Genomic DNA, 57671 nt, shown 5'->3' with positions numbered 1-57671 from the left:
AAAGATAATTCGGAAAATAAGAATAGCGAGGGAGGAAAAGTTATTTTCCTCCCTCGCTATTCTTGCTTTATTTCACATATTTGAAATTTTATTCGGAATTGCAATATTGTTCGGGAAATAGATTTTTAGAACGGGACATCATTATTTTGTTGTTGTAGAAAATCTTCTGTGGCATTAGAAGACGTATGAGAAGGAATAGGAGCGGAAGAAAATGTTTTTCCGCTGTTCATCCCTGATCCGAATGTTCCGTATATCTCAGTATCGTCGTTAAGATTTTGGAATCTTGCATATTCTCCTTTGAAACGTAATCGCACATCGCCTACAGCACCGTTACGGTGCTTGGCTATGATTATTTCTGCAAGTCCGATCAGGGAATTTCCTTTTTCGTCTTCGGTTATTTTATAATATTCCGGACGGTGGATAAAACACACCATATCGGCATCCTGTTCGATTGCACCCGATTCACGCAGGTCGGCCAATTGGGGACGTTTTCCGTCGCCTTGTCGGGTTTCTACACCACGATTCAGCTGGGAAAGAGCGATGATAGGAATATTCAGTTCTTTCGCCAATCCTTTTAATGATCGGGAGATCGTACTTACTTCTTGTTCACGACTTCCAAAATTCATTCCACTGGCATTCATGAGCTGCAAATAGTCGATAATGATCATCTTTATATTGTGCTCTCTGACGAGTCTTCGTGCCTTGGTGCGGAGTTCGAACACCGATAAACTCGGTGTATCGTCTATATAGATAGGTGCGTCGTAGAGGTCCTTGATTTTTGCCATTAATTGTTCCCATTCGTATGGCGCTAATTGTCCGCTTTTTATTTTCTCTCCGGTAATTTCGCAAGTATTTACGATTAAACGGTTAACTAATTGTACATTAGACATTTCGAGAGAAAAGATAGCCACCGGAGTATTATAATTGATGGCCATATTCTTTGCCATGGACAGAACAAATGCGGTCTTTCCCATTGCAGGACGAGCGGCGATGATCACCAAATCCGAGTTTTGCCAACCCGATGTCATTTTATCCAAATCATGGAATCCCGATTGCAATCCGCTTAATCCGTCTTTTCGGTTCGATGCGATTTCCAGAATATTGAGCGCTTCTTTAATAACCGGGTTGATTTGAGTGACATCTTTTTTTACATTTCGTTGAGATATTTCAAATAGTTTGCCTTCGGCTTCTTGCATCAGGTCATCGACATCATTTGTCTCATCGAAAGCTTTGGTTTGTATTTCACTGGAAAAGCGGATCAATTCGCGGGCGAGATATTTTTGCGCGATAATGCGGGCATGGAATTCTATATTTGCGGCAGAAGCCACCCGACCGGTAAGTACGGTTATCGTATATTCGCCGCCGACTTCTTCCAATTCGCCTCTCCGCCGGAGTTGTTCGGTAACGGTAAGCATATCGATAGGTTGCTGTCTGAGTGCCAGATCTACGATGGCCGAATAAATAAGCTGATGAGTATGTTCGTAAAAACACTCCGGTTTTAAAATATCGCTGACGATAGAATAAGCATCTTTTTCAAGCATAAGAGCTCCTAATACCGCTTCTTCGAGTTCTTTTGCCTGAGGCTGAAGTTTTCCTAAGTCGGTGATAGACGGTAAATTATTTTTTGCAGATCGATAATTACGTTTCTGTTCCATGAGTAAAATTGAAGATATATTGCAAATGCAGATAAACTTTTTAGCCTGACAAAATTAAGAAATAGAATCTTATTAACGGATTATTCTTCTCTATCTTTATCGAAATATGGATAAATAATCTGTATTTTTGCAAATAAACCCAATTAAGCTATGATTACATTTCCGAATGCAAAAATAAATCTCGGACTGAATATTGTCGCAAAACGTCCGGATAATTATCATAATATCGAGACGATTTTTTACCCTATTCCGTTGGAAGATGCATTGGAGGTTGTCGATTTACCCGGAAAAACGGATGCTTGTTTGCATATTTCAGGTTTACAAATAGACGGAGAACCGAATAAAAATTTGATAATTCGGGCTTATGATTTATTGAAAGAAAGCTTTGATTTACCCGCTATAGATATTTACTTACATAAGGTGATTCCTTTTGGTGCAGGTTTGGGAGGCGGATCATCGGATGCCGCATTTATGCTCCGTCTTTTGAAGGATGAATATAAGTTGCCTGTTTCAGAAGAAAGATTATTGTCTTTAGCCGCTCGTTTAGGGGCAGACTGTCCTTTTTTCCTTTTGAATAGACCGGTATTGGCTACGGGTATAGGAAATGAATTCACACCGGTTTCCCTTACTCTAAGAAATTATTATCTGGTGCTTGTCAAGCCCGATATTATGATTGCTACGGCAAAAGCTTATTCTTTGGTGAAGCCCGGGCAACCGAAGATACCGTTATCCGAAATTGTAAAGAGACCTGTGGAAGAGTGGAAAAATCTTATGACGAATGACTTTGAGCAGAGCGTATTTTCTCATTATCCGGATATTGCAGAGATAAAATTTCGATTGTATGATATTGGAGCTGTTTATGCATCTATGTCCGGATCAGGTTCTTCGGTTTATGGTTTGTTCAGGGATTTACCGGAGTTGCAAGACAATAGCTTTTCCGGATGTTTTGTCTGGCAAGGAAAGTGTCAATATTGATCTGAACGATTTGCCCGTTAAACTGTTATAAGCTCAAAGAAGAATTTCTGAGAACTTATATATTGTTATTATGTTGAAGAAACGGGTAGAAGAAGCTTTGAATGCTCAAATTAATGCCGAAATATGGTCGGCTCATTTCTTTTTGGCCATATCCCTTCACTTTGCGGAAACCGGTTATCCCGGATTTGCTGCACGAATGAAATATCAGCATCAGGAAGAGCATCGGCATGCTTTGAGACTGATGGATTATGTAATAGAACAAGGAGGAAAAGTCGAGTTGCAAGATATAGTGGACATCCCTTCTGATTTTGGTGATCCCATAGAATCTTTTGAACAGGTTTTGGTACATCTAATGCGGATTACGGATACTTTTGATACTTTGCTTGGTGTTGTTTGTGATGAAAAGGATAGAACTACGCGGGCTGTATTGGATTGGTTCGTGCTCAACCAAGTGAAAGAAGAAGCCGAGATTTCTCAGATTATTACCTACCTAAAGCGTATGACGAACGAAAACGGATATTATATGATGGATGTGGAGCTTATTAAAAAATATTAAAATATAAAGACTGACAAAACAACCTCGCAGAGGTGACAAAAATGCTGCCGATTCTTATTTGGCAGCATTTTTGTTGAACAGGAGTTGAGGTATTTTGTCAAGTGACGATAATTTGTAGAGTCATCTCTCTGAATGCTTCGGTAAAATTTGATAAGAAAAGAAAAATATAGATAGCTATGAGTGATAAAAAGAACAAAAAGAATGAGATACATGATGAGAAGTCAGGTGCTCAATCGACCGAAGAGGCTGCTGTTGAAACTTCTGAAGTTCCGGAGAATGTAGCGGATGAGAATCTTCCTGAAGTAGAAGATACGGCATCTGATGCTGCCAGTTTGACAGCAGAAGTAGAAGAGCTGAAGGTACAAATCGAACAGCTTAATAAGGACAAGTTGTTGCTGATGGCCGATTTTGAAAATTATAGGAAAAGAACTCTTCGTGAAAAAGCTGATCTTATCAAAAGCGGCGGCGAGGATTGTCTGAAACGGATGTTACCGTTAGTAGATGATTTTGAACGCGGCTTACTTGCTATTAACGAAAGTACGGATATTGAGGCGGTTAAAGAAGGTATGACTTTGATATATAATAAGTTCAAGACTTTCCTTGATCAACATGGTATAAAAGAAATTCCAGCCAAAGATGAAGATTTCAATACAGAATATCATGAGGCTGTAACGACGTTCCCTGCTCCGAGTCCTGAGATGAAAGGCAAGGTAATCGATTGTGTGCAAAAAGGATATACGATGAATGACAAAGTGATTCGCTTTGCCAAGGTTGTTGTCGGTGAATAATTGAAAGGGTAAGAAATGGCTAAGCGAGATTATTATGAAGTGCTGGATGTTGCCAAGAATGCAACGGACGAGGAGATAAAAAAAGCATATCGTAAGAAAGCTATACAATATCATCCGGATAAAAATCCCGGCGATAAGGAAGCTGAAGAGAAGTTTAAAGAAGCTGCCGAGGCTTATGAAGTATTGAGCAATCCTGATAAGCGGAGTCGTTATGACCAGTTCGGACATGAAGGGTTGAACGGTGCAGCCGGTGGTGGCGGATTCAGCGCCGGAGGAATGTCTATGGAAGATATATTTTCTCATTTCGGAGATATCTTCGGTGGCGGTTTCGGCGGATTCAGCGGCTTCGGTGGCGGTAGCAGCGGCCGAACACGACGTCATGTTAATCGGGGATCGGATCTTCGGGTAAAAGTAAAACTTACATTAAAAGAAATATCGACCGGAGTCGAAAAGAAAATAAAGGTAAAAAAATATGTCGCTTGTAAGGCGTGTCATGGAACAGGAGCTGAGAACGGTACAGCTTACACGACATGTTCTACTTGTAATGGAAGCGGTGTCGTTACTCAGGTACAACAAACATTTTTAGGTGCGATGCAATCGACGACTACATGTCCCACATGCGGAGGGGAAGGTCGCATTATAACCAAAAAATGCAATGTTTGTAATGGGGAAGGCATTTTAAAGGAAGATGAGGTTATCACATTGAATATTCCGGCGGGTGTAGCTGAAGGAATGCAGCTTTCAATGAGCGGAAAAGGAAATGCCGCTCGGCATGGAGGGGTAAACGGTGATCTGTTGATCGTGATAGAGGAAGAACCGCATCCTGAATTATTACGTGATGAGAATGATTTAATATACAATGCTCTTCTTGATTTCCCGACAGCGGCTTTGGGAGGGACTCTTGAAGTCCCGACGATAGACGGTAAGGCGAAAGTCAAGATAGAACCCGGAACTCAGCCGGGCAAAGTGTTGAGACTGAGAGGGAAAGGTTTGCCATCTATTAACCGTTACGGTGTAGGAGATTTGTTGGTAAATGTTTCGGTATATGTGCCGGAGAGCCTAAGTACATCGGAAAGACAGGAAATAGAGAAAATGAAAGGTGCTTCCAACTTTACGCCTTCTAAGTCTGTGAAAGACCGTATATTCAGCAAGTTGAAACACATGTTCGATTAACGTGTGGCGATATGAATTAAAAATAGTAATACGGCATCTGCGATTATTTACGTAGATGCCGTATTTTTGTGAAAGTATTTATGATAGATTGTCCCATTTATTTTGCTCCTCTACAAGGTTATACCGATGCTCCTTATCGAAATTATTTTCACACTTATTTCGGTGGAGTGGATGTTTATTATACGCCGTTTGTTCGTTTAGAGAATGGGAATAAATTTCGGAATAGAGATATTCTGGATATTGATCCATTACAGAATTCGGTACCATCTCTTATTCCTCAGGTTATAGCTTCCATTCCGGAAGAATTACGTTCTATACTATGTTTATTCGAAAAACAAGGTTATACAAGAGCAGATCTTAATTTGGGATGTCCGTTTCCTCTTTTGACAAAACGCCATAAAGGTTCGGGAATATTGCCATTTCCGGAAGAAGTAGAAGCTCTCCTTAAAGTATTTTTGGAGTTTCCTGCTATCGACTTTTCTATTAAGGCAAGATTAGGATGGGAGAGCACAGATGAAATATTTCGTTTGTTACCTTTATTGGAAAAATATCCGGTTTCACAAATAGTTTTACATCCCCGTTTAGGGATTCAACAATATAAGGGAAAAACCGATCTGAAAACTTTTTCCCGTTTTTATGAAATTTGCCCTGTTCCGTTGATTTATAACGGTGATCTGCTAACTTTGGAAGATATAAAATATATTATTGCAGATTATCCTCATCTTGCCGGTGTCATGTTGGGGAGAGGTTTATTGGCTGATCCGTCGTTAGCTTTGACGTATAAATCGGGAATTAAGTTATCGGATAGTGAATTTAGAGAGCGTTTATATTGTTTTCACGATGCGTTATTGCAATATTATTCGTTGCATTATCAAGGAGGGGATCATCAGGTTTTGATAAAAATGAAAACTTTGTGGGAATATTTATGTCCTGATATGGATCGAAAATTAAGAAAATGTATTCTTAAATCCCGTAATTTGGATATTTACCGGAATTACGTACGGGAAATATTGGAAAGATAGACTTAAAGCTTCGTCTGAATTTTTCGATGCAGGAAATATTATCAGATTATCTTTATGTTTTCTTCCGGTCTGTTTTAATTACGATTACCACAAGTGATCACTTTTTATTTATTTGTTTTTCAATAAATAAGGAAAGGATATGGATATTCTTTTCATTATTATATTGTTCTAGTACTTGTATCCGTTCGGCTCGTTTCGATTGGTCGAACGGTTCGTTCAAGGCTGTTTCGATGGAGTAAGCCATATTTTGAGGAGTGTCGGCGATGGTGCAGGCATTATCTAATCCTGTGCCGACCAGCATTTGGTGGTTTACGATACAGTGTCCTCCACAGAAAAGAGCATTCAGTAATTTAAGTTTTAATCCTGTAGGTTGGAAGGTAATGAGTATGTTAGCCGCCGCTTTTTTGACAAGCTCGTTCATTTGTCTTTCCGATGGGTTGGCAATAAGTTGAGTATCAGGTATTTGCTCTATCTGTCGCATAAGCTTTTTAGAAGGGTTTTTTCCGGTGAATATCCACGATATGCCGTGAGTAAGCGGTACGACATATTGCAATAGATATTCGGCAGCTTCGATGTTTTCTTCAACAGAAAGATTCCCGTGATAAAGTATATAATTTTCTTTTGAGCCTATGGGTGCTACTGTTGTATGAGCATGAAAGGCCGGAAGTAGCATTATAGGAATTTGCGGATACTTCGAAGAGAAGTAATATCGGTCGTTTTCGGTAATCGCTAAAATAGCATCGGCATGCAGAAGTATTTTTTCGTATTTTTTCAGTTTAAGGGATTCGAGTTTATAGTAAAGTTTTTTCCACCCTGATGTTTTATTGCTTAATCCCTTATAATATTCGTGTTCGATGTTATGCATCCGGACTAATTTGAGCCGGTTTTGCAGCCGTTTGTCAGAAAGAAATGCACAACAATGCAGCCCTTCGAACAATATAGGTGCATCATCGAGAAGTAGATCATCGAGAAGTTTTGTGCTCCGTCGACTGGAAACGATGTATGGAAATAGGGATAACTGCTGAATTGCAGATCGGTGACGTGGATAGTAAAAAACTTTAGCCGTTATTTCTTTCAGTTCTTCAGCTTGATCCCGTCTATATTGAAACGTGTGCAGCCATATCTCGTAGCCTGCATCTTTTAACGCTTTTAATTTATAGTAAATATCGATAACTCCTCCGTAATCCGGAGGGAAAGGAACTTGCAGGGAAACTACATGAATGCGTTGGCGAGAAGATGACGGCAAATTCATAAGATTAAAACTTTTTTCGAGGCCGATAAAAATATTGGCATGGTCGAAATGGGTTATGAAAATATGTTTTTTTCTCGATATGTGAATTTAAATAGTATGACATGTTTGTATGTTATTCGTTCCGAACATATATTCAAACGTTTCATGTTAAGATTTTGTGCTCGAAAAATGGTGGCAAAAAACAAATCCCTAAATATAAAAAATTCATATCTAAAAGTTTGAAGAACAAATATACAGTATCTTTTTGTTAATATGCAATTGCCGAAAGTTATTTTAGAGCCTGTTTAAATTTTCCAATAAAAAATACTATCAGGTCATTTTTATGTTCTCTTCCGGTCTTTTTCCCTGGTTTTCCCTCGTCAGATAGCCCGCTATCATCCTCGTAAAAACAGAAAAACATACTCGGAAGAAATTCTCAAAACTGACCCGTGTAAAATTTAAACAGGCTCTTAGAGTATGTGTTTCTAAAATGTAAATAATATTTTTGTAATATAAATAGGCTTATTTTATTCTGTATTATATTCAAAAAAAGAAGATTCAATGGGGATTTGTAGTTTCTCAGGAAAATCAAATGTTTTTGAAAATAGCAATGAGTTTGTCCTTGTCATTTATCCGAAAATGTTTGTTTTTAGAGTTTATGATTCTTGTTTCTATTATTTGGCTGAGGGCACGAGATAGCGCAGGGCGTGTAACACCAAAAATGTCAGCTAATTCTTGTTGAGTATGGACAATGTCAAACTCAGAGGAGTTGTTGTGTTGCATTTGTTCAAGTAAATACCCGGCTAATTTGCTTTTTATCGTGCCGAAGCGAAGCATACGCACTCTGTCTGACAAGAATTTACTACGGTCGGACATATTTTGCATAAAATTGTGTAGTACCCTTGTATCTGTTTGTAAAATACATGTGAAATTATTTTTTGGTATGGATAATACTTTTGTGTCTTCGATGGCAACGACATCAACGGGAAGATGATTGTCGGTTGCATATAAAATAGCCGGAGCAATCGGACGGGGAGACGTTATCTCTTCTATTACGACACGATCTCCGGCAAAATTTATCATTTCTCCTCGAACAGCACCTTTGTCGACAATTAACAAAGAATGGTAGTGACCACCTTGAAAGGCGACAATTTCTCCGGTAGAATATCTCTTTGTCTGAAACTTACCATTTAGTAACTTGTCTATTTCTTCTCTGTTCAGACCAGCGAATATAGGGCATTTATATATACCATTTTCCATAATGAGCGAATTTAGGTATAAATATTTTATTGTGTGTAACAAATGTTACAAAAATAAGAATCTTTTGTAAGGTATTTTTGCATAAAATAAAGGGTATCATAATGAAACGTATGATAGTGAAAATCAAAGAAGACATTTGTAATGGTTACGGGTCTTGTGTGAAAGCATTTGTTAAATCCTCAGTCCGGATTTTTACAAGTTTCGGATTTACTTTTGGCTGCCGATTGTTCAGCTTTTGCCAGTGGGGAATTTCATAATCGTTTTTTGAAAGGAAAGGCTTTGGCTATCGCTTGTCCTAAACTTGATTCCCATTCTGAAATTTATATAGATAAACTTGTCGAAATGATCGATCAGGCACGAATTGAAACTTTGAGATGCTTATAATGGAAGTTCCATGTTGCCGGAGATTATTGGCTATTGCACAAACGGCAAAGGATCGAGCTTTTGTAAACATTCCGTTGAAGTTGATTGTTCTTTCTTTACGGGGTGGAGTGAAATATGAAAAATGGATTTAAACTAACCTATTAAATATCGAAAATTATGAATATGTTTTGTTTTCAATGTCAGGAAGCTGCTCGGGGTACAGGATGCACGGTAAAAGGTGTTTGTGGTAAAGAGCCTCAAACGGCAGCCTATATGGATTTATTGTTGTATGCTGTCAGGGGAATAGCTGTTGTGAACCGGACTTTGCGTGAAAAAGGTGCGGCGGATAGCGAAATAGACCGTTTTGTTTTGGATGCTTTATTTTGTACGATAACTAATGCCAATTTTGATGATGATGCTATAGTAGAGCGGATAAAAAAAGCGTTTGAAATAAAAAATATACTTATTGGAACGGCAAAAAAACGGGATATTATTTTACCGGATATGCCTGAAGTCGGTTATTTTGTTTCTGAAGAGAATTATCTTGCTGAAGCTGCTGAAGTGGGGGTGTTGAGTGAACCGAACGAAGATTTGCGTTCTTTGAAGCAAATGGTAATTTATGGAGTAAAGGGTGCTGCAGCTTATACAGAACATGCCGTAAATCTCGGATTTGAGGATCAAGATATATATGCAATGATAGAGAATGCTCTTGCAGAAATATCTCGTCCGGATATTTCTGCCGAAGAGCTCGTTTCCTTAGTACTGAATGTCGGGGAGTGCGGAGTAAAGGCTATGGCTCTTCTTGATAAGGCGAATACTTCTTCTTATGGAAATCCTGAGATTACGAAAGTCAATATTGGAGTAGGTAAGCGTCCGGGAATTTTGGTAAGCGGACATGATTTGAAGGATTTTGAGGAATTGCTTGAGCAGACGGAAGGTCAGGGGGTAGATATTTATACCCATAGTGAAATGTTACCGGCGCACTATTATCCTGCTTTTAAGAAATATAAGCATTTTGTCGGTAATTATGGAAATTCATGGTGGCGTCAAAAAGAAGAATTCGAGACATTTAACGGGGTATTTCTTTTTACAACCAATTGTATTGTGCCTCCTTCGAAAAATGCGACTTATGCCGACCGCATTTATACTACCGGTTCTGCCGGATTACCGGGTGCAAAACATATTCCGAATCGTCAGAAAGGCGGGAAGAAGGATTTTTCTGAGCTGATTGCTCATGCAAAACGGTGTCAGCCTCCTGTAGAGATAGAACACGGTGAGATAATCGGAGGTTTTGCTCATCATCAGGTATTAGCGTTGGCTGATAAAATTGTCGATGCTGTTAAGTCTGGGGCAATTAAGAAATTTGTGGTAATGGCAGGGTGTGACGGGCGTATGAAGTCTCGTGAATATTATACGAATTTTGCAGAAGAATTGCCTAAAGACGATGTTATACTTACTGCCGGGTGTGCTAAATATCGTTATAATAAATTGCCTTTGGGTGATATAAACGGTATTCCCCGTGTATTGGATGCCGGTCAATGTAACGACAGCTATTCTTTGGTAGTCATAGCTCTTGCTTTGCGTGACGCTTTCGGATTGAAAGATGTGAATGATTTACCGATTGTGTATAATATTGCATGGTATGAACAGAAGGCTGTTATCGTTTTATTAGCGTTATTGAGTCTCGGAGTGAAAAATATTCATCTTGGTCCGACTCTTCCTGCTTTCTTTTCACCGAATGTCCTGAAAGTTTTAGTTGAAAAATTCGGAATAACGACAATTTCTTCGGTAGAGGAAGATATGAAACGTTGGATTCGTGCGTAACGTTGTTTGTATTGTGTTCCCCTTATCTGCCTGAATTGGAAAAAGGCAAATAAGGGGATTTGAATTTTATTTTCAGGCAGCAAGGGTGGCACAAATACTCATATAAATAAGCATTCCTATAATATCGTTTGTGATAGTGATAAACGGACCGGTTGCAATGGCCGGATCTATTTTGAATTTTTCTAAAGTGATAGGTACTATCGTTCCGAAAATCGAAGCGAATATGACTACGGAGAAAAGAGATAAAGATACAGCTATAGTGACGGCATCAATACCCATACGAAACCAGTTGTATCCGAATACGAGAAAAGAAATCATGCTGGCATTGATTAAAGCGACTGCCAATTCTTTTAATATCTGTTTCCCTGCATTATGTAATGCTAATGATCCGTTTGCCAGACCTTGTACCACGATAGCGGAAGACTGTATCCCGACATTTCCGCCAGTACCTCCGATAAGGGGGATAAAAAGGGCCATTGCAGGATTTGTAATAAATCCGGTTTCGAAATTTCCGAGAATAACCGAATTGGTAAGTCCCCCGAACATGCCTATCAATAGCCAAGGAAGCCGGGCAGAAGTTTGTGTATAGATGGTGTCGGTAGTCTCTACATCTTGAGAGATACCGGAAGCCAACTGGTATTCTCTTTCTGCTTGTTCACGGACTTCGTCCATGACATCATCGACCGTAATGCGTCCGACTAACCGTCCGATACTGTCTATTACAGGGACGGCGACAAGGTCATATTTCTCGAATACTTGGGCAACTTCTTCGATAGGAGTGTCTGTTTTTACCGATACAGGATCTTTTTTCATGACGTGTTTGATCTTAGATACCGATGGGTTGGTTATCATCTTTTTTAGAGGAAAAACACCTTTCAGCCGTTCATCGTCATCGACGACATATACATAATATATTTCGTCCATTTCTTCTGCTTGAATACGCATCTCTTTCAGACATTCGGGCATACTCCAATTTTCATTTACGACAACCATCTCCGTACCCATGAGACCTCCGGCGGTATCTTCGTCATATTTTAATAAATCGACAATATCTCCAGCCTGTTCTACGTCATCGATATGGGACAAAATTTCTTCCTGAGCCTCTTCATCCATTTCTCGGATCAGATCAACAGCGTCGTCTGTGTCCAAATGGTCTATAAACTGTTTGGCTATGACTTCATTGGGAAGATGTTTTAATAATTTTTTACGATCGTCTTCATCTAATTCAATCAATACATCGGCTGCTTTCTCGCTGTCGAGAAGCATATAGATGAATTCTGCTTCATCCAAGTCCAAAGCCTGATAAAGTTCCGCAATGTCAGCAGGATGCAGACCTTTCAACAGTTCTTTGGCTTTTTCTGTATCGTTATTTTTAATAATATCTCGTACATCCTTGATATATTCTTCTGAAAATTGCTCCATAATAAATTAAGCTTAAGGTTGAGGAATGAACTTTTCTATTTGGTTGGTAAGGTCGATAAATTGTTTTACCGAAAGCTGCTCAGGACGTTTGTCGAAAACGGGATCTTCCAGTAATTCGCTTTTTTTTCCTAATAGTTGTCTGAGTGAATTCCGAAGCGTTTTCCTTCTTTGATTAAAGCCTGTTTTCACTATGGTTTTGAACAATTTCTCGTTACACCCCAGTTGTTCTGTTTTATTTCGAGTCATTTTTATTACGGCAGATTTGACTTTTGGTGGGGGATTGAAGACGTGTTCGGGAACAGTAAACAGATATTCTATATCATACCATGCCTGCATAAGTACACTCAATATTCCGTAAGCTTTACATCCCGGCTTAGAGGTTATACGTTCTGCTACCTCTTTCTGAATCATTCCGCTGCAACATGGAATTTGGTTTTTGTAATCGAGAACTTTGAAAAATATTTGGCTCGATATGTTATAAGGATAGTTTCCGATAACACAAAATTTTCCCGTGAAAAGATTTGTCAGATTCAGTTTTAAAAAGTCTTGTTCCAATATTCTGCCTTCTAATTGAGGAAAATGCTCATTTAAATATCTGACAGATTCAGAATCCAATTCTACTACAGTGAGATCATGATTGTTTTGTATCAGGTATTGTGTCAATACACCCATTCCCGGGCCTATTTCGAGAATGGGAATATCCTTGTAATCGCCTACGGTATCTGCTATTCGGCGGGCTATATCGAGATCTTTTAAAAAATGTTGTCCTAAAAATTTTTTAGGTTTTACCGAGTCTGTCATAAAAATTCAGATAGCAGGATCGTTAATCAATGTATAATTTGCAAAGAGATTTTAATTAAATCCGGTAAAGAGATGTTTCTTTTATGGATAAAAATCTATCTTTGCAATACACAAAGGTACAATAATATTTTTTTATCCCGATAAGTTGAAGAAATTACTCGGCAGTATATTGAAGTTTTTTATTCCGTTATTATGCGGAGCGGCTCTTTTCTGGTATCTGTACAGTCATTTGGACATATACCAGATAGGAGTCATTTTACAATCTGAAATTAATTACTTTTGGATCGTCCTTTCTATGATTATCGGGTTGATGAGTCATATATTCAGAGCATTGCGTTGGAAGTTGCAGTTAAAGACCTTAGGGGTAGATCCTTCGGTAAAAGCTCTGACAAACGCTGTTTTCGGTATGTATGCCATGAATCTGTTGATTCCCCGTGTAGGGGAAGTGTGGCGTTGTACTTATTTGGCGCGTCGGGAAAAAATGTCTTTTACGCAGGTTTTGGGTTCTATTATATCCGAACGTTTGTGTGATACGTTAACATTGGTTTTTCTTACTGTTATAACATTTTTCTTGCAGATGAAGGTTTTCCGGGATTTTTTACGAAGATTTCCTACAATTGAGGAAACCCTCTGGCGGATGCTTACAACACCTTGGCTGTATATCTGCATGCTTGTGATGGTCGGATTTTTGATTTGGCTTTTCACAAAAAAAAACGAAAATAGATGGGTCGCGAAAGTAAAGAGTATTGTAAAGAATCTGTGGTATGGTTTTCGTACGATATTGCGGATGAAACAAGTAACAATGTTTTTACTATATACCGTCGCGATATGGTTCTGTTATTTTTTGGAACTTTATGTATGTTTTTTTGCTTTCGGTGCGATGCAGCATTTAGGAGTTTTGGCTGCCATGATGTTATTTGTTATGGGAAGTCTTAGTATGGGAATTCCGGTACAAGGAGGTGTCGGTCCATGGCATTTGGCCATTATTGCGGCACTTTCTATATACGGTATAGGAGAAAATATTGCCGGAGCATTTGCTTTGGTTGCACATGGGTCTCAAATGTTGTTGATCATACTATTGGGAATTTATACTCTGTTTTCTATTTCGTTAGAGAAAAAAAGAGACCGAAATACCAGATCGGCGGATTCTGTCGGATCGAGGCGGGAAAATGATAATTATTAACTGTAAAAACAGATAAATTTATGAAATCCGAAATTGCAGCTTTACAGCCCGAAGCCGTGTGGCGTCATTTTAATGCTATTTGTAAAATTCCGCGTCCTTCCGGACATCTGGAGAAAATAACGCAGTATATTCTGGATTTTGGTAAAAATTTGGGATTAGAAACGGTTCTGGATGAGGCGGGAAATGTTTTGATACGTAAACCCGCAACTCCCGGGATGGAAAATCGCAAGCCTGTGGTTTTGCAAGGTCATATGGATATGGTGCCTCAGAAAAATGCGGATAAGGTTCATAATTTTGAGACAGATCCGATAAATTCTTACATCGATGGGGAATGGGTCACTGCTAATGGTACGACCTTAGGGGCGGATAATGGTATCGGAATCTCTTCGATTTTGGCAATTCTTGAATCTGAAACATTGAAACACGGGCCATTAGAGGCATTGTTTACGTATGATGAAGAGACAGGAATGTATGGAGCTTTAGGATTACAACCTGATTTGTTGCAAGCAGAAATATTATTGAATACCGATTCGGAACAAGAGGGAGAATTATATATGAGTTGTGCAGGAGGAATTGATCTTGCTGCCAGTTTTAAATATAAAGATGAACCTTATATTCCGGAAAATGAAATAGCCTTGAAGATTATTATATCGGGACTGAAAGGAGGACATTCAGGTGTGGATATTCATTTGGGGCGTGCAAATGCGAATAAGTTGCTGTTCCGTTTTCTGAAACATGCCGTACAGGAATATGACGCTCGGCTGGCATGGGTCAGCGGGGGAAATTTGCGTAATGCTATTCCTCGTGAAGCTGAGGCGATTATTACTATTCCAGCGGAATATAAATCAGACTTTTTAGATGAAGTAACCGATTTTGAGGCTCTTTATATTCACGAATACGGTTTGATTGAAGATGACTTGGCATTGACTGCAGAAGAAACCGGATTACCGGATTTCTTGATTCCTGAACCTATACAGGATGACTTGATAAATGCTGTTGTCGGTTGTCGCAATGGGGTAGCTCGAATGATTCCGGGAGTACCTGAAGTAGTGGAGACATCTTCTAATCTGGCGATTGTTCGCTCATCAGAAGGCTCGATAGAGGTACTTATCTTGATAAGAAGCTCGAGTGAAAGTATGAAGCAGGCTTTGGTCTCAAGTTTAGAAAGTGTATTTTTATTAGCCGGTGCTAAGGTGGAGACCAGCGGGGATTATCCTGGTTGGGAGCCGAACCTCAACTCACCGGTGCTTAAAGTGGCGAAAGATGTACATAAAAAAGTATTGGGATTTGATCCTGAAGTAAAGATTATGCATGCGGGACTCGAGTGCGGTATTATTGGTGCGGCATATCCTAATTTAGATATGATTTCGTTCGGTCCTACGATTAAGTATCCTCATTCTCCGGATGAGAGAGTAAATATAGCATCGGTTGAGCATTTTTGGAATTTTCTGACAAATTTGGTAGAAAATATTCCTGCTCGTTAAACCTTTGTAGGATTTCGCTGTCTAAGGACTGTTTTTGGACAAGAAAGGAGGCTGAAATCAACCGTATAAATATTTGAACTATTATATATAGGATTCTGCCCCATGACAGAGTCCTATATTTTTATAAGCATACGCACATCTACAAAAAATAAATAGCTCAGAGATTGCATGAAAAACAGGTATGTAAAGAATTTATTGAAAATCGGTGTTCCCGTTTTACTTATTGGTGGGTTGATTGTAGTTAAGTTGATGGATTCTCCGGCGGGAGAAAGTAAAAAAGATATTAAGAAGGGAACGCAGATTCCGGTCAATGCATTTATTGTGAAGCCGTTCAGGTTGAGTTCCGATATTCAGGCTGTCGGAACATTGTTGCCGAATGAAGAGGTCGATTTGGTTGCTGAAACGACGGGAAAAATTGTCGGAATTTATTTTAAGGAAGGGCAACATGTCGAAAAAGGGGCATTATTGCTTAAAGTCGATGATTCTGATTTGCAAGCACAGTTGAAGCGTGCACTTTTTCAGCAGAAACTGTTGTCCGAAAAATTGGAACGTCAACGTATATTATTTGAAAAAGATGCTGTTAGCCGTGAAGAGTTTGATCAGGTACAAACTGATTATAATTTGATAGAAGCGGATATTTCTCTTTTGAAAGTAAAAATTGACAAGACGGAGTTGCGAGCTCCTTTTGCCGGAGTTCTCGGGTTTCGTAATGTCAGTTTAGGAGCATATTTACAACCGAGTACGATCGTCACACGTTTGGTTGATGACGGGTTATTGAAAGTCGAATTTTCAGTTCCGGAAAAATATGCGGGAAAAGCATTGGTCGGGGCAACGGTACAGTTTACGACGGAATCATCCGATAGGAAATTCAATGCGTCGGTATATGCTGTTGATTCTAAAGTCGATTCGGATACGCGTACTATTTCGATACGTGCCCGTTGTGAAAATCCCGGTCGATTGTTAGCTCCGGGAATGTTTGCTCGGTTGAATCTTATAACCAGAGTCTCCAATCATTCGTTGCTTGTTCCTACACAGTCGGTTGTTCCTGAAATGGAAGGTAAAAAAGTTTGGATGTTAAGAAATGGGAAAGCTCATTCTACCGTTATAGAGACAGGACAACGTACAGAGAATAAAATCGAGGTAATCTCGGGTTTGTCGGTCGGGGATACTATATTGGTAACCGGACTGATGCAAGTAAAAGAAGGGGCTGCCGTAAAGCCTGAAACCGTAGAATAATATTAAACTGTATTGTCCGCCATGAGTCTATCTTCTGTCAGTATAAAACGTCCGGTCCTTGCTACAGTGATGAATTTGGTATTTATCATTATAGGTATGATCGGTATAACATTTTTAGGTGTTCGAGATTATCCCAGTGTCGATCCTCCTATTATATCGGTGAGTACGACTTTCACCGGAGCGAATGCCGATGTTGTGGAGACACAAATTACCGAACCGTTAGAGTCCGCTATTAATGGGATTCCCGGAATTCGTTCTTTGGTAAGTCAGAGTCGAGATGGTCGGAGTAATATAAGAATAGAGTTTGAGTTGGAAGTGCCTCTTGAGACGGCGGCGAATGATGTTCGTGACAAAGTCTCGGGGGCGTTGAGAAAATTACCTGAAGATATAGATCCTCCGGTGGTTTCAAAAGCCGATGCCGATGCTCAGCCGATTTTTGGCCTTTATTTAAGTAGCGATACCCGTTCGATTATCGATGTAAGTACGTACGCCGATTTGCATCTTAAAGAACGGTTGCAAACAATTCCCGGAGTAAGTAGCGTAGAGATATGGGGAGAGAAAAGGCTGGCGATCCGGCTTAAAATGGACCCGATGTTATTATCTGCTTATGGTCTTACGCCGATGGACGTGAGTAATGCTGTTTCTGCCGGAAATGTAGAGTTGCCTTCGGGACGTATCGAAGGGGATAACACAGAGTTGACGGTACGTACGATGGGACGCTTGTTGACGGTAGAGGATTTTAATAACCTCGTGTTGCGTCGGGATGGGGATAAAGTCGTTCGTTTCAGAGATGTAGGAAAAGCTACCGTCGATTCGGAGAATAATCGTTATATAATGAAGATGAATAACAACCCTATGGTGGGGTGTGTTATTATCCCGCAGCCGAGAGCTAATTATGTGGATATTGTCGATCGAGCGTATAAGGTAGTGGAAGATATTAAAGCAGATTTGCCGGACGATATGCAATGCGGTATTTATCAGGATGATACAGTATTTATTCGAAATTCGATCAATGAGGTTAAAAGTACTATTGTAGAAGCGTTTGTTCTTGTTGTTCTTATTATATTTTTATTTTTACGGAACTGGCGTACGACGCTTATACCTGTATTGACGATACCGATATCTTTGATCGGGACATTTTTTATAATGTATTTGGCCGGATTCACGATAAATATCCTTACGCTTTTGGCAATCGTTCTTTCGATAGGTCTTGTTGTCGATGATGCTATTGTCGTGATGGAGAATATCTATAATAAGGTAGAAAAAGGTATGTCTCCTTTGGAAGCCGGGTTTAAAGGTTCTCAGGAAATATTCTTTGCGGTAATTGCAACGACGGTTGCATTAGTTGCCGTGTTTGTGCCTATTGTCTTTTTACAGGGAACGACCGGTCGTCTTTTTCGTGAGTTTAGTGTCGTAATCGCGGGAGCTGTAGCGATATCTTCATTTGTTGCGTTGTCATTCACACCGATGCTTTCGACTAAATTGTTAACTCGAAACGTGACCGGTAATTGGTTTTACAGAGTTACCGAGCCTTTTTTTGTATGGTTTACGAATGCGTATCGCAGCAGTTTGGAATCTTTTATGCGGCATCGTTATATCGCTCCGGTTATTTTATTATTGTCGGGTGTAGCTATTTATTATTTTTGGATGACGTTGCCGTCGGAAATGTCTCCAATGGAAGACCGTGCTCAGTTGAGGGTCGTATCTACAGCGACAGAGGGATCGAGTTTTGAATATATGGACCAGTATATGACGGATTTGACTACCTATTTAGAGAAAGAAGTTCCGGAAGAAGATTTGATTATGTCTTTGACCGGAAGAGGAGGACAAACCAATTCTGCATTTTGTAATGTGATGTTAGTCCCGTCAGAAGATCGTGATCGTACTCAGCAGGAAATTGCCGATGATTTAGCTCCTCAATTGAAGCAACTTACCGGTGCTCGTACTATGGTAACACAACGTCAGACTTTCGGCAATCAGCGGGGCGGGTTACCGGTAGAGTATGTCATACAAGCAAAAAATCTGGATGATTTGAAAGGTATTTTGCCTAAATTTATGAATGAGGTTTCTCAAAGTCCGGAGTTTTCTACCTATGATTTAGACTTGAAATTTACTAAACCGGAACTGACGATTAATATTAATCGGGATAAGGCCGCTTTGTTAGGGGTATCGGTAGAAGATATTTCGAGAACATTGCAGCTAACCATGAGCGATCAGAGGATAGGGTATTATATCCTGAATGGAAAACAATATCAGATCATAAGCGAGTTCGATAAATCGCAACGGAATAAACCTGCCGATTTGGCGACAGTTTATGTGAGGGGAAAAGATAATAAACTGGTCAGTTTAGATAATTTGGTGACAATGGAAGAGAGTAGTACGCCACCCCGGTTATTTAGATACGACCGTTTTGTCTCGGCAACAGTTTCTGCGTCTCCGGCAAAAGGAAAGACATTAGGACAGGGTATCGATGAGATGGATAGAATTGCAGACAAAGTTCTGAATGAAGATTTTAAAACGACTCTGTCCGGAAGTTCTAAAGATTTTGTAGAAAGCTCTTCCAGTCTTTTATTTGCATTTATTTTCGCATTGATATTTATTTATCTTGTTCTTTCGGCTCAATTTGAAAGTTTCCGAGATCCGTTGATTATTATGCTTACAGTCCCGTTGGCATTGGTGGGAGCATTGCTCTCTTTATGGTATTTCGGACAAACGATGAATATTTTTAGTCAAATCGGTATAATTATGCTGATAGGGTTGGTTTCGAAGAACGGTATTTTAATTGTCGAGTTTGCTAATCAGCGTAAGGCTGACGGTTTGAGTATGCATGAGGCTATACTTGATTCTGCTGTGGCACGTTTTCGACCTATATTGATGACCAGCCTTTCTACGGTATTAGGAACACTACCTATGGCGTTGGCTACCGGTTCGGGTTCGGAGAGTCGTATTGCTATGGGTATTGCCGTTGTTGGCGGAATGGTATGTGCTACCGGATTGACACTTTATGTAATTCCGGCAATTTATACATATTTGTCGGCTTCTAAAATCAAAGTGATTAATGAAGAAACTTATACAAAATCATGATAAGAAGTATTGTAATATTTTTTTTATTGATTTGTCCGTTGGGAGTAACGGCGCAAGAGACCTTAACGCTTTCCGACTGCATCAGTAAAGCGTTAGAATCTAATTACGGTATCCGTATTGCAAAGAACGAAGAACAAATAGAGCGTAATAACCAGAATTATTCTTCTTTTTTGCCTTCACTTTCGGCAGAAGGCACACAGAAAGAATCGATTATAAATTCGAAAAGGAAAGATGCAAATAGCGGAACAGAGAAAAAATTCAGTGGCAGCATTACCGATAATTATGGCGCTAATATAAATTTGAACTGGACTATTTTTGATGGTTTGGCGATGTTTACGACTCATGAAAAACTCAATGAGTTTATTGCTATCGGAGAACTGAAAACTCGTATGGCTGTCGAGAATCTGATAGCACAAGTTAATACCGGATATTATAATGTATTGGTGCAGAAGAGCTTGCTGGATGCAGCTAAACAGAGTCTCGATCTTTCCCGTCAACGATATGAAATAGCCTTACAGAAAAACCGGATCGGGAGTCTTTCAGGTTTGGAGCTGAAACAAACCAAAATCGATCTGAATTCTGATAGTTCGACATTAGTAAAGCAGCAAGAGCAGTTGCGTAGTGCTTATATTACGTTGAATACGCTGATGAATATCGATTTGCATAAAAGAGGATATGTAAAAGATACGATACTGTTACATCCGATGTACCCGAAAGATGAAGTGCAGACATTGATGTTGAATAACAATACGACACTATTGATTGCTCGTCGGGAACAGAAAGTGTCGGAACTTGACCTTAAATTAGCCCGGTCGGCTTATTTCCCTTCGGTAGATTTTACGGCAGGATATAGTTTTTCACGGACTGAATCACCGGCATCTATATCGACTTTTAATCAGAATACAGGTCCGTTTTGGGGTTTTACGCTCTCCGTACCGTTGTTTAATCGTTTGGAAACCCGTAAGAAGGTAAGAAATGCGAAGATTGAGATAGAAAATAGTAAGTTGAGTTATCAGGAAGTAGAGTTACAGATGTTAAGCGATTTGGCTCAGCTTTATAATAGTTATGAAAATAACTTGATTATGGTTGGTTTTGAGTCGGAGAGTGCAGATGTGGCGTTGGTAAGCCTTAAAACTGCATTAGAAAGATATCGGCTCGGGAGTCTTTCGGGATTGGAGTTCAGAGAATTTCAGCGAAGTTATTTAGATGCCGTAACTCGGAAAATATCAGCTCAGTTTCAGGCAAAATCAACCGAAGTTTCATTATTGTTGATGAGCGGTCGTTTGCAAGCTCAATAAGAACCTGTCTAAATTTTGCACAGATATTTTTTGAATTGGAAAATTTAAACAGGCTCTAAAAACTTATTGTATAATTCCGCTGGCCAGACAAAGTTTTTTATCATAGCTGTATATAACACCGAATTGTCCGGGGGCGATACCCTGTATTTTTTTATCGGAAGTGATTCTGACAATATTATTGTCGATGCGTTGTATCGTTCCCGGTGTAAATTCCGGAGTGTGTCGATTTTTAAATGTGATCGGTGTATCATGTGAAAGGTCTCCGAGAGGATTTCCGGATATGAACTGGAATCCGCTTAAATCAAGAATGTTTCCATATTGTGTTTCCGGGTCAGATCCGTTCGAAACATATAGTATATTCTGTTCCGGATCTTTTTTTATGACAAACCACGGGCCTCCGCTGAGACCGAGACCTTTTCTTTGTCCGATAGTATGAAACCAGTATCCTTTATGTTTTCCGACTATATGCCCACTTTCTAAGTCTATTATATCTCCTTCTTTTTCTCCTAAATAATTACGTATAAATTGGTTATAGTTAATATTCCCCAAGAAGCAAATTCCCTGACTGTCTTTTCTTCGAGCACTCGGAAGATTCTGTTGTAAGGCAATTGTTCTGACTTCGTCTTTCATCATATTTCCGATGGGAAATAGTAATTTGGAGATTTGTACGTGATTAAGTTGTGCCAAAAAATCGGTTTGATCTTTTACCGGATCTTTTGCCGTGGCGAGATAAGTAATATCATCTATGATCCGGGTATCGGCATAATGACCTGTAGCTATTTTATCGAAATCTTTTCCCCAATATTTTTCAAAAAATCCGAATTTGATAAATTTATTACACATTACATCGGGATTAGGAGTCAGACCTCTTTTTATCGTTTCGAAAGCATACCCCATGACATATTCCCAATATTCATTATGTAGAGAAACGATCTCCATCGGGCATCCGTATTTACGGGCTATATAGGTTACTATTTCTATATCTTCCTCCGAGTGGCAGTCCAGATTTTTATCTTTATCTTCCATGCCGATACGGATATAAAATAGAGTAGGAGTGTATCCGGCTTCTTTCAATTGATAGACGGCAACCGAACTATCGACCCCGCCAGAGGCTAACATGGCTATATTCATTGATATATTATGTTTTCTTAGTGTAGTTGTTTAGTTTTTGAATGACAATACTGATTGTTCTTTTGCCTGCAAAAGTACATGAAAATAGTATAGATTAAATTAGAAAACACTTTTTTAATTATAATTTAGGTGCTTTTATAATATAGCCTCTTAGTGCCAGTCTAAATTTTCCAATAAGAAAATGTTATTAGGTCACCTTTAGGTTTTCTTCCGGTCTTTTTTCCCGTTTTCACTCGTCAGATAGTCCCGCTATCCTCCTCGTAAAAACAACAAAACATCCTCGAAAGAAAATCTTAAACCTGACCCGAGTAAAATTTAGAAAGGCTCTTAATCGGTATAAATTTACTTTTAAATGAATTTTTTTCGTTTGTATTTACAAATTAAGGCAGAATTATGAGTATTATTAATATCACCCTTTTACATTTGTTCTAAATAAATTTATACATAGTGAAAACACACATACTAAATTTGAAAGCATACGCTCTGACCGTTGCTTTAGGAGCGGCATTTAATTATGGAGTTGCCGCAGAGAAGAAATCAGAAAACCCGGATACGAAAATTTACCAACATTTTATCATTTACGGGCAAAGTCTTTCTACAGGACATCAGTCTTATCCGGCTTTAACAACAGAACCTTTGTCCGGGAATTATATGATCGGAGATCAAATCTGGATTAATCAAGGTAATCATAATTCTACGATTTTGAATCCATTAAAATCGTCTTTAGCTTTAACAGAGAAAAGATCTCCGTTGAGTCGGAATGGAGGTATTGCCGAATGCCCAATAACTGCGGCAGTCAATCATTTGAGATTGAAAATAAATGATTCATCTGTTAATTATATTGCGACTTCTACAGGTGTGGGAGGAAAGACGATCGATCAATTATCGAAACATTGTCGGAACAAAAATATTTATCAGGAAGGTTTTTTGAAAGCCGCATTTGCCGCACCGCAGATAGCGGCTAAAGAAAATGCATCTGTGACGTGTCCTTTAGTGATTTGGATGCAAGGGGAATATAATTATTGGGCAGATACGACGAGGGGATTATTACCCCATATTCCGAATGTGGTGGGAAAAGATGAATATAAGACTTTAATGCTACGGTTGAAAAACGATATGCAAAATGATATCGTTTCTATTTATAATCAGCACAGTAAGCCTCTTTTTATAACCTATCAGGTCGGTGCGCAATATACTCGAGGGAAAACCTTGAATATCGGTATGGCCCAATTAGAGGCTGCAAACGAAACAGAGGATATTATTTGTGCCGGTCCGGTGTATCCGATGACAGATCGTGGGGGACATCTCGATGCGAACGGTTACCGTTGGTATGGAGAGATGTTGGCTAAGGCTTATTACCATACCATAATCGAGGGAAAACCTTTTATTCCTTTACAACCCGAAGAATTATCGAGAACTTCTGATCCTAAAGAAATTAAAATTTGTTTTAGAGTTCCTGTGAAGCCATTGGTACTTGATGATTATACTACGGAAAAGATAAAAGATTACGGTTTCGCTATTTATAATGATGGTATCCGGCAAAAGATTACGGATGTAAAGGTAAAGGGTGATTGTGTGTATATAACTTGTGAAAAGGATTTATCGGGGGCAATAGAGGTGACTTATGCCGGAGCTGATGAATTTAAAGGTCATGGTAATTTGCGGGATAGTGACGATTATGAAGCATATTATACATATATCGATCAGGATGAAAAGAATAGCGACGGGACTTTTATTTTTGTCCGGGATAGAGATAAAGATGGAAATTATGTCACTTTGCGTCCTAATTATGAACCGAGAGATAAGTCCGGCAATATCATATACGGTCGCCCGTATCCATTATATAACTTCAGCGTGGCTTTTTATTATAAGTTAGATAAAGGTGTAAAAAAATATCGGATACATATTCCTGAAAAAGATAAGTCCGAATTAGATAAAGTCTTGGAGATAAATAAATAATTAATTAATCTTTATTCTATATCAGTATGAAAAATAATTTACTAAAAAATGTGCTTATTGCCGCATTGTTTTGCAGTTCAGGTAACTATCTTTCGGCTACCGATTTGTATCTTTCTTCTGCCGGAAATGATACAAATAACGGTTTATCGGCAGAAACTCCGGTAAAGACTTTGTCACGAGCATTCACTTTGGCTGAAAACGGTGATGAAATACACGTGCTTGATTTTATCGATATTTCTGCCGAGCCTAAGAAAGAGGGCAGTTCTTCGAATAATGACATTAAAGTGGATGGTTCTACCACATTCGAACTTGGTGAAGTAACCTATGCGACTTGGAATGTTCAGGGAAAAAATGGTGTGAGACCTTTGGATAAATCTTTGAAAATTACAGGAAAAAGTGCTGAAACTTGCGGATTTGTCGGAAATGGAACGACACGTTTGATTCGTATCGATTCTTTTAATCAGTCGATAGAGTTTGCAAATCTTTCTTTCAAAGAGGGAAATAGTATTCCTATGGGAAGTGACTTCGGTGGAGCGGTGTATATCAGGAATGCATCGGCATCTTTTACCGATTGTGTTTTTGACGGCAACTCCGCTGATGGGAAAGGTGGTGCGGCTGTTTATGCTTTGTTGGAACAAGATCGATTTAGTGTGTCTTTTGTCGGTTGCTCATTTTCCGATAATACGACGGGCAAAGGGAATGGAGCTGTAGCTCATATTTTAGCAGGTAAGAATATTTCGTTCAAAGAATGTCTTTTTGAGAATAATACGACAACGAGTTTGGGAGGCGTATTTTTCGTGCAAGGAGATCTTATGCTTAGAGTTGAAAAATCTGTATTCAAAAATAATACCGCAAAAGACGGAGGCGTGTTTGCATTTTTGGATAATGCGGCTAAAAAGACCGGAGCTTATTTTGAAGGTTGTGCATTTTTGTATAATTCCGTTACAGAACATGGTGGTGCTGTTTATGTAGATAATAAAACTACCGGATCGACATGTGATTTGTCTTTTATCAATACGACTTTTTACGGTAATCATGCCGCATCTTTCGGAGGTACTATTATGATGAATAACGGTAAAGACGGAAGCATGCTTAATCTTGTAAATTGTACGATTACCCGTAATACGAGTGCTTTCGGCGGGGCGACACCTCAAGCCGGAATACGTGTGGCTGCCGGTGCTGCTAATACCGTAACCTATAATATATATAATTCTATTATTGAAAATAATTATCTGAAAGATGATCCTACAAAAGTTTTGGATATGTCTGTACAAGGTAATGATTCTTATCTGATAGACGGGAAGAATTTTAATCTTAAAAATTCTTTTTTGGGACGTTTGTTGGCTGATCATGGATATACTTCTCCTCTCGAAAATGAGAATTATATAAATTATAATGGCGGATCGATTGCGGGATTAGCTATCGATCCGGATAAATATATTGCCACGCAAAACAGTGTCCCGGTTTATACCACTTCTCCGGCGTATCGTCAGGGGAATGCTGAATTTTTGCAGGATTTGGGCATTATGACCGATCAATTGGGTGCTGTACGTTCTTTTGCTGACGGACGTTGTGCATCAGGAGCGATCGAGACGCCGCTGACTCCCGGTGGCGGAGAAGGAGAATCGTCGGTTTATGAGCATTTTATAATATACGGTCAGAGTCTTTCTACCGGACATCAGTCTTATCCTTCTATGTCGACCGAATCTTTAGAGGGTAATTATATGATCGGGGATCAAGTTTGGATAAATCTCGGGAATACGACTTTTGACAAATTTAATCCTTTGAAAGCCTCTTTGGCTATTTCGGATAAAAATTCGGCTAAGACTAAAAATGGCGGTATTGCCGAATGTCCTATTGTTGCGGCAGTAAATCATCTTCGTTTGAAAATAGATGATCCTGATGTAAAATATGTAGCGACTTCTACCGGTACGGGAGGTAAAACTATTGAACAGCTTTCAAAACATTGTACCAATGGATATTTGTATAATGATTTTAAATATGCGATGTTTTACGGGGCTAAAATTTCTCGGGAACTGAACAGCGTGATTTCTTGTCCGGCAATTATTTGGATGCAAGGAGAATATAATTATACTTCGGATTCTGAAAAGGGGTTGACACCGGGTGTACCTAATACAACCGATAAGAATGAATACAAATCTCTGTTATATAAATTGAAGGACGATATGCAGCAGGATGTCATGAACAGTTATGCTCAAGACGAGAAACCTTTGTTTATCACTTACCAGACCGGCGCGCAATATACTCGGGGGAAAACTTTGGAAATAGGTATGGCTCAATTGGAAACCGCTAATGAGAATGAGGATATGATTTGTGCCGGACCGGTGTATCCGATGACAGATCGGGGAGGTCATCTCGATGCGAACGGTTACCGTTGGTATGGAGAGATGTTAGGTAAGGCATATTACCGTACGAAGGTATTGGGGCAACGCTTTGTTCCTTTGCAGCCGATAGAAATCTCCCGTACGGATAATGCGAAAGAGGTAAAAATTCGCTTCCTTGTTCCGAAATTACCTTTGGTGTTGGACGATTGGACTGTACAGAAGAAAACGGATTACGGCTTTAGAGTATATAATGATGACGCACAACAGACGATAACGAATATCCGGATAGAAGGAGATTGCGTTTATTTGACTTGTGCTCAGGATTTGAGCGGTGTAATTGAAGTAAATTACGCCGGAGATGGAGCAAACGGCGGACATGGTAATTTGCGTGATAGTGATGATTATGAGGCTTATTACAAATATATCGATCATGATAAGAAAAATCCTGACAACTCTTATTTCTATCCTCGTGATAAGGAAAATGATAATTATGTGACTTTGAGACCTGATTATGAACCGAAAACACAGTCGGGAGAGATTATATACGATCAATCTTATCCGCTTTATAATTTTAGCGTGGCATTTTATTATAAATTAGATAAGGGCGAGCAAAATTATAAAGTTCCGAATCTGGACGATATTACCGATTCGGCAGAAGCTGTTCAAGTAAGTGGAGCTTCTTTGCATCAAGCCGGTAATTCTATCCTCTTAAAGGGGGTTAGAACTCCCGTACAAGTAAAACTTTATTCTCTTTCGGGAAGTTTATTGAAAATTATTGATGCGCCTCAGTCCGGTTTATATTCTTTAAGCGATTTTGATAAGGGTATTTATATCGCTAAAGCGGTAATTGATGGGAGTACTTGTTCTTTGAAAATATCGATACGGTAAAATTTAATAATCGAGTAAAAAATGGGCTACTTTTTGAGGTAGCCCATTTTTATGGAAACGTAAAGTTTGTTATTGTTCTGTTATTAAAGAATAACTTTCTTTATTTCATTTCCTGCTTTAATCAGATAAACTCCTCGAACAGATAAGTTTATAAAACATGAGTTTTCAATTGTTACGGTATCATAGATGATTGCACCGTTTAATGAGAATACAGTTATCTTTTCTCCTGAGGAAAGTCCGGACAAATGTATTTTTCCGTTTGATACTGTTACGTTAAAAGAGCTTTTTTCGGATTTATCGACAGCCGAAGTTCCTTTATTCACATTTTCCGATTTTTCTCCGAGACTTCCGGCTTCGTTGACGGCCTGGATGCAATATTCGTCGTTGTCTTTACTTGCAGCATCGGTATAAGATGTTTCGGTAGTAAATCCGATTACTTCATTATTGCGAAGTATTACATAACAGATGGCATAAGGTACGGCTTCCCAACTAAGTACATTTTCTGAGATCGTTACATTTTGCGGTATGCCTATTGTTTCTATTAAGCTGCGAGGATTCCAGTTGTCATTGCCGCTGACGATATTTTCATAGGTATAGCGGGCTGCCTCATCAGCAGAAAGTTCAGCTTTACACTCACCGCCTTCTTCCATACCTTCGTCAGTACCTGTATAAAATGTTCTTCTGTTATTTAGATCTACGGGATTTCCATCTATATCCATACTGTTATATTCTGCAAATAGGGCGGGTATTCCTCCCATTTCACTCCAGCCCTCCGGAGCAATTCCTACTTTCATGGTCGTGTTTAACCATACGCAGATCGGGTTATTATGCCAAGGTCGTCCTAATTTGTTTTTGCCGTCGTTCGAAGCTTCATTCCCATCGATGGTACAGTGATCGAAAACATATCCCCATTGAGTTCCTTTTTCATGCTCTGGAGCAGTGATGACCGATCCGCTTCTGACATTGTATAATGTGCAATCTTCGAATAAGCAATCTCCAGCTCCATAGACATAATCGACAGCTCCTTCGATATAGCATCCTTTTACATAATGACGGTATCCGGTGTTTCCCGGAGTCATCCATGTATCTTGGTAAGAGCGGAATTTACAATTATGAAAAGTTATGCGGTCACCCTTTGTCATCATAGCTAATGATTGCGGTCCGTTTTGGCGTTCTACACCCCAGTCGTTAATGAAGGAAATATTTTCGGAAAAGAAGTCATTACTATTTATTCTGACAACAGTTCCTTCCATTTGGTATGTCGGAGATTCGGGATTATGTACCGAATATTTCCATGCTGCCGTGTCGTTCTGATACCATTGTGATCCTTCTTGCGGTTCGCTTTGAACATTGATTTTCAAATGTATGTTTGTTTTTTCTTTATCTTGACCGATAAGGTGTATGTTCGGTTTGTCAGAAGGAATAACGACTTGTTCTTCGTAAGATCCGTTTTTAATAAATATCAAATAAGGTGTAGTTCTGTTTTCCGGGGCAGCGTCTATTGCGGCCTGCACCGATTCATAATCTCCGGTTTTATCTGCTGCGACTACGGCATCAAATACCCGTGCAATCGGCTGGGGACGATTCATTGTCGTGAAATTCAATGTAACGCCTTCAAATGGATTTCCTGCACGGTCGGTAATTGCACCGGCTGGTACGGTAAAAGTATAGGATGTATTATATTCGAGACCTTTGTATTCAAAGGATGCTGTACTGCTTCCGAATATCGGTTCGATAACAGAACCGTTAAATTCTATCTCTCCTGTACCGGCTTGTACCTGTTCGTTAAAAGATAAAACGATTTTTCCATTTGCAGATGCCGTATTAGAATTATTTTCAGGAGAAGTCGATAGTAGTATCGGCGCTTCTTTATCATCGATGCTGGAATTATCGGCATAGACAAAAATATTTGTTAAATAGAAGCCTTCGGTATCACTGCTTCCCGGAGTTCCGATCAAATCGCTTGTCGCATCTGCCGCCCAACGAATATATACAGTATTTGCTCCTTCAGCTTCTTCGGGTAAGAAAGCTTCCATTTTTTCCCAATTTGCGCTGGTCTCTTCCATAGTAATAGTCGTTAAATCTGTAAAATCGTTTCCGTTTAGGGAATATTGCATTTTTTGCGTTTTGTGTACGCATGCGTTGTCTGCAGCAACTAAGGAAGTTACTTTTATATTTACATAATCTTTTGCTGAAAATTTAGCCTGAAAATAACGGGGATTATTCATTGAGACATAATCGGTATAACGTCGTGCACAGTTATAAGTGATACCTCCGAAGGTACGAGTACTTCCTCCCCAGTTTGTCGTACTTCCGTCTCCATTATATAAGGAAAGTAATCCTTTATTGTCTGTTGTAGCGGCATAATCGGCCGGACGTTCACCTCTTGGTTCACTCGTTTCCAGATCCCAACCTACGATAAATGGAATTTTGTCGAAAGTTGCAGTATAGATTTTATCTCCATCGATTTTGACCGTACGTTTGTTTTCGCTCGAACCGTCCTCCCATTGCAGGAAAGATGTAATAGGATTAGTTTCTATGGTCATAGTTACGATCGTACCTTCAATATATTTTCCGTCAGTCGGCTCAGGATTAAGATTTACTGTTCCCCATTGAGCGCCTGCCCCATCTTTATTAACAGTAAATGTGTAGGTCGTTAGTTTGTCAAATACGGCGACTATCTCTAAATCATTCTCAATATTGAAAGAATAAGGATTTTCTGTCGATAATATTTCCCCGTTTTTTGTTTCCCATTGTTTAAAAGAGTAGCCGAAATTCTCGGTAGCGGTGACTGTGACCGGATCACCTTGATTAAAAGTGACGTTTGAGGGAGAGACGCTTCCGGCATTTTCCGGCATTACCGTTGCTGAAAATTGTGCAGGAGATGTAACCTGCTTGATCCATCTCGTATCTCCCACACATTTGCCGTCTTTTCCTGCGGTAGCTAATGGAGAGCTTGATAAGATGGTAAAATCACCGTTGGCGGCATCGGGAAATCCGATAGTGGTTAATCCTAAGCTCTCTAAAGTAATATCGTTTATCGTCTCTGTCCGGTTATACCCGCCATAGTTGACAATCAGGTTTTTCTCGGCAGTAAGTGTTCCTCCGGTTGCATTTAGAATCGATGGTGTTTTGCCGCTTACTCCCGGTTCATTGATGATATTGTTTGTGAAATTATAAATGGAATTTGTGCTGTAATTTTTTGCCGTGTTACAAATCGCATATTTTGTATCTTTAGACCATTTGTAAACCGTATTGTTCTCAAAAATAAAAGTAAATATATTGTTATTGTCCGATCCGGTAGGAGAGAAAAAGCTTTCGCCTAAATAATTATACAGCGAACAATTTTTTACAGATACTTTTTTGACGATATGTTTAGGATATAAAAAATTCCATCCGTTATTTCCACAATCGTAGATTAGGCAATTTTCGAATTCTATGTTATTTATCGTACCATCATTACTTGTTCGTAATAAACAGCGTCCGATGTTCGTAATTTCTGAATTTTTGAATTCCAGAGTAGATATATTCCCGAAATTTCCGCTTATAAAATAATCTGCCGAACGGTTTATTTTTACGCCATCGAAGATTAATCCTCCTCCATTTTCAGATGTATCGTCATTTCCTGTTATGTCGAAAGTAATAACCACTTCTGCATTTTCTTCCGCTTTTAGAGTAATACTTTTGTCTGAGGGAAAAGATATTTGCTTATTATATGTTCCGCTGCTCATCAATAATATATCTCCGTTTTCGGCTTGAGTATAAGCTTCATTGAAAGTTTGAGTGGTAACATTAATTTCTTTTGCATAGATTTGAGGTAGCAGAGAGCTTAAAAAAGCGATGCTTCCAAAAAGTTTTTTAATATCCATATAGTAAAATTTTAAAGTTAATGATGATAAGAGGTTGTGCCAGAGTTTTGACACAACCTCAAAGTGTTATTCTTTTACGATTAGTTTGATGATCTGACTGTCGGCTTTTATAAGATATATACCGTTATTCAGCTTTATCGAAAATTGCTGTCCGTAGATTTTATCAAGAAGAATTCTTCCCTGCATGTCTGAAATACATAAATTTTCGCAAGGATATTGCAGTGATAGAATGCCGTTGCGGTAATTGGCCTGATTTCCGCTTTGGGCGATTTCTTCTTTAATACCGGAGGTATTTCCTTTTACAGTCAGTGTCCCATTACCTTCGAAAAATTCAGAGTGAGAATTTGCATCGAATGTTCCTTCTGTATATTCCGTATCGTTTAAAATCAATTTACCTACTATGCCGTTTGTGTTCATAACAGCTTTACCTCCTGAAAGAAGGGATAATGTCGTCGATTCTCCTGCCGCGTCTGCGTGTTTAAATATAACCTTGTTTCCAGTACCTACTTGTATTTCTGAAGCGCCGAAAGCATTTGCTCCTTCCCCTGATATATTGATAGAAGAACCTTCGGTACGCGGACTGTTCGTGATATTCCATATTCCGGAAAATTCCGAGTTATTTCCTTTTAAAACAATACTGGCTTCAGTTATGCTGTTCGAGCTGTTATCTATTGTTACGGTAGATTTTCCATCGATGTTTCCGGGAAAAGTCATTGCATTTATCTCACCTCCACTTAATTGTAGATTTATTTCTCCGTTAATATGGATCGGAGCATTCAGAGAGAAACCGCTTCCACTGGTTGCATAATTAAGTTTAGTGCCGCCTGCCATATATAATTCTTTGATTTCAGTATCTTTTCTTAGCCTGATATTGGCACTGTTCAGATAGATTATTACCGGAAAACTTGCCGTTTCAGCTTCCATTTCCGATTCAACGATTACGGTGTCTCCTTCTGTGGGTAATATGGCGGGAGTATAATTGGCCGCCACATTCCATTTTTTATTATCTTTAGGAGTCCATATAAACGGATATTGAGGATGTGTGATTGTCAACGTTCCGTTTCCTTCCAAATATGCAGGTAGCGATGACGCTGTATATTTCCCTTCGGCGAGCAGATTGTTATTTGTGTAGACTTCACTTAAAGAAATGTTTGCGCTGAGGTTGATTTTTCCTCCTTCTGCTACCTCTATTTTAGTTTTATGAAAAAGACAATCGTCAGATTTTACAGTCAGTTTGGCAGAATTCTCGATTTTGATGTTTCCTGTTCCTGCAGCATTCATACCCGAAACAGCTAATTCACCGTCATTGATATTCAGATCTCCGCTGAAGTTACTGTTGTCTCCTTGTATGGTTAGTGTTCCTGAACCTTCTTTATCGATAGAGCCTTCTCCTGAAATCGAAGTTGCAAGTATTAAAGTACCTGTTATTTGAAAATTCGTGTTGTTTTCGATAGATGCACTTCCGGCAGTGAAAATAACTCCGTTTTGATCATTCTTTACAGAACCGCCTTCAAAAGATAAGTTGCCTTTTAATTCTGATGTTTTGGATATGTTGGCAACGGAATTTTCGTGTAAGCTGATACTCCCGGCAAAAGAATTTCCGTTAATATCGATTTCTCCACTGTTGACGATGCCTAAATCTTTATCTCCGGGAACTCCTGCCGGATTCCAGTTATTTGCTTCATTCCAGGTCGAAGATGAAGATCCTGTCCATTCATAGATGTTGCTGACAGGAATTAATGTATAAGATTGCCCGGCTTCTGTCTGAAGATCGTATACTGTTGTTTCTTGTAATACTAATTCCGGAATTTTAGATTCGTCTTTGATAATTGGGTCGGGAATTTCGTAAACAGAATTCAACGGGTTGCTGTTGTTTCCTGTAGCAACACTTAATGTGAAATTTCCGTTAGCTTTTAATGGGGTTGCTGTACGGATGCGCAAATTTCCTCCGATATTGGATTTTATCGTTACCGAAACAATTTCTCCCCATTTCCATTGCATATCGACGATTTCAAAACCTCCACGAGCTTTTAATCCTTTTACGTTTCCTTCAGACCATGCGTCGGGTAGGGCAGGTAATAGATGCACTGTCCCGTCATGGCTTTGCAACAACATTTCGGCAATACCTGCACAACATCCGAAATTTCCGTCAATCTGGAAAGGTGGATGTGCATCGAACATATTTGCATAAGTACCACCGTCGGGGTCATCAATTGTCGCATTAGGGTCTTTCAGTTTTAATTGATTTTGTATCAATTTATATGCGTGATTTCCATCGAGGAGTCTCGCCCATAGACATACTTTCCAGCCCATAGACCATCCTCTGCTTGCATCGCCTCTTCCTTCTAAAGATTTTTTTGCTGCTTGAAACAGTTGAGGATTGGTATATGGCGAAATTTGGTTACCGGGAAACATTCCCCATAAATGGGATACATGACGGTGTCCGGAAGTTTCTTTGTCCCAGTCTTCAAGCCATTCTTGTAGTTGTCCGTATTTTCCGACGTGCATAGGGGGCAGTTGGTCTTTCAACTTTTTCAGATCTGCTGCGAAGTCGGCGTCTTTACCGAGAATTTCGGCTGCATCGATCGTATTTTTAAGTAAGTCGAAAACCATTTGATTATCCATTGTAACTCCACTGAAAAGTGCGACATTCTGTTTGTTTCCACTGTCATCGACATAAGAAAACAGTCCCGGATGATTTTCCGGAGAGTTTGATGGAGAGACAACCTTATATCTTGTTTTCGGATCGGTAATAAGGAAATCTTGATAAAATTCGCAGGCGCTTTTGAGAATAGGATAAACTTCGGATAAAAATTCTTTATCTCCGGTAAACAAGTAATGTTCCCAAAGATGAGAACAGAACCATGCATTACATGTCGGCCATATTCCGCAGGCACTTTTATCGACTGCGCCTGTGGAGCGCCACAAGTCGGTATTGTGATGAAGTGTCCATCCCCTGCAACCATACATCGTTTCTGCAGATTCCTGTCCGGTGACGCTTACATCTTTCACCATTTCAAGAAACGGTTGGTGACATTCACTCAAATTGGTTACTTCTGCAGGCCAATAGTTCATTTCCACATTTATATTTGTCGTATATTTGCTGTCCCATGCAGGATATTGTCCTGCATTCGGATTCCATATACCTTGCAAGTTGGCCGGTTGTGATCCCGGTTGAGAACTGGATATCAATAAGTAACGTCCGAATTGAAAATAGAGAGATGCTAATGACGGGTCATTTGTGTTGGAGAATTCCTCGATACGTTTATCTGTCGGTTTCTTTTCTTGAATGCTATTGCTTCCGAGGTCAAGAGAAACTCGTCCGAATTGCTCTTGATATCGGGTGATATGATCATTCTTTGCTTGCTCATAATCTTTGTCGAACTTGTTTAAATAGGAAAGAGCTTTTGCATCGCTGTCTCCACTTATGTCTTTATAATTTATAAAGTTTGTAGCTGATGATATATATATGTAAGCGACGTCGGCATCAGAGACTTTTAGTATTTTATTACTGCTATCCGCCGATTGATTTCCTCCCTCTGCCACTACTTTAATATAGGTCGTCGGTCTTAAAAGATTGGGAATGTTTTCTTCAGCAGTTTTGCCGGGTGTATTTTTTACTCTTATCGTATTATTTGTTCCACTGACGATTTCCGTAGATGCTTTGACTCGGTTGCTTTTCAACGGGCCTACAAAAGATGTGTTAAAATTGACCATTCCTTGTTTTGATGCGGAAATTTTGATGATAATCAAATCGTCGGTAAATGATGTAAATACTTCGCGTGTATAATCTACTCCGTCAACTGTGTAAGTTACTTTCGCTATTGCATTGGAAAGGTCTAACTCTCGATAATAATTTGTTGATGTTTTATGGCTTTCCGGAAAATCTAATAACAGGTTACCGATAGATTCATAAATCATGCCGTGCCCGGTAATATTGCGGTCTGCAATAATGTTTGCCAGTGCTACTTTTTGTGCTTCGGCATATTCTCCGTCATTGATATATTCTCGAATTTGATTTAAGTGTGTTTTCGCATTGGGATTTGCATTGTTATACGGACTTCCTGACCAATAAGTATCTTCATTGATCTGGATCGTGTCTTGTAGAATTGTACCATATACCATGGCAGCCAGTCTTCCGTTTCCTAACGGAAGGGCTTCCACCCAATAATCGGCGGGGCGATCATACCAGAGTTTCAGATCTTCTGCTTTTACAGATGTTATCCATGTAATAAATGACAGGATAATCAGCAATAAATGTTTGTTCATTGTCATTCGATATTAAATTTAGTAGTTAAAATTTTGATAACAAACATACGAATGCAGGGTGGAAATAGGTAGGTAAAAATGTACGGAAAAGAGGGTAAATTTGTGTATCGATAATAAATTTATTTTTTTTGAAATAGTTCTTGATGTGGAAAATTTGATAGCTTGAAGTATCATTATTTTATTGATGTCTCTGTTAAAAGGTATTTTTAATGTGTTTTTTTTGTTATGGCCTGTCTAAATTTTCCGATAGGGAAATATCGTCATGTCAGGTTCTTAGTGGTATTGAAAGCTTTTTTAAGAAATTGGAAAATGAGAAATGCTATTTTGTTGTAAAAAATACACGAAATTTCTTTTTTATTCTGAATTCATCATGATTAGTTTATACTTTTTACCTATTTTTGGCATATAGGAAAACACACACAATATGTATAATATGAGAATATACCTACTATGTATTTGTATTTGGTTGTTGGGAACTCGGCTTTTTGCAGAATCATATCCCGAATTTACAGATCGTTTTAGTGTCGGCTTGCAAGATGCGTTTGCTCAAATAAAAGGCTTGAACGGAAAATCATCTGAGCAAGAGATTGACCGGATGAAGAAAAATTTTCACAGAAGTTTAATGAAAGAATATCCGGTGGGATATGATTGGTGGTTGCAGGATGGAGAAAAAATAGATTGGTTTGACGGTGATATGGCTTCACAAGTGAAGTTACGGTTACTGAAATTAGGAATTTCTTATCCGATAAAAGATAATTTCTCTTCTTTGTCGAAGGCTATATCCCTCTATGTCGATGCCTGTGTGGAACGGAGGGAAAAGAGGCTGCAGGTATTCTTGAAAAATAAGCCGGAAATTGTCTTTACTAAATTTCATATACTTCGCCCATCTTATTTTGCCTATACAGAGGGACTTTCGGATGCTAGAGCTGAAAAATGTTTTATTCCGGACAGCGAATTGTCTTTATTGCGCATGAAAGGAATTTGGGGAGAACAAGAACTTTTGGGAAAAGCTCCTGAAGGAGTTTTTCGTGATCCGGAAGTTCATTTTGATGGGAAACATATTTTATATTCATTAAAAAAGTCTTCTAAAAAAGATGATTTTCATTTGTATGAAATGAATCTTGATACTCGGGAAATTAAGCAAGTAACGTCCGGAATAGGATTTGCTGATATTGAAGGCATATATCTCCCTGATGATAATATTTTATTTAATTCGACTCGTTGTGGAACTTCTGTCGATTGTTGGTTTACAGAAGTGAGCAATCTTTTTATTTGTGACCGGGACGGAAAATATATGCGTCAGATAGGATTCGATCAGGTTCATACCTTACATCCGGTTCTTTTAGAAGACGGTAGGGTGGTATATACCCGTTGGGATTATAATGATCGAGGACAGATTTTTCCGCAACCGTTGTTTCAGATGAATACCGATGGTACGGGACAGGCTGAATATTATGGTGGAAACAGTTGGTTCCCGACTACCATAACACAGCCTTGTGCTATACCGGGAAGCCGCAAGGTGATGGCTGTGCTTATGGGACATCACAATCCTCAGCACGGGAAACTTGCTATTATCGATCCTGAAGCCGGACGGGATGAAAATGAAGGTGTGATGTTCGTTGCTCCTGTACGAAAACCGGAAGCTGTGCGTGTGGATGGGTATGGACAAGAAGGTGAACAATTTCAGCATCCTTTTGCTTTAAATCAGACTGACTTTTTGATTTCTTATACTCCATTAGGATATCATATCGGTACTCCCATAGAATTTGCTATTTATTGGATGAATATCGATGGAGAAAGAGAACTTTTGGTAGCTGACTCTAAAATATCTTGTAATCAGCCGGTATTGGTTTCTCCTCGTAAACGTCCTTTCCAACGAGTGAATATGGTCGATTATACAAAAAACACGGGGACGTATTATTTACAGAATATCTATGAGGGACGTAGCATGAAGGGAGTAACTCCGGGTACGGTTAAGAAATTGCGGATTGTAGAACTGGAATATCGGGCGGCCGGAGTAGGCAGTGCGTATGGGCATGGAAAGGGCGGAGGAGGTCATGCCTCTTCTCCGGTGGGAGTCGGTAATGCGAGCTGGGACTTGAAAAAAGTCTTAGGGGAGGTGGATGTAGAACCTGACGGTTCGGCATTTTTTGAAGTTCCTTCTCGAAAACCTCTTTACTTCCAAGCGTTAGATGAAAACGGATATGTCGTACAAACCATGCGAAGCTGGTCAACTTTACAACCGGGTGAAATTCAAAGTTGCGTAGGATGTCACGAACATAAAAATTCTGTTCCTTCGGCACAACATCCGGTTTCGGCTGCGATGAATAAAAAAATACAAAAGATCGTGCCGATAGATAATAAAGGGATTAGAAATTTCGGATTTATTAATGAAGTTCAGCCGATTATAGATAAGCATTGTATTTCTTGTCATGACGGGGTAAAACATCCTATGAGCTTAAAAGGAGATTTGAAGGTTGTCGATAATCAAACTAAACGAATGTTTTCGGACGCTTATCTAAATCTTACGCATGCTCGTAAAACGACAGGGGATAATGATTCGTGGCAGGGGCAGACCGATCACCCTGAAGTAAATTGGATCAGTGCGCTTTCAGAGCCGTCTGTATTGCCTCCGTATTCGGCAGGATCGGCTACGAGTAATTTGATGAAACGGTTGAAGTCCGGGCATGGAAATACGCGACTTTCTCAGGATGAAATAGATGTATTCGCTTTGTGGATCGATCTTTTAGTTCCGTTTATCAGTGATTATCGACAGGCAAATAATTGGACTGAGCAGGAAAAAGATTATTATGATTATTATGATAAAAAAAGAGAGCAAGCAAAAAGTGCTGAAAGAGAAAGCATAAGAGAGTATATTCGTTCTTTAAATGAAAAAATGGTAAAATGATGAGGGTTTGGATTATAAATTTTTGCTTGTTGTTCTGGGGAATATCCGAAGTATGGGCTACACCGGGAAATATTGTTTCTCCGGATATTTTGGCTTGTTCGACAGATGGTAAAACTTTATGGGTCGGCAATAGATTTTCTTCGGAATTGTTGAAAGTCGATTCCCGTACACTTGCTATAAAAAAGAGAGTGACTCTAAACGCTCCGGTGACAGCAATAAATGTTATGTCTGACGGTTCTTTGTGGGTCTCTTCCGATGGAGTGTCCGGAAAATTATATAAGATAGATGGTAGGGATATGAAGGTGTTGGGGGTATTCGATACCGGTTATTCACCATCTTCTTTGTTGATAGATTCTTTCGGTAAAGCTATTTGGGTCACGTTACGTTATAATAATGAAATTAGGAAGTATGATCTTGATGAAGGTTCGTTCATTTGTAAGGTTGAAGTAGGACGTGAACCTGTCGGGGCAGTCTCCTTTGCCGGCGGAAATCGTATTTTAGTTGTGAATAATATGCCTGAAATGTCGGCATTGGACTTTCCGGTTGCTGCTAAAATGGATATTATCGATACAGAAAGAAACAAGGTTATTAAAAGGTTGCTTTTGCCGAACGGATCGACCGATGTAAAGTCTGTGACGACAGATGTTACAGGTGCGTATGCTTATGTAATTCACTTGTTGGCGAGGTATCAGTTGCCTACAAATCAGGTGGATAGAGGATGGATGTACACAAATGCGTTGACTGTTGTAGATTTGAAGAATGAGAAAATAGAAGCAACGGTGCTTTTAGATACTCCCCAGAAAGGGGCTGCCAATCCTTGGCAAGTAATGGTCTCTCCCGATAATAAAGAGATTTGTGTTGCTCTGTCGGGAGTACATGAGGTTTGTCGTATAGATAGAGAAAAGTTGCATGATCGTTTGGCACAGGCAAAACAGGGAGTAGCGGTAACACCATCTTATAACGGGTGGGAGAACGTGATGAATGATGCCGGAATGCTTTATGGTATTGCCCGATATCAGCCTGTCGGAGGGAAAGGGATAAGAGCCATAGCAATGAACGGAAAAACTTTATATGCTGCGGGATATTTTTCAGGAGATATTCATATTGCAAAAAGAGACGTATTTGATGTACAGCGGAAGTTGGGCAATAACATGCTTGTTTCTGCCGAAGGAAGAGGGAATATGTATTTTCATGATGCGACATTAGGTTTTCAAGGGTGGCAGAGTTGTGCGAGTTGTCATCCGAATGATGCCCGTTCAGACGGTTTGAATTGGGATTTGTTGAATGATGGTCTTGGCAATCCTAAAAATACTAAGTCGTTGTTGTTGTCACACTATACACCTCCTTGTATGGTGACCGGAATTCGTGCAAATGCCGAAATAGCGGTACGTTCCGGAATAAAGTATATCCTTTTTGCTGTTGCTCCGGCGTCGGTTGCCGATGATATGGATGCTTATCTGCGCTCTTTAAAGCCATTGCCGAGTCCCTATCTCCAAAATGGATGTCTTTCTGAAAAAGCGAGCAGAGGAAAAGAGATTTTTGATAAAGATTGTTTATCCTGTCACTCCGGACCTTATTTTACGGATGGAAAATTGTATCCTATAGATTGGGTTACCGGTACGGAAGTCGGGAAAAAGATGGATGTTCCGACGTTGATCGAAATATGGAGAACTGCCCCATATTTATATGATGGACGTTGTGCTACCATGAAAGATATGTTGAAGGTGCATGGCCCTCGTACACGCGTTTCAGAAAAAGAAATTGAAGAGTTGGAAGAATATATATTGTCTTTATAATTGCTTGTCATGAAACATTTTTATCTATTTGTTTTGTTTCTGTGTTCCTTTGGTTCATTATCTGCCGGAGAACCGTCTTTTGCATTTTGTGATTACTCGCAAGGTAAGGTATTTATTCAGGAAAACGGGAAGATTGTATGGGAGCACAGAGCTCCTGATTCGAATGATATTTGGGTGCTTCCTAATAAAAATGTTTTGTTTACGGCCGGGAAAGAAGTGCTTGAGGTCAGCCGGAAAAACGATACGGTTTTTCATTATACATCCGAAAGTAATATTTTTGCTTGTCAGCGTTTGAAAAACGGAAATACATTTATCGGAGAGTGTGATAACGGACGACTTTTAGAGGTCTCTCCCGATGGTAGTATTGTAAAGGAGGTATCGATTTTACCGTTTGGAGTAAAAACCGGAGGACATGCGTTTATGAGGAATGCCCGGTGTCTGGATAACGGGCATTATCTGGTTGCGCATTATGGCGGTAAATCGGTTGTTGAGTATGATGAAAATGGAAAAGCAGTCTGGAATATTCCTATTCCCGGAGGTGCGCATTCGGTAATACGTCTGCCGTCGGGGAATACATTGGTTGCTGTTACGGACAAAGATAATAACCCCGGTATATTCGAATATGATATGGCAGGTAATGTGGTTTGGTCATTGACGAATAAAGATTTATCGGGAGTTTTGAAATTTGCTGGAGGTATGCATTATTTGTCAGATGGACGCTTGTTTCTTTCCAACTGGGTCGGACATGTCGATTCGAAAAATCCTGTACATTTGTTGGTTATAGATAAATCTTCGAAAAAGGTCCTTTACGAAGTTTCGGACAGAGACGAAATAAAAACAATATCTTCTGTATTTGCTTTAGATGCGTTGAAAAAACATATAAAATCTTATCATTAATATTTGTTTGATTTATTAGATCTGATAAAGATATTGTAGAATTTTTGAATATGTTTTTTGTCGAGGTGATTAAAAAATAGTATAGTTCAATAAAAAACGTTTCCGGTTTAAACGGAAACGTTTTTTATTGAATACTCAAATAATTGTTTTATTTGACTGTGATTTTTTCTACTTTTTGATTATTCTCTGTTTTGATAGCTATCATATAAATTCCGGGAATAAATTCATCTATATTGATTTTTTCAGTTGATGCCGGAGCTTTTATTGTTTTCATGACAATACCTTGCAGATTTATAATCTGGATTATTTGAGCATTTTCAGTTTCGATTATTAAATTTTCTCCGTGTTTGACAGGATTGGGATAGATGGAGATCGTTTTTTCCGACTCTGAGTCGATTCCGGTTATTATTGTCTGTTCTTTTACTTCTGCCGTAAATGTTTGGGTCGCGAAAGTTCCGTTATTAAAAACATAGACATTCACATAGCTTGATCCGACTCCTATACCTGTTAAATCGAAAGAAATAACTTGTTCGTCTTTGTCGATATTTACATTGGAGATTCTCACATTAGGGTCTGTTGCCATATTTGTATATACCATATAACTGAAATCCGCTTGTTCTGCTTCTCCGTCGAAGTCATAATTTACTTTTACAGAAATAGTTTCACCCTTTTTGAATGTTTGTCTTGGAATCTCGGCAATGTTTACTACAGGATCTTTAGGTTCGATAGTAACGGAAAAATCTTGAGTGATAGTATGCCCGTTATTTATAAGTGTAACGGTAACGGTAGATTCTCCGGCAGTAACTCCTGCAATATTAAAGGAATAAGTTTCATTGCTTATACTTTCATTTGAAATAGTGATAAAATCATTATTAGCAATAGCCTTGATACTGAAATCAGATCCTTGTTCTTCTCCTCCTAAACTGAAGAATGCGTTTATGGTAGTAGGTTCATTCCCGATTTTTATTATTGTATTTTCGATCGGGTCGATGACAGGCTCTACTGGAGCAGGCGTATTGTCTTGCAATGCAGAGATTGCAAAAACAAATAATCTTGAAGCGTAAGAATCTCCGGGTTTCGAACCTCCGGATTCATTTGTAAATGATATAGATTTGATTTTCTTTTTGTAATTCTTGACGTCTAATTTACATTCATATAAAGAAAAACTGCGGGCATCGATGACATCTTTGTTTCTTTCAATAAGATAAAGTCCGTTCAGAGCTGTGGAAGCATCAGGTTCTCCCGATTGGAACCAATCTTTTATACTGATTGATGAATAAGTCTCTGTCGTATTGTCTTCGAATGTGATCTTTCCTGTTCCGCTACTACCAGCACCGAAATCGGATATTCCGTTCGTTGAGGTTGCGAGTATCATTAAAGATTTGGTACTTACGGGAGTGGTGAATCTAATTTCTACTAAACCTTGATTGGTGTAACAGTCAGAGAAGAAAGCATTATTGCTTTCATAAGAAGCCAATTGGTATTTTACGCCGCTGTTGATACTTGTTATGATTCCATTTGCAGGAAGTGCTCCTGTTCCGTTATTGACATTGCTTCCGAAGAAAACTTTGCCATCGTTATCCAATCCGGCATCTGTTGTTCCGGAAGCCGGAACATCCTCTGCAATAACATCTTTATTGAATCCGGTTAAAGTGACCGGAATGTAAGCCGGTTCTTCTTCAGCTGCGGTAATTGAGACAGAGAAGGTCGATTCTTTACTAAATTCTCCATTTGTCAATTTAATAGTAATATTTGCTGATCCTTCGGAAACTCCATTTACATTGAAATTGACCTGAGAATCTGTGTTGGAAATTTCTGTAATAGATGCTGCGGCATTGTCCGATGTAATGTCGAATTTAAAATTCTCTTCTTTGGATGCATTTCCTAAACTGTATATAGCGGATAACGTCAAAGACTTTCCTATTTCTACGGTTTGATTGTCTAAGGTTTGCAGTTCTAAAGTGTTGACAGGAGTCTGATCGACTAATGCAGAAACGGCGAATACGTATAGTCTGGATGCACCGCTTGATCCGGGTTTTGATCCTCCGGATTCATTTAAGAAAGAGATCGATTTTATTTCTTTTCCGATGTTTTCTTCAGAAATAGTTAATTTATTTTCGTATAATCCGAAATTTCTTTCATCGATGGCATCGTTTTTTCTTTCAATAAGATAAAGACCTTTTACCGCTACATTGTTCTTGGGATCGAACCAATCGTTTACCGTAAAGTAGTTATAAGACTGACTTGTTCCGTCAGAGAAATGAATTTCTCCGCTACCGAAATCCGATGGTCCGTTGGCAGAAGTTGCCAATATCATTAATTCTTTCGTTTTTATTGGCTCTGCAAACTGAATATTCGTTAATCCGTCAGCTTTGTAACAATCGGAGAAGAATGCGTTATTTTCATTATATGGAGCTAATTGGTAAGAGGCCTTGCTGGTTTCTCCTATAATGATTCCGTTTGCAGGAAGAGCTCCGGCGCTGTTCACATCTGTGGTGTAAAATACTTTACCATCGTTATCCATTCCGTCATTCGTAAATGAAGATGTCGGCATATTTTCTGCAATAATATCTTTAGTATAACCGACTAATTTTACTGGGACGTATTTTGTTGTAACTTGTACATTCTCGAATATGGATACGCTGAAAGAAATTTCTTTAAAAAATTTTCCGTTTGTTAAAGTAACGGTGATATTGGCAGATCCTTTGTTGATGCCATTTATAGAGAAATTTATTTTGTCTTCTGTGTTGGATATGTCGGAAATTGTTGCAGAGGCATTGTCTGAAGTAATGTCGATTTTAAAATTATCATCCTTTTCAGCTCCTCCAAGACTGTATGTAGTTGATATTGCCACTGTTTTCCCGACTTCGACATTTTGATTTTCTATAGTTTGAATCTCGAGAGTATTTTGTTCTGGCGTTTCTCCTCCGACAATTGCCGATACCGCGAATGGAATCAGGTATCCTTCATTTCCTGTTCCCTTGATAGTTATCGAGTTTACTATTTTGGCGGGGTCACTGGTTATCGAAACTTCTGAAAGCCTGAAATTAGCTCCGTCGATATCGTCATCGTATGCACCACTGTCAAAACCGCCTTCTCTCCAAGTACGAAAAATGCGTCCTAATCCAGTAATAGCGCCTTCGTTACCGTTCCAGTCATCTATGGATAGTTCTGTAGCAATATCATTAGAACCGTCATCATAGTTGAGTGTAACTTGGAATAGAGATTTTCCGTTAGTACTGGTTGCTAAAAGCATCAGTTTATTAGCTTTTATCGGGTTACCGAAAGTCAAAGTTTTTTCTTCCTTGTTTTTCACAACGATTCGAGTTGCGTTGTTCCCTGTATATGGAGCTAATTGATAAGTGACATTTCCTGATTTTACGATACCATCGGAAGGAAGACCTCCTGAACTTTGTAAATCTGCACTGTAATATACCCAAGAAACATCATCCATACGTTCAGAAGAATGGGTTTGTGCAGGTTTTGCTTCTGCGATGAAATCTTTATCGAATCCGCTCGAAATTGTGAGAGGAATGACCTCTTCTGTGGTTTTGGTATTCGGATTTGTTGGAAAGGATAGGGAATGTTCTCCTGATATAGCTTTGACGAAGAAAGCTCCCGTTAAAAATACTCCTGCAAATAGCAGAGATCTGTGTGGTAAATTTTTTACTTTCATAACAGATATTATTTTAAGGTTGAAAATAGTTTGATAAACTATATATAAAACAAGAAGAGCATAAAAAACACTTATTTAAAAAATGAATAAAAATAAAAGGCACTGAAATTTTTCAATGCCTTTTATTGAACCTTGTAAAACTTGAATTATTTTACGATGATCTTCATGGTCTTTGTATAATCTTTTCCGGAAACCATTAATAAATATGTGCCTGCTGTCAGATTGTCTGTCTGAATAATCGTTACAGGAGCGTTTATATTTTGGTTAGAAATCGTTACTCCTTGTAATGTCATCAGACGTATTGTTTCTGCATCGGTAGTTTCTACGGTCAGACTATTTCCTTTTCGTACAGGATTCGGATAAATTTTGATTTCGGAATTGTCTGTGGTAGATTTTTCTATTCCTACGACCCAGCTGACTTCTTCTGCTGTTGCCGCCAAAATATATCCCCATTCGTCATTTTGGTAACCTTGCAGTTCGACGGATGCAATTTCCTTTTCTGGATTTGTATTTATCGATATTTCAGCTAAACAACATTCTGAATCGAATAAAACTTCACTATTCCAATTGTAGCCTTTTATCCCTTTTATTGCAATCGGGTTGGCTGTTACTTGTTGGTCTGATTCATTTAGGTTATTGAAACCTCTCATCCAGAAAAAGCTTCCGTTATTGTGATCTGCCGTAGTTCCGTCGGTATATCTTGCTCGTGCATAGGCAAGTTTAGTAGTCGAATAAGGGGAATCTCCTGGTCCGGCAGTTACCAGAATATGTATTTTTTTTGCTTTTACTCCTTTGTTCAGGGTAAGAACAGCATTTTCTTTTCCTATACTTTTAACCGCATTAGCCCCGTTATATGGTGCTAACTGGTAGCGCACCCCCGATTGGCTGGTTATTTTTCCGCTTTCAGGTAATCCGTATTCCGGCAATACGTTCCGGCTGACCCATACAAAAGACGGAAGTTTATTTGTTTGAGTGCTCATAGCGACTGAAGAGGATTGTATCGGAGTGCTTTCAGCAATGATGTCTATATTATACCCGCTTAGTTCTAAAGGCATATATTTATCTGCAACTTCTTTCCCGAAGATGCGCACTTCGCATACGGCATATCCCATTAATTCATCGGTAGCAGGGAGAACTAATTTTACGAAACGCATGTTTTGTCTGCTTATTTCGTATGTATTTGTCCCTACATTACAAGATTTTGAGATAAATTCACGATATTCTTTCGTTTCGTCATCGGCAGCATAAAATTTCAAATTTTTAGGAACTGCAGTTACTCCGGAAATATTTTTCAGTACGATTTCGACTTTATTGATTCCGTAAATAGCCCCTAAATCAAACTCTAATTCGGTATCTACCTCATCGTAAGATGTCATCGCGAATGTTTCATCGTTTTCGTCGGTCAGATATTCTATATGTTTTTTAATGGAAGGATATTGAGTCATGCCTTCGTCTTCATCATAACCTGTACCGGCTTTTAGGATCGTAGCTATTTTCCCGGCAGCTCGATTAATATTTTCCAGATCGGTGACACTCACATTGAATATCGTAGATCGGGTATATTCTCCTTTCCTGAAATGTACGGCGACCTTTGCAACTCCTTGTTCCGTACCGGTTTTCATTTTATAGCTTACAGTTTTGGCTTGCAAATCGATTTTACCTATTTCTGTAGTCAGTAAATTTTCATTGAATGATTCGACTGTAAAAGCATAATCGTCATCAGCTTCGCCACCCCAGTCAAATGTAAGTTTATTTTCTTGTTCTGCAGAAAGGCCCATGACAAGATCTTCTTGTTGCTGAATAGAATGTTCTCCTAATTCAGTCCCGTATATTTCAAATTCCCATACTCGTATTGTAAAAGGAGATTTGTCGTATATGTTGAGTTTTACATAGCGGCCTTCCGTAGGAGCAATGTAATCGTCTTTAATTTTTACACTTCCCTGTTCGTTTTTTTCAATAACAGGTTTCCAATCTTGTGCATCTTTGCTGATATATATTTCGTAATTATTGAAATTATCTCCCGATTCTGCGACCTGACAATCCATTATACGGGTTCTGTATATGTTATAGATCTGTTCAAGGTCTATAATAACTGTATATTCCCTATTACCGGATGCACACCATTTCTCGTGCATGGTTACATCATCGGAAGAATATTTACCGTCTAACAGATATTCCGGAGCTTCATTGTCTCCCTCGTTCCATTTACTGCAAGAGTATATGCTTTTATCAACACTTACCAGTTCTAATGATTTATCGTTATTTACTTCTATCATGTTAGATTGCGAATAGGTCACACTGGCAACTTCGTTTGCCACGGTAACGGAGATGTCATACAAACCTTCTTGTGAGAAGCTGAAAACGGCTTTTGAAGTACCTTGTCCGCTTACCAAGGTCGCATTTTGCGGTATTGCCCAAGTATATGAAGTCGGAGAATTATCGGCTTCTGCCGTAATTGTAACATTAGTCCCTGTTTTTACTAAGGTTTGAGAAGCATAGCATTTGACTGTAATTTGTTCACGAGAAGGATACTTTACTTCTAAAACAGAGGGAATACCTTCTTTATAATCGTTAGAAACTGTAACTACTTCTATCTTTACAGATGTTTCGTTTGTGGATGTACGTTTAAACTCAGGAATGTAAAAACCTCCGTTGCGGGTTTGACCGATCAATTTCCTTTCGTTTCCTTGAGTCATGTATATGTTGTAATGATGTACGTCGGTAGATTCTTGTACATCCCATGTAATTCTTAAATCGCCTCCTTCTGTTGTTAATTTACTTTCTGTTTTTAAGTTAGTTACCGGTAGTGCAGAGGGTGTATATGATTTGTTGAATATGCCTAATTGTCCTAAAGATGCTGTATAAGAAGAGGTTGCTGAGGTCGATTTGAAATTTAATGCGATGACGCATACCGTTTTTCCCGAAATAGAGGAAAGATCGGCTTCACCTATTGTCCATCCGTTTTCTGTTTTTACTGTATTCAGTTTGAAAGTTTCTAAATCGGAGGTGTTGTTAGAAGTACCTAACTTAACTTCAATCGAGCCCGGTACTGATGTTTTGTAAACTAATTGTACTTTGTCACCGGATTTAATAATCATGTTAGTTTTGAACATCCGTATTAGGTTATCTCTGTTTGCAGTCAAAGAACCTTCGACACTGATAGAAGTTCCGTTGTTATAAGCATCATCCCAATTGTAATCGAAAGATAAGTTACACCCTGCTTCGGTCCACCAGCGCCATGTCGGTAAAATGTCTTGCATACCTCTATGATACCAATCTTGTGTATTTCGTTTTTCTCCATTGACAAAACGATGCTTTCCTAATCCTGCACTGAATGAGGTAATGAAAGGTGTACTTTGAATGACAGATCTTTCGGACATAGCTGTGGACATAGCGCAAACTTGTGCACTCCAACCATCGGTAGATGAAGGATTTGCATTCTGTACCCAATAAGTAGATTCGGCTTTGAAAGAGCTTTTCATTGCAGAGTAAGCCGTTTCACCGGATGCTGAAGGTTTGCCGATAAGATTTCCTACGAATTTTTTCCAAGTCGTTTCTTCTGGCTTAAAAATAAAAACAGAAGCATTGTGTTTGTCCTTCGAAAATATTTTACTGAATTCGTCGCTCGCTATGTCTTGTTGACATCCCATATAATTTCTTTGTACGAAGTCTTCTTCGTCCCAGCCGAATCCTAACCATCTTTGAAGATTTTCGTTAATATGTTTCGAACTTGCGTATTCTTGCATATAGTAAATGCCGTTTTGTAGAAGTCCTTGACGAGAGCTTACATTCATAGAATTGTCGTACCAACCGATAATCATGTGGTCATTGCCGTCGGCTTTTTTACAGTCTTCAAATTCTTTGATAAAACCAGACCATCCCGGATTTCCTCCATGATAAGTTTCTTCATTGATCATCCAGCCGTCAAAACCGTATGCAACTGCGATTTCGTATAGTTTTTTAGCGTAGATATATTCTCCGTTTTCCATTGTCAGCATTTGATCGATCCATTCTCCTGTACCGCCAAAAGCTGATGGTGGGAAAAATATAGTTCCTAATATTTTTACTCCATTCATGTGTGCGACATCGATTGCCGGGGCTGAAGGAGGAATGATAATGCCTTCGCTGGCAGAACCTCCCCACCAAACCAATATATCGATGTATTGCCAGAATGTGGGGTTGCAGCCGATGAAATTGAAAGCATCTTGAGACGGAGTTGTGCTGCATGCATCATTCATAGTTACCATAGCACATAATTGACCCTCGTAATGTTGGTAAGGATTTGCATTCAAATTTGTGTTTTGAAAACGGGGTTGCAATTTTATTGTAGCTTTGTTGAACTGAAAATCGGGATCCATTGACGGATTCCAGCCTTTTAAATTTAGAGGATGCCAACATGGTGCATAAGGTTGTTGGGACATCGCAATTTGTCCGCTCCATAAAAAGAGCAACACAAGAAAAAAAAGTTTTTTCACTTTCATTGGTTTATGATTTAAAAATTAACGTATTATTGGTTGTGCAATATTTAATAATTATAAAACGTATGGTCGTCATAAAAACACTTAGTCATAAATTTCATTTTTCGTTGGGTAATGAAAATGCCCTAATTTTTTAGAGCATTTTTTATATCTGTTTTCGATCTGAAAAATCTACATTGTCATCTGAAATTGTCAGGAGTCTGTCTGATTCCCGAATCATTATTTGTATCAGCTATGTCCCAAAATATCTTGGTATCTTGACGGTCGATGTAATTTTGGGGTATATTCTCCTGATTGCTGGTATATTCGCTGTTCGGATAACGGATGCGTTTAATGAATTTCCCGACTGGGACGTCTTCTGATATATTGCCGATATGGTTTTGCAGACGAGGATAATCTGTCCGACGAAATTCCGCCCAGCCTTCGTTTCCATTCGGGAAAACAGCTAACCATTTTTGTGTTATGATAGCTTCTAAAGCCTTTTCTTTGTTGTTAGTAAACACTCCTTCATCGAGATTGCTCATAACTCCGTTGACATAAGCTGTTGTGAGTCGAGATAAGATTCCGTAGTAGTCGCAGGATGTTTGAATTCCTTCTTTAAAGTATGTCTCTGCATCTTTTTCTGTTCCCCAATTTCTTAATGCAGCTTCTGCAAGGAGAAACTTTGTTTCGGCATAACTCAACCATACGGATTCACGGGCATATCCAAACCATCGTGAGTTGTCTAATGTCGTAGAGTTTCTTGAATAACTGCGTATTACCGAATATTTAGCTGAAGAGCGGTCTATATCGGAACTGCCGATCGCGCATCCCGTAAACTCTGATGAAGTATCTTCGGTATCTTGATCCTTTAATTGAGTTGTCGGCGTGGGACGATACCAGCATACCTGCATACGAGGATCATCTCGTGAGCTTTGTGTTTTATATGCCAGTTCCATGTCTTTAGACATAACGACATCCAAATAAATATAGCTACACATGGCATGAACATTTTCGTTGCCACCGATACCGTCTCCTCCTAAATCGGTAGGAGCGTGTTTCGGTATTGTACGCATATTATCTTCATTGTTTTGAATTAATCCTCCTTTAGCTGTTAATGCGGCAGTTCCCTCTCTACGAGCCCAATCCGGGTCATAATTAGATATCCGTAAAGCCATGCGTAGCCGCAAAGTATTTGCAAATCTGACCCATTTTGAAGCATCTCCATGATAACAATTATCATTATTCCCGGAGAATGTGAATTGACTTGCATCGTCGGGATTTATGTTTTCTACTGCTTCGGCCAAAATGCGAAAACACATGTCATATACTTCTGCACCTGTGTCGTATCTGGCTTTTTCTCGTGGATTTTGTCCTCGAACATAATCTGAGAAAGGAATATTTCCGTATGTATCTACCATTTGTACTCCCAAAAAGGCGAAATAGATGCGGGTGATATAAAATGCGTTTTTGTATTTCTCGGGATTAACATATTTGAATACACGGGTTAGTCGGGAATATTCTTTGCAACGGTCGCGATAGAAATGTTCCCAGCGTGTTGATGAATAGCGATCGGTATAACGATAGTTGGGAGACTCGTTAACGAAAGATGGGTGGTTGTTGGCAAAATATCCTGCGTATATGTCATGTGTTAAGTTTGTCGTTTTTTGATAATCGTTGTACATCCCTTCATACGAGAATGTTTTAAAATCGGACTCGACAGATGCTTCGTTTTCTTTGGCAAAAGCTAATTCGTCATCCGGGATGGTTTCAGGAAAATCTATACTGGTAGAACGTTCGTCGTCGTTTGAGTCATTCCCTGTATCTCCAGCTCCTACGTATATAGAGTTTTCAGGATCGATATTTATTTTATCGAAATCTGCACATGATGTCACAGATAGAAGTATTGCCGATATCGTAATATAATGTAATTTCATAATCTTATATTTTCAAATAAAATGATTAAAATCCGACATTAACAGAAAATCCCAATGTTCGTGTATAGGGTATGGATGTGAAATCGAATGCTTGAGAAAACATTGTTGTATCATAACCTCCTTCTGGGCTTGTTCCCGGAGTATGACTCATCAAATAACAAAGGTTACGGGCAACGAATGCGACTTTTAAGCTGTTAAAAGGAGTTTTCTTCAATAATGTTTTGGGAAATGAATAGCCGAGTGACAGCTCTTTTAGCTTGATGAATGATGCATCATATAAGAACTCTTCTGCTACATTGGCTATTCGTTTGTAGTAACTTTCTGCATCAACGGCTGTCGTGTTGGGTGTGCCGTCTTCGTTTACTCCCTTTACAGTAATTGTTCCCCGATCTTCTGTGCGTTTTGCCATACCGTAGTTTGTAGCTACCGATTCGGACATGGATACTATATCTCCACCGAATTTCATGTCGAAAAGTGCAGTCAGGTAAATACCTTTATATGTAAATGACGGAGTAACAGACATTAATAATTTAGGTTGTATATTACCGATCGCTTTACGGTCATTACCTTTGCTTTCTTCGATCAATGGGTAGCCATCGCGAACAATGATATTTCCGTTATTATCGCGTTTGTAAGATTGTATCGGGTAGATATCTCCCAATTTCCCTCCTTCACGAGCTCCGACGTCTATGATAAAGTTAGACTCTCCTTCGTTAAATATGACTTCTTTCTTTTCTGGTGTTAGTTCTACCACTTCAGAGAGGTTGTGAGCCATGTTTATTGTAAGATCAAATGAAAAATCTTTAGTTTTTACAGGAGTACCGTATAGCATGAGTTCTACCCCTTTATTGCTTACCAGTCCGGCATTGATATATTTTCCGTTGAAAGAACCGGTCATCGGGACTATTAACACTTGATTTTTTGTCCGGCTGTTATAATAGGTAAAATCTATTCCTAACCGGTTTTGCAAAAATTTTAATTCTAATCCGCCTTCATACGAAGTAGAGATTTCAGGCTTTAAGGTCGCATTAGCTCTGATTGAAGTATCGGGAGAAGTTAAATCTCCTGTATTCCCGTTTTGCTTATAATTCAGCCAGTTGCACAGTTGGTATGGATCGGTATCTTTACCTACTTGTGCCGCTGAAAGTCTTACTTTTGCGAATGTTAACCAAGCCGGAAGCGCCCAATTTTGATTACGAATAAAATCGCTTACTACAAAACTTAAATTGGCAGAAGGATAAAAGAATGACCGGTTATTTGAGGGTAATGTAGAAGACCAGTCATTTCGCGCTGTCAAGTCGAGAGTAAGATAATTGTCAAATGTAAATTGGAAAGTTCCGAAAACCGAATTGATCTGTTTTTTCATATATGAAGCGTTCGCTCCGTTTACACCTAATGCGGAATTCATTTGCCATACTAATTTTTTTCGCATGTTTACAGAGAATGCATCTAATCCTGTCCTTTGCTGGATCATGATATTACTGCCTAAAGAGTAACCTATTTGTATGCGATCTCCGATATTGTTGTTTCCTAACAACATAAATTCTGCATTTTGTTCGAAGAAACGACTTTCTGATCGGTCTAATCGGTCTTGTTTTTGTTCATCTAAAGTTGTGACATCCAGACATTTGGTAATATCCGTAGTTTTGAAGGTTGTGTTATAATAATCGAAAGCATATTTGGCTGAGCCATGTAACCAGTCGGTAAAGTTCAGTTTTGCAGTATAGTAACCGAATGCCCTCCAGCGTTCGTCATTATTGCTGTATTGATTTTCTATAAAATAGGGATTTAATACTTCTTCAAAAGGTCCTGTCCAATTGATATGAGCTTTTTCAGGAGACATATAATGATCTTTCAAATCACTTAACCGGATATTATTGGGTATGAATAATAGTTGATATACAATACCGTTTTTCCCGTAGAGGGGACGATTCTCGGTTTTAGTGCGAGATAAAGATATTTTGGAATCCATAGACAAGTATTTATTCATTTTCATCCCGGCAGTCAGATCTACATTGATTTTATTCATCTTTTCACGGGAAAATATGCCGTTGGCATTTGTACTTCCGAAAGATGCCCTGTAATTAGAATCTTCTTTTACGTTTCCGATAGCGACGTTATGAGTCTGAGCAAATCCCGTATTGAAAAAATCTTTTAGTTTATTCCCGTATTTTTGAAAAGGGATGTTTTCTCCGGTAAAAGTCGTATATTCATGTCCGTCAAGCTCTGGCCCGAAACTATAAGGCGTGTCACTGTATATACCATTTGTTCCTTGACCGTATTTATCTTGCATTTCCAATGTCGAAGCGACTTGAGTCCATGTAAAGTTGTTGTTGTATGTGACTCCGAATCCGTTAGACTTTGTCCCTTTTTTCGTAGTAATTAAGATCACTCCGTTTCCGGCTCTTGATCCGTATAACGCAGCAGCATTAGGACCTTTCAAAACGGATATTGATTCGATATCTTCCGGATTAATATCGACAGTAGTGCTTCCTCGGTCATATCCGCTGTATGCAGAAGCGGTAGAAGTACTTTCTTCTGTAAAAGGGACGCCATCCACGATCCATAACGGTTGATTGTTATCTACGAGAGAGCTATTGCCTCGTATGGTTATTTTGGTAGATCCGTTTAATCCGGTATTGGATGTAGTCATTTGCAGACCTGCAACTTTCCCTTGTAAAGCTCCTGTTATAGACGGATCTCCGGTTTGGTTGAGCTTGTCACCTTTGATTTCTTGTACCGAATATCCTAACATTTTTTTCTCTTTTTTGATTCCCAATGCCGTAACGACGACTTCGTCGAGGGTATGAGTATCCTCTTGCATTTGAATGTTGATTTTATCTCCTTTAATTGCGTGTTGTTCGGTTTTAAAGCCGACGTAAGAAAATTGAATATCTTTATATCCCTCCGGAACGATTAATGTATAATTTCCGTCCATGTCGGTCATTGTTCCGGATGTCGATCCTTTTATGGATACGCTGACTCCGATTAGAGGTTCTCCTGAGGCATCGGTTACCTGTCCTTTTATAATTTGTTTTGAGTCTTTTTCCTTCGGCGTAGATTTTATTTCTTTTTTATTGGGGTATAGATAAATGATTTGAGAATCTATTTTATAAGTGACGCCGATGGGTGGCAATACTTTGTTTAATAACTCTTTTACCGGGATATTTTTTTCGTTTATATCTCCGACCTTCAGTTTGGTTAGTTCGTCATCATAAAAAAACTTATACTCAGTTTGAGCTTTGATTGTTTGGATAATGTTCCCTAAAGTCCCGTTTTTAAGAGACAAAGTAACTTGTGAGAATGTTAAGTGTGTAGAAAGAAACAAGAACAGAATCATCGAGGCTATTTTTATATGCCTCTTTTTTGTTAAAACATTTTTCATAGGTATTTATTATTGAATCAAACACATAAAGGGATAAATTCCATTGTCTTTTTCCCCTTTGCATATAAAACAGTCGTATTTGTGAAAACACTTACTCGAAAATTTGTTTTTTATGAGAATGTTGAGATTTTCTTGATCTGCAAAATTTAAACGGCGACAGGCAAGAAAGAACCGCTTTCTTGCCTGTCGCCGTTTAAGGATAAATTGTTATTGTATGAAATGATTTACCTTTTAATCGGTTTTATGTATATTTTGCCTTCATTTTTTGTATATTCTATCGGCATGGCTAATGTCAAATTAAGTAATACGGAGTCGAGGTTTTCTTTTTGATAAATAACTCCGGAGTAAGTGCTTTTATCGATGTCTGGAGATAGAATGATCTCTGTTTTGTATAAATGTTGGAGAGTCGAAACGATTTCCGAGATTGTCGCATCTTCGAATGGAATCATTCCGTCATGCCAAACTGCATCGAGTTGCGTATTGAATGTTCTTACGTGCATTTGTTTCGTTGATTTGTTTAATTCAGCTTTTTGTCCCGACGAAAGAACAATCATTCCTTCGTCATGTTTTCCTGTGACTTTGACAGATCCGCGAATTAGAGAAACTTCTGCTAATTGTCTATTTTTATCGCAATTCATATTAAATACAGTTCCGAGTACCTGTACGTCTAAAGTTTCATTCTGTACTGAAAACGGGCGTTTGGTATCTTTTGTCACTTCAAAATAAGCCTCACCTTCTAATTCTACAACTCGTTTCTTTTCAGTAAATTTTTTAGGATATTTTAGAATAGAAGAGTGGTTTAACCACACTTTCGTACCGTCGGGTAGAATGATTTGCCGTACAGGATCGGTCTTTGAAGTAGAGACAATCTCATAATCACTCACATTAAATCCGAAGTAATTTATCGCAAAGTATGTTCCGATAAATAAAACGATGATGGCGGCTGCATATTTTATTGTAGAATATATCCACTTTGATTTGCGGATATTTTGTTTCTTTTCTTCTATATCTTTGATTCGGCTATATAACAGTTTCTCGGCATGGAGTATATGGCTCTCTTTTGCAAAACGGATTTTGTCTCCGGAATGCCAAATTCTTTCCATCTCTAATAATCGATTACGATTATCTTTAGACAAGTTCATCCACGAATTAACGATCGCTAATTCCTCTTCTGAGCAGTTGTTCTGTAAATATTTCAATAATAGTATTTCGTCTAATTCATTCATTATATAAATCTTTTATTATAAAAAACAACTGGTTGCTGTAAAACACTTACTTGTATTTCATAAAAAATACTTGTATCCATAAAATAACAGGCATCAAGTGGGATAAATTAGCACGAAGAAATTTTAATGCTTTATACATATGGGCTTCTACAGTTCGTAAAGAAATATTCAGTAATTCAGCTATTTCTTTATTTTTCATATCATTGAGATAACTCAGTTTAAAGACCTCTTTACATTTTTCAGGTAAAGACTCTATTACCGAGAAAATTTCTTTATTGATTTCGTTACTTTCCATTTTTCGGATCGTATCGTTTTCATCCGGATGAAAGTAATCTATTTTCTTTTGGTATATATCAATTAAAGATTGAGAGTAATTATTCTCTACATTTTTATGTCGAATTATGTTGATAGCCTTAAAATAAACCGAACGGTACATAAATGTGTGGATAGAATCTCCTAAGTCTATTGCATTTCGTTTTTCCCATAATTCTACAAATGCATCTTGTACTACATCTTCTGCCTCATCTTCATCCAAAAAGCGATTTGCATAAAACATCAATCCCGGATATAACCGTTTGAATAATAGATTATATTCTTGTTCTATTTTTCCTTTTTCAATCAATATATTTTTCTCTTCAAATTTCATAATTTATGATTTCCCTTTTGTTGTTAAATGATAAGGGAATTTCTACAATGTGTATAATATATTTATATACAGACTTTTAAAATAATATTTAAAATATATATTGTTGAATTTGAGAGCAATATTAATATATTTTTTTGTTTCTTTTTGTACTTGACTGCAAAAATTTACACAATAAATATATAATTATTGCTTAAAAGTTTGTATAATAGAGCTTGAAACTTATAATTCCCTTTTTTTGATGAATTCTCAATTCAAATATATTGAAAATAGATTGATATATTCCAAAAGTCGATATTATTTTATATAGAGAACCGCACTTGTTTTATCAAAGTTTTTTTTCATAGCATATAAAATTCCCTCGATTTCTTGTTATCGTTCCGATCTTTGTATATCCTAATTGTTCATAAAGGTTTGCCGCTGTATGGTTACTGATGCGGGTATCCAGTTGTAGCGATGTGTATCCATGTTCACGGCCAAATGTTTCTGCAAAATTCATTAATCGGCTTCCGATACCCTCTCTTTGTCGATAAGGATCAACACATAGTCGATGTAATACTAAGGGTGATGTTCCGGAATTTTTCCATATAATACTTTGGTAGTCGGGGTCTGGTCCGGGAATAAGAGATATGATGCCGATGACGATATGGTTGTCTTCATAAACATATAGATATTGATTATCTATATCTTCAACGAAAATTTCTTTGGTGGGATAAGTTTCGTTCCAACCAGAAGATGATTGTCCGGATATTACCGTCCTGGTAATTAATCCCATGATTTCTTCTATGTCATTTTCTTTTGCCAGACGTATAATCATCATATTCGATTGTTAATATATAAAAAAACAGTCCTTCATAAATATGAGAACTGTAAAAGTGACTCCGACAGGATTCAAACCTGTAACCTTCTGATCCGTAGTCAGATGCTCTA

At 38.6% G+C, this 57671-nt stretch carries 34 protein-coding genes (1 of these 34 running past the window's edge); 19 read left to right on the top strand and 15 right to left on the bottom strand.

Annotated features, from left to right (window positions below):
* Positions 1-8: the 3' portion of a methylglyoxal synthase gene (locus Q0093_RS00170; RefSeq protein ID WP_009316617.1), read on the top strand. Its footprint begins 436 nt before the window's first position; the window shows 8 of its 444 coding nt (coding positions 437-444); its start codon lies off the left edge, out of view; it ends in the stop codon at positions 6-8.
* 117 nt (positions 9-125) lie between these two features.
* On the opposite strand, the gene dnaB is transcribed toward Q0093_RS00170, so the two are convergent.
* The gene (dnaB, locus tag Q0093_RS00165) at positions 126-1655 is read right to left on the bottom strand and encodes a replicative DNA helicase (RefSeq protein WP_297927898.1); all 1530 of its coding nucleotides are present in this window, start codon (positions 1653-1655) and stop codon (positions 126-128) included.
* 150 nt (positions 1656-1805) lie between these two features.
* On the opposite strand from dnaB, the gene ispE reads away from it, so the two are divergent.
* From ispE to Q0093_RS00140, 5 genes are all read left to right on the top strand, one after another.
* Positions 1806-2630, top strand: a complete 825-nt coding sequence (gene ispE, locus Q0093_RS00160) for a 4-(cytidine 5'-diphospho)-2-C-methyl-D-erythritol kinase (protein WP_297927896.1) — start codon at positions 1806-1808, stop codon at positions 2628-2630.
* Positions 2631-2700: 70 nt separating this feature from the next.
* Positions 2701-3186 (top strand): ferritin, encoded by a 486-nt coding sequence (locus tag Q0093_RS00155; protein WP_297927894.1) that lies wholly within the window; start codon positions 2701-2703, stop codon positions 3184-3186.
* 176 nt (positions 3187-3362) lie between these two features.
* Positions 3363-3974 (top strand): nucleotide exchange factor GrpE, encoded by a 612-nt coding sequence (locus Q0093_RS00150; protein ID WP_297927892.1) that lies wholly within the window; start codon positions 3363-3365, stop codon positions 3972-3974.
* A 15-nt stretch (positions 3975-3989) separates the two neighbouring features.
* Positions 3990-5147 carry a molecular chaperone DnaJ gene (dnaJ, locus tag Q0093_RS00145; RefSeq protein ID WP_297927890.1) on the top strand — a complete coding sequence of 386 codons (1158 nt, stop codon included), beginning with the start codon at positions 3990-3992 and terminating at the stop codon, positions 5145-5147.
* A gap of 80 nt (positions 5148-5227) precedes the next feature.
* Complete coding sequence (locus Q0093_RS00140) at positions 5228-6169, top strand: tRNA-dihydrouridine synthase family protein (protein ID WP_297928222.1); 942 nt, start codon at positions 5228-5230, stop codon at positions 6167-6169.
* Between the two features lie 97 nt (positions 6170-6266).
* On the opposite strand, the gene Q0093_RS00135 is transcribed toward Q0093_RS00140, so the two are convergent.
* Together Q0093_RS00135 and Q0093_RS00130 are read right to left on the bottom strand one after the other, a co-directional pair.
* Positions 6267-7421 carry a glycosyltransferase gene (locus Q0093_RS00135; RefSeq protein WP_297927888.1) on the bottom strand — a complete coding sequence of 385 codons (1155 nt, stop codon included), beginning with the start codon at positions 7419-7421 and terminating at the stop codon, positions 6267-6269.
* Between the two features lie 567 nt (positions 7422-7988).
* Entirely contained in the window at positions 7989-8660 is a 672-nt protein-coding gene (locus Q0093_RS00130; RefSeq protein WP_297927887.1) for a Crp/Fnr family transcriptional regulator, read from the bottom strand.
* Between the two features lie 168 nt (positions 8661-8828).
* Here Q0093_RS00130 and Q0093_RS00125 point away from each other — a divergent pair, with 168 nt between their 5' ends.
* Genes Q0093_RS00125 through hcp form a run of 3 tightly spaced genes read left to right on the top strand, consistent with a single transcriptional unit; the run spans position 8829 to position 10847 of the window.
* Positions 8829-9044: a hypothetical protein gene (locus Q0093_RS00125; protein ID WP_297927885.1), complete on the top strand. Its 216-nt coding sequence runs from the start codon at positions 8829-8831 to the stop codon at positions 9042-9044.
* Complete coding sequence (locus tag Q0093_RS00120; RefSeq protein WP_297927883.1) at positions 9044-9175, top strand: hypothetical protein; 132 nt, start codon at positions 9044-9046, stop codon at positions 9173-9175. The genes Q0093_RS00125 and Q0093_RS00120 overlap by 1 nt, the downstream gene beginning before the upstream one ends.
* 25 nt (positions 9176-9200) lie before the next feature.
* A complete protein-coding gene (hcp, locus tag Q0093_RS00115; RefSeq protein WP_297927881.1) occupies positions 9201-10847 on the top strand; it encodes a hydroxylamine reductase in 1647 nt (548 codons plus the stop codon).
* Positions 10848-10919: 72 nt separating this feature from the next.
* On the opposite strand, the gene mgtE is transcribed toward hcp, so the two are convergent.
* Entirely contained in the window at positions 10920-12269 is a 1350-nt protein-coding gene (mgtE, locus tag Q0093_RS00110; protein WP_297927880.1) for a magnesium transporter, read from the bottom strand.
* 12 nt (positions 12270-12281) lie between these two features.
* Positions 12282-13070, bottom strand: a complete 789-nt coding sequence (gene rsmA, locus Q0093_RS00105; protein WP_297927878.1) for a 16S rRNA (adenine(1518)-N(6)/adenine(1519)-N(6))-dimethyltransferase RsmA — start codon at positions 13068-13070, stop codon at positions 12282-12284.
* A gap of 145 nt (positions 13071-13215) precedes the next feature.
* On the opposite strand from rsmA, the gene Q0093_RS00100 reads away from it, so the two are divergent.
* The 5 genes from Q0093_RS00100 (at position 13216) to Q0093_RS00080 (ending at position 21355) form a co-directional block, all read left to right on the top strand.
* Entirely contained in the window at positions 13216-14253 is a 1038-nt protein-coding gene (locus Q0093_RS00100) for a lysylphosphatidylglycerol synthase transmembrane domain-containing protein (protein WP_297927876.1), read from the top strand.
* A gap of 20 nt (positions 14254-14273) precedes the next feature.
* A complete protein-coding gene (locus tag Q0093_RS00095) occupies positions 14274-15737 on the top strand; it encodes an aminoacyl-histidine dipeptidase (RefSeq protein WP_297927874.1) in 1464 nt (487 codons plus the stop codon).
* Between the two features lie 168 nt (positions 15738-15905).
* A complete protein-coding gene (locus tag Q0093_RS00090; RefSeq protein WP_297927872.1) occupies positions 15906-16973 on the top strand; it encodes an efflux RND transporter periplasmic adaptor subunit in 1068 nt (355 codons plus the stop codon).
* Positions 16974-16994: 21 nt separating this feature from the next.
* Positions 16995-20057 carry an efflux RND transporter permease subunit gene (locus tag Q0093_RS00085; RefSeq protein WP_297927870.1) on the top strand — a complete coding sequence of 1021 codons (3063 nt, stop codon included), beginning with the start codon at positions 16995-16997 and terminating at the stop codon, positions 20055-20057.
* Entirely contained in the window at positions 20054-21355 is a 1302-nt protein-coding gene (locus Q0093_RS00080) for a TolC family protein (protein WP_297927868.1), read from the top strand. Before Q0093_RS00085 ends, Q0093_RS00080 begins: the two co-directional genes overlap by 4 nt.
* A gap of 63 nt (positions 21356-21418) precedes the next feature.
* On the opposite strand, the gene mnmA is transcribed toward Q0093_RS00080, so the two are convergent.
* Complete coding sequence (gene mnmA, locus Q0093_RS00075) at positions 21419-22486, bottom strand: tRNA 2-thiouridine(34) synthase MnmA (protein ID WP_297927866.1); 1068 nt, start codon at positions 22484-22486, stop codon at positions 21419-21421.
* A 447-nt stretch (positions 22487-22933) separates the two neighbouring features.
* Here mnmA and Q0093_RS00070 point away from each other — a divergent pair, with 447 nt between their 5' ends.
* Entirely contained in the window at positions 22934-24445 is a 1512-nt protein-coding gene (locus Q0093_RS00070; protein WP_297927864.1) for a hypothetical protein, read from the top strand.
* 26 nt (positions 24446-24471) lie between these two features.
* The gene (locus Q0093_RS00065) at positions 24472-27678 is read left to right on the top strand and encodes a hypothetical protein (protein ID WP_297927862.1); all 3207 of its coding nucleotides are present in this window, start codon (positions 24472-24474) and stop codon (positions 27676-27678) included.
* An 83-nt stretch (positions 27679-27761) separates the two neighbouring features.
* On the opposite strand, the gene Q0093_RS00060 is transcribed toward Q0093_RS00065, so the two are convergent.
* Together Q0093_RS00060 and Q0093_RS00055 are read right to left on the bottom strand one after the other, a co-directional pair.
* The gene (locus tag Q0093_RS00060; protein WP_297927860.1) at positions 27762-31547 is read right to left on the bottom strand and encodes a pectinesterase family protein; all 3786 of its coding nucleotides are present in this window, start codon (positions 31545-31547) and stop codon (positions 27762-27764) included.
* A 66-nt stretch (positions 31548-31613) separates the two neighbouring features.
* Positions 31614-35822, bottom strand: a complete 4209-nt coding sequence (locus Q0093_RS00055) for a glycoside hydrolase N-terminal domain-containing protein (RefSeq protein ID WP_297927858.1) — start codon at positions 35820-35822, stop codon at positions 31614-31616.
* A 418-nt stretch (positions 35823-36240) separates the two neighbouring features.
* Here Q0093_RS00055 and Q0093_RS00050 point away from each other — a divergent pair, with 418 nt between their 5' ends.
* The 3 genes from Q0093_RS00050 to Q0093_RS00040 are packed head-to-tail and all read left to right on the top strand — an operon-like array spanning position 36241 to position 41417.
* Positions 36241-38724, top strand: coding sequence for a hypothetical protein (locus tag Q0093_RS00050; protein ID WP_297927856.1), 2484 nt, complete (start codon positions 36241-36243; stop codon positions 38722-38724).
* Positions 38721-40520, top strand: a complete 1800-nt coding sequence (locus tag Q0093_RS00045) for a cell surface protein (RefSeq protein WP_297927854.1) — start codon at positions 38721-38723, stop codon at positions 40518-40520. Before Q0093_RS00050 ends, Q0093_RS00045 begins: the two co-directional genes overlap by 4 nt.
* A gap of 9 nt (positions 40521-40529) precedes the next feature.
* Entirely contained in the window at positions 40530-41417 is an 888-nt protein-coding gene (locus tag Q0093_RS00040) for a hypothetical protein (RefSeq protein WP_297927852.1), read from the top strand.
* 148 nt (positions 41418-41565) lie between these two features.
* On the opposite strand, the gene Q0093_RS00035 is transcribed toward Q0093_RS00040, so the two are convergent.
* The 7 genes from Q0093_RS00035 to Q0093_RS00005 all read right to left on the bottom strand — a co-directional run bounded on the left by Q0093_RS00035 (position 41566) and on the right by Q0093_RS00005 (position 57561).
* Complete coding sequence (locus tag Q0093_RS00035; protein ID WP_297927850.1) at positions 41566-45093, bottom strand: T9SS type A sorting domain-containing protein; 3528 nt, start codon at positions 45091-45093, stop codon at positions 41566-41568.
* 146 nt (positions 45094-45239) lie between these two features.
* A complete protein-coding gene (locus Q0093_RS00030) occupies positions 45240-49574 on the bottom strand; it encodes a discoidin domain-containing protein (RefSeq protein ID WP_297927848.1) in 4335 nt (1444 codons plus the stop codon).
* A 176-nt stretch (positions 49575-49750) separates the two neighbouring features.
* Positions 49751-51487, bottom strand: a complete 1737-nt coding sequence (locus Q0093_RS00025; protein ID WP_297927846.1) for a SusD/RagB family nutrient-binding outer membrane lipoprotein — start codon at positions 51485-51487, stop codon at positions 49751-49753.
* Positions 51488-51512: 25 nt separating this feature from the next.
* Positions 51513-54872 carry a SusC/RagA family TonB-linked outer membrane protein gene (locus Q0093_RS00020; protein WP_297927844.1) on the bottom strand — a complete coding sequence of 1120 codons (3360 nt, stop codon included), beginning with the start codon at positions 54870-54872 and terminating at the stop codon, positions 51513-51515.
* Between the two features lie 224 nt (positions 54873-55096).
* Positions 55097-56098: a FecR family protein gene (locus tag Q0093_RS00015; protein WP_297927842.1), complete on the bottom strand. Its 1002-nt coding sequence runs from the start codon at positions 56096-56098 to the stop codon at positions 55097-55099.
* Positions 56099-56144: 46 nt separating this feature from the next.
* Positions 56145-56744: an RNA polymerase sigma-70 factor gene (locus Q0093_RS00010; RefSeq protein WP_297927840.1), complete on the bottom strand. Its 600-nt coding sequence runs from the start codon at positions 56742-56744 to the stop codon at positions 56145-56147.
* Between the two features lie 325 nt (positions 56745-57069).
* Entirely contained in the window at positions 57070-57561 is a 492-nt protein-coding gene (locus Q0093_RS00005; protein WP_297927838.1) for a GNAT family N-acetyltransferase, read from the bottom strand.
* Positions 57562-57671: the final 110 nt, after the last annotated feature.

Origin of the sequence: uncultured Coprobacter sp. (assembly GCF_947855755.1) — a bacterium.
GTDB lineage: Bacteria > Bacteroidota > Bacteroidia > Bacteroidales > Coprobacteraceae > Coprobacter.
The sequence above is the reverse complement of the archived record's forward strand: the minus strand, read 5'-3'. Positions and strand labels throughout refer to the sequence as shown.

Coding starts and splice junctions, on each gene's coding strand:
- dnaB (WP_297927898.1), bottom strand. CDS start 1,655: ATGGAACAGAAACGTAATTATCGATCTGCAAAAAATAATTTACCGTCT.
- ispE (WP_297927896.1), top strand. CDS start 1,806: ATGATTACATTTCCGAATGCAAAAATAAATCTCGGACTGAATATTGTC.
- Q0093_RS00155 (WP_297927894.1), top strand. CDS start 2,701: ATGTTGAAGAAACGGGTAGAAGAAGCTTTGAATGCTCAAATTAATGCC.
- Q0093_RS00150 (WP_297927892.1), top strand. CDS start 3,363: ATGAGTGATAAAAAGAACAAAAAGAATGAGATACATGATGAGAAGTCA.
- dnaJ (WP_297927890.1), top strand. CDS start 3,990: ATGGCTAAGCGAGATTATTATGAAGTGCTGGATGTTGCCAAGAATGCA.
- Q0093_RS00140 (WP_297928222.1), top strand. CDS start 5,228: ATGATAGATTGTCCCATTTATTTTGCTCCTCTACAAGGTTATACCGAT.
- Q0093_RS00135 (WP_297927888.1), bottom strand. CDS start 7,421: ATGAATTTGCCGTCATCTTCTCGCCAACGCATTCATGTAGTTTCCCTG.
- Q0093_RS00130 (WP_297927887.1), bottom strand. CDS start 8,660: ATGGAAAATGGTATATATAAATGCCCTATATTCGCTGGTCTGAACAGA.
- Q0093_RS00120 (WP_297927883.1), top strand. CDS start 9,044: ATGGAAGTTCCATGTTGCCGGAGATTATTGGCTATTGCACAAACGGCA.
- hcp (WP_297927881.1), top strand. CDS start 9,201: ATGAATATGTTTTGTTTTCAATGTCAGGAAGCTGCTCGGGGTACAGGA.
- mgtE (WP_297927880.1), bottom strand. CDS start 12,269: ATGGAGCAATTTTCAGAAGAATATATCAAGGATGTACGAGATATTATT.
- rsmA (WP_297927878.1), bottom strand. CDS start 13,070: ATGACAGACTCGGTAAAACCTAAAAAATTTTTAGGACAACATTTTTTA.
- Q0093_RS00095 (WP_297927874.1), top strand. CDS start 14,274: ATGAAATCCGAAATTGCAGCTTTACAGCCCGAAGCCGTGTGGCGTCAT.
- Q0093_RS00090 (WP_297927872.1), top strand. CDS start 15,906: ATGAAAAACAGGTATGTAAAGAATTTATTGAAAATCGGTGTTCCCGTT.
- Q0093_RS00085 (WP_297927870.1), top strand. CDS start 16,995: ATGAGTCTATCTTCTGTCAGTATAAAACGTCCGGTCCTTGCTACAGTG.
- Q0093_RS00080 (WP_297927868.1), top strand. CDS start 20,054: ATGATAAGAAGTATTGTAATATTTTTTTTATTGATTTGTCCGTTGGGA.
- mnmA (WP_297927866.1), bottom strand. CDS start 22,486: ATGAATATAGCCATGTTAGCCTCTGGCGGGGTCGATAGTTCGGTTGCC.
- Q0093_RS00065 (WP_297927862.1), top strand. CDS start 24,472: ATGAAAAATAATTTACTAAAAAATGTGCTTATTGCCGCATTGTTTTGC.
- Q0093_RS00060 (WP_297927860.1), bottom strand. CDS start 31,547: ATGGATATTAAAAAACTTTTTGGAAGCATCGCTTTTTTAAGCTCTCTG.
- Q0093_RS00055 (WP_297927858.1), bottom strand. CDS start 35,822: ATGACAATGAACAAACATTTATTGCTGATTATCCTGTCATTTATTACA.
- Q0093_RS00050 (WP_297927856.1), top strand. CDS start 36,241: ATGTATAATATGAGAATATACCTACTATGTATTTGTATTTGGTTGTTG.
- Q0093_RS00045 (WP_297927854.1), top strand. CDS start 38,721: ATGATGAGGGTTTGGATTATAAATTTTTGCTTGTTGTTCTGGGGAATA.
- Q0093_RS00040 (WP_297927852.1), top strand. CDS start 40,530: ATGAAACATTTTTATCTATTTGTTTTGTTTCTGTGTTCCTTTGGTTCA.
- Q0093_RS00035 (WP_297927850.1), bottom strand. CDS start 45,093: ATGAAAGTAAAAAATTTACCACACAGATCTCTGCTATTTGCAGGAGTA.
- Q0093_RS00030 (WP_297927848.1), bottom strand. CDS start 49,574: ATGAAAGTGAAAAAACTTTTTTTTCTTGTGTTGCTCTTTTTATGGAGC.
- Q0093_RS00025 (WP_297927846.1), bottom strand. CDS start 51,487: ATGAAATTACATTATATTACGATATCGGCAATACTTCTATCTGTGACA.
- Q0093_RS00020 (WP_297927844.1), bottom strand. CDS start 54,872: ATGAAAAATGTTTTAACAAAAAAGAGGCATATAAAAATAGCCTCGATG.
- Q0093_RS00015 (WP_297927842.1), bottom strand. CDS start 56,098: ATGAATGAATTAGACGAAATACTATTATTGAAATATTTACAGAACAAC.
- Q0093_RS00010 (WP_297927840.1), bottom strand. CDS start 56,744: ATGAAATTTGAAGAGAAAAATATATTGATTGAAAAAGGAAAAATAGAA.
- Q0093_RS00005 (WP_297927838.1), bottom strand. CDS start 57,561: ATGATGATTATACGTCTGGCAAAAGAAAATGACATAGAAGAAATCATG.